General features: G+C 53.5%; 49 protein-coding genes and 1 tRNA gene (2 of these 50 running past the window's edge). 27 read left to right on the top strand and 23 right to left on the bottom strand.

Features of this window, described 5'->3' with window-relative positions; all coding sequences use genetic code 11:
* From Pla144_RS10245 to Pla144_RS10260, 4 genes are all read right to left on the bottom strand, one after another.
* Positions 1 to 531, bottom strand: partial view of a hypothetical protein gene (locus Pla144_RS10245; RefSeq protein ID WP_146450586.1) — the 5' portion only. Its footprint begins 339 nt before the window's first position; only the first 531 of its 870 coding nucleotides appear in the window; the start codon lies at positions 529 to 531; its stop codon lies beyond the left edge, outside the window.
* Between the two features lie 453 nt (positions 532 to 984).
* Positions 985 to 1596, bottom strand: coding sequence for a superoxide dismutase (locus Pla144_RS10250; protein ID WP_146450587.1), 612 nt, complete (start codon positions 1594 to 1596; stop codon positions 985 to 987).
* A gap of 250 nt (positions 1597 to 1846) precedes the next feature.
* Positions 1847 to 2167, bottom strand: a complete 321-nt coding sequence (locus Pla144_RS10255; protein ID WP_146450588.1) for a hypothetical protein — start codon at positions 2165 to 2167, stop codon at positions 1847 to 1849.
* A 56-nt stretch (positions 2168 to 2223) separates the two neighbouring features.
* The gene (locus Pla144_RS10260; protein ID WP_146450589.1) at positions 2224 to 4512 is read right to left on the bottom strand and encodes a diguanylate cyclase; all 2289 of its coding nucleotides are present in this window, start codon (positions 4510 to 4512) and stop codon (positions 2224 to 2226) included.
* Positions 4513 to 5028: 516 nt separating this feature from the next.
* Here Pla144_RS10260 and Pla144_RS10265 point away from each other — a divergent pair.
* A complete protein-coding gene (locus Pla144_RS10265; protein WP_146450590.1) occupies positions 5029 to 6063 on the top strand; it encodes a hypothetical protein in 1035 nt (344 codons plus the stop codon).
* Between the two features lie 137 nt (positions 6064 to 6200).
* Complete coding sequence (gene gltX / locus Pla144_RS10270; RefSeq protein ID WP_146450591.1) at positions 6201 to 7766, top strand: glutamate--tRNA ligase; 1566 nt, start codon at positions 6201 to 6203, stop codon at positions 7764 to 7766.
* Here the strand turns inward: gltX and Pla144_RS10275 are convergent.
* The 6 genes from Pla144_RS10275 to Pla144_RS10300 all read right to left on the bottom strand — a co-directional run bounded on the left by Pla144_RS10275 (position 7759) and on the right by Pla144_RS10300 (position 12622).
* Complete coding sequence (locus Pla144_RS10275) at positions 7759 to 8766, bottom strand: isocitrate/isopropylmalate dehydrogenase family protein (RefSeq protein WP_146450592.1); 1008 nt, start codon at positions 8764 to 8766, stop codon at positions 7759 to 7761. The two genes, gltX and Pla144_RS10275, sit on opposite strands and share 8 nt — an antisense overlap.
* Positions 8767 to 8790: 24 nt before the next feature.
* Positions 8791 to 9204, bottom strand: coding sequence for a hypothetical protein (locus Pla144_RS10280; RefSeq protein ID WP_146450593.1), 414 nt, complete (start codon positions 9202 to 9204; stop codon positions 8791 to 8793).
* 98 nt (positions 9205 to 9302) lie between these two features.
* Positions 9303 to 10304 carry an HDOD domain-containing protein gene (locus Pla144_RS10285; protein ID WP_146450594.1) on the bottom strand — a complete coding sequence of 334 codons (1002 nt, stop codon included), beginning with the start codon at positions 10302 to 10304 and terminating at the stop codon, positions 9303 to 9305.
* Between the two features lie 128 nt (positions 10305 to 10432).
* The gene (locus tag Pla144_RS10290) at positions 10433 to 10936 is read right to left on the bottom strand and encodes a DinB family protein (RefSeq protein WP_146450595.1); all 504 of its coding nucleotides are present in this window, start codon (positions 10934 to 10936) and stop codon (positions 10433 to 10435) included.
* 223 nt (positions 10937 to 11159) lie between these two features.
* A complete protein-coding gene (locus Pla144_RS10295) occupies positions 11160 to 11867 on the bottom strand; it encodes a TIGR04282 family arsenosugar biosynthesis glycosyltransferase (RefSeq protein WP_146450596.1) in 708 nt (235 codons plus the stop codon).
* Complete coding sequence (locus Pla144_RS10300) at positions 11864 to 12622, bottom strand: glycosyltransferase (protein ID WP_146450597.1); 759 nt, start codon at positions 12620 to 12622, stop codon at positions 11864 to 11866. The genes Pla144_RS10295 and Pla144_RS10300 overlap by 4 nt, the downstream gene beginning before the upstream one ends.
* A 519-nt stretch (positions 12623 to 13141) precedes the next feature.
* On the opposite strand from Pla144_RS10300, the gene arsS reads away from it, so the two are divergent.
* Entirely contained in the window at positions 13142 to 14194 is a 1053-nt protein-coding gene (gene arsS, locus Pla144_RS10305; protein WP_315851797.1) for an arsenosugar biosynthesis radical SAM (seleno)protein ArsS, read from the top strand.
* Between the two features lie 861 nt (positions 14195 to 15055).
* Here the strand turns inward: arsS and Pla144_RS10310 are convergent.
* Positions 15056 to 16480 carry a vitamin K epoxide reductase family protein gene (locus tag Pla144_RS10310; protein WP_146450599.1) on the bottom strand — a complete coding sequence of 475 codons (1425 nt, stop codon included), beginning with the start codon at positions 16478 to 16480 and terminating at the stop codon, positions 15056 to 15058.
* 85 nt (positions 16481 to 16565) lie between these two features.
* Here Pla144_RS10310 and Pla144_RS10315 point away from each other — a divergent pair, with 85 nt between their 5' ends.
* Together Pla144_RS10315 and Pla144_RS10320 are read left to right on the top strand one after the other, a co-directional pair.
* Positions 16566 to 16748: a CPXCG motif-containing cysteine-rich protein gene (locus Pla144_RS10315; RefSeq protein WP_146450600.1), complete on the top strand. Its 183-nt coding sequence runs from the start codon at positions 16566 to 16568 to the stop codon at positions 16746 to 16748.
* Between the two features lie 55 nt (positions 16749 to 16803).
* A complete protein-coding gene (locus Pla144_RS10320; RefSeq protein WP_146450601.1) occupies positions 16804 to 17607 on the top strand; it encodes a polyphosphate kinase 2 family protein in 804 nt (267 codons plus the stop codon).
* 14 nt (positions 17608 to 17621) lie between these two features.
* On the opposite strand, the gene Pla144_RS10325 is transcribed toward Pla144_RS10320, so the two are convergent.
* Complete coding sequence (locus Pla144_RS10325; RefSeq protein WP_197530557.1) at positions 17622 to 18725, bottom strand: protein arginine kinase; 1104 nt, start codon at positions 18723 to 18725, stop codon at positions 17622 to 17624.
* Positions 18726 to 18856: 131 nt separating this feature from the next.
* Positions 18857 to 19387: a UvrB/UvrC motif-containing protein gene (locus Pla144_RS10330; RefSeq protein WP_146450602.1), complete on the bottom strand. Its 531-nt coding sequence runs from the start codon at positions 19385 to 19387 to the stop codon at positions 18857 to 18859.
* Between the two features lie 393 nt (positions 19388 to 19780).
* On the opposite strand from Pla144_RS10330, the gene trpE reads away from it, so the two are divergent.
* Together trpE and Pla144_RS10340 are read left to right on the top strand one after the other, a co-directional pair.
* Positions 19781 to 21316 (top strand): anthranilate synthase component I, encoded by a 1536-nt coding sequence (gene trpE / locus Pla144_RS10335; protein ID WP_146450603.1) that lies wholly within the window; start codon positions 19781 to 19783, stop codon positions 21314 to 21316.
* A 69-nt stretch (positions 21317 to 21385) separates the two neighbouring features.
* Complete coding sequence (locus Pla144_RS10340; RefSeq protein ID WP_146450604.1) at positions 21386 to 22651, top strand: PQQ-binding-like beta-propeller repeat protein; 1266 nt, start codon at positions 21386 to 21388, stop codon at positions 22649 to 22651.
* Positions 22652 to 22696: 45 nt separating this feature from the next.
* Here the strand turns inward: Pla144_RS10340 and pyrF are convergent, their stop codons facing one another.
* Entirely contained in the window at positions 22697 to 23617 is a 921-nt protein-coding gene (pyrF, locus tag Pla144_RS10345) for an orotidine-5'-phosphate decarboxylase (protein ID WP_146450605.1), read from the bottom strand.
* 213 nt (positions 23618 to 23830) lie between these two features.
* On the opposite strand from pyrF, the gene Pla144_RS10350 reads away from it, so the two are divergent.
* From Pla144_RS10350 to Pla144_RS10385, 9 genes are all read left to right on the top strand, one after another.
* Positions 23831 to 23904, top strand: a tRNA-Pro gene (locus Pla144_RS10350).
* A 127-nt stretch (positions 23905 to 24031) separates the two neighbouring features.
* Positions 24032 to 24484, top strand: coding sequence for a hypothetical protein (locus Pla144_RS25095; RefSeq protein ID WP_231936299.1), 453 nt, complete (start codon positions 24032 to 24034; stop codon positions 24482 to 24484).
* Positions 24485 to 24532: 48 nt separating this feature from the next.
* Entirely contained in the window at positions 24533 to 25264 is a 732-nt protein-coding gene (locus Pla144_RS25100) for a site-specific integrase (protein WP_231936300.1), read from the top strand.
* 112 nt (positions 25265 to 25376) lie between these two features.
* Positions 25377 to 25979 carry a hypothetical protein gene (locus Pla144_RS10360; RefSeq protein WP_146450606.1) on the top strand — a complete coding sequence of 201 codons (603 nt, stop codon included), beginning with the start codon at positions 25377 to 25379 and terminating at the stop codon, positions 25977 to 25979.
* 131 nt (positions 25980 to 26110) lie between these two features.
* Positions 26111 to 26428 (top strand): DUF1580 domain-containing protein, encoded by a 318-nt coding sequence (locus tag Pla144_RS10365; RefSeq protein ID WP_146450607.1) that lies wholly within the window; start codon positions 26111 to 26113, stop codon positions 26426 to 26428.
* A gap of 41 nt (positions 26429 to 26469) precedes the next feature.
* Positions 26470 to 26910: a conserved phage C-terminal domain-containing protein gene (locus tag Pla144_RS10370; RefSeq protein WP_197530558.1), complete on the top strand. Its 441-nt coding sequence runs from the start codon at positions 26470 to 26472 to the stop codon at positions 26908 to 26910.
* On the top strand, positions 26903 to 27580 hold the full coding sequence (locus tag Pla144_RS10375) for a DUF6475 domain-containing protein (RefSeq protein ID WP_146450609.1): 678 nt from the start codon (positions 26903 to 26905) through the stop codon (positions 27578 to 27580). The genes Pla144_RS10370 and Pla144_RS10375 overlap by 8 nt, the downstream gene beginning before the upstream one ends.
* A gap of 785 nt (positions 27581 to 28365) precedes the next feature.
* Positions 28366 to 28791, top strand: coding sequence for a hypothetical protein (locus tag Pla144_RS10380; protein ID WP_146450610.1), 426 nt, complete (start codon positions 28366 to 28368; stop codon positions 28789 to 28791).
* A 44-nt stretch (positions 28792 to 28835) separates the two neighbouring features.
* Positions 28836 to 29063 carry a hypothetical protein gene (locus Pla144_RS10385; protein WP_146450611.1) on the top strand — a complete coding sequence of 76 codons (228 nt, stop codon included), beginning with the start codon at positions 28836 to 28838 and terminating at the stop codon, positions 29061 to 29063.
* 493 nt (positions 29064 to 29556) lie between these two features.
* Here Pla144_RS10385 and Pla144_RS10390 read toward each other — a convergent pair whose 3' ends face one another.
* Positions 29557 to 36732, bottom strand: a complete 7176-nt coding sequence (locus Pla144_RS10390; protein WP_197530559.1) for an RHS repeat-associated core domain-containing protein — start codon at positions 36730 to 36732, stop codon at positions 29557 to 29559.
* A gap of 260 nt (positions 36733 to 36992) precedes the next feature.
* On the opposite strand from Pla144_RS10390, the gene Pla144_RS25295 reads away from it, so the two are divergent.
* From Pla144_RS25295 to Pla144_RS10420, 7 genes are all read left to right on the top strand, one after another.
* The gene (locus Pla144_RS25295; protein WP_261342321.1) at positions 36993 to 37127 is read left to right on the top strand and encodes a hypothetical protein; all 135 of its coding nucleotides are present in this window, start codon (positions 36993 to 36995) and stop codon (positions 37125 to 37127) included.
* Between the two features lie 220 nt (positions 37128 to 37347).
* Positions 37348 to 37635 (top strand): hypothetical protein, encoded by a 288-nt coding sequence (locus Pla144_RS10395; protein WP_231936301.1) that lies wholly within the window; start codon positions 37348 to 37350, stop codon positions 37633 to 37635.
* Between the two features lie 691 nt (positions 37636 to 38326).
* Positions 38327 to 39514, top strand: a complete 1188-nt coding sequence (locus tag Pla144_RS10400) for a hypothetical protein (protein ID WP_146450614.1) — start codon at positions 38327 to 38329, stop codon at positions 39512 to 39514.
* A gap of 82 nt (positions 39515 to 39596) precedes the next feature.
* The gene (locus Pla144_RS10405) at positions 39597 to 40211 is read left to right on the top strand and encodes a PEP-CTERM sorting domain-containing protein (protein ID WP_146450615.1); all 615 of its coding nucleotides are present in this window, start codon (positions 39597 to 39599) and stop codon (positions 40209 to 40211) included.
* Positions 40208 to 43801 carry a virginiamycin B lyase family protein gene (locus Pla144_RS10410; protein ID WP_146450616.1) on the top strand — a complete coding sequence of 1198 codons (3594 nt, stop codon included), beginning with the start codon at positions 40208 to 40210 and terminating at the stop codon, positions 43799 to 43801. The genes Pla144_RS10405 and Pla144_RS10410 overlap by 4 nt, the downstream gene beginning before the upstream one ends.
* Before the next feature lie 170 nt (positions 43802 to 43971).
* A complete protein-coding gene (locus tag Pla144_RS10415) occupies positions 43972 to 44712 on the top strand; it encodes a hypothetical protein (protein WP_146450617.1) in 741 nt (246 codons plus the stop codon).
* Positions 44709 to 48485: a beta strand repeat-containing protein gene (locus Pla144_RS10420; RefSeq protein WP_146450618.1), complete on the top strand. Its 3777-nt coding sequence runs from the start codon at positions 44709 to 44711 to the stop codon at positions 48483 to 48485. Before Pla144_RS10415 ends, Pla144_RS10420 begins: the two co-directional genes overlap by 4 nt.
* A 410-nt stretch (positions 48486 to 48895) precedes the next feature.
* Here Pla144_RS10420 and Pla144_RS10425 read toward each other — a convergent pair whose 3' ends face one another.
* Positions 48896 to 49081, bottom strand: coding sequence for a hypothetical protein (locus Pla144_RS10425; RefSeq protein ID WP_146450619.1), 186 nt, complete (start codon positions 49079 to 49081; stop codon positions 48896 to 48898).
* A gap of 34 nt (positions 49082 to 49115) precedes the next feature.
* Between Pla144_RS10425 and Pla144_RS10430 the strand changes: the two genes are divergently transcribed.
* Genes Pla144_RS10430 through Pla144_RS10440 form a run of 3 tightly spaced genes read left to right on the top strand, consistent with a single transcriptional unit; the run spans position 49116 to position 51134 of the window.
* Positions 49116 to 49568 carry a hypothetical protein gene (locus Pla144_RS10430; RefSeq protein ID WP_146450620.1) on the top strand — a complete coding sequence of 151 codons (453 nt, stop codon included), beginning with the start codon at positions 49116 to 49118 and terminating at the stop codon, positions 49566 to 49568.
* Between the two features lies 1 nt (position 49569).
* Positions 49570 to 50634 carry an esterase/lipase family protein gene (locus Pla144_RS10435; protein ID WP_146450621.1) on the top strand — a complete coding sequence of 355 codons (1065 nt, stop codon included), beginning with the start codon at positions 49570 to 49572 and terminating at the stop codon, positions 50632 to 50634.
* A complete protein-coding gene (locus Pla144_RS10440) occupies positions 50634 to 51134 on the top strand; it encodes a DUF4442 domain-containing protein (protein WP_146450622.1) in 501 nt (166 codons plus the stop codon). The genes Pla144_RS10435 and Pla144_RS10440 overlap by 1 nt, the downstream gene beginning before the upstream one ends.
* Here Pla144_RS10440 and Pla144_RS10445 read toward each other — a convergent pair.
* The 7 genes from Pla144_RS10445 to Pla144_RS10475 all read right to left on the bottom strand — a co-directional run bounded on the left by Pla144_RS10445 (position 51086) and on the right by Pla144_RS10475 (position 57069).
* Entirely contained in the window at positions 51086 to 51937 is an 852-nt protein-coding gene (locus Pla144_RS10445; protein WP_146450623.1) for a sterol desaturase family protein, read from the bottom strand. The genes Pla144_RS10440 and Pla144_RS10445 overlap by 49 nt on opposite strands.
* 12 nt (positions 51938 to 51949) lie before the next feature.
* Positions 51950 to 52321 carry a hypothetical protein gene (locus Pla144_RS10450; RefSeq protein ID WP_146450624.1) on the bottom strand — a complete coding sequence of 124 codons (372 nt, stop codon included), beginning with the start codon at positions 52319 to 52321 and terminating at the stop codon, positions 51950 to 51952.
* 388 nt (positions 52322 to 52709) lie between these two features.
* Entirely contained in the window at positions 52710 to 53030 is a 321-nt protein-coding gene (locus Pla144_RS10455) for an acyl carrier protein (RefSeq protein WP_146450625.1), read from the bottom strand.
* Between the two features lie 12 nt (positions 53031 to 53042).
* The gene (locus Pla144_RS10460) at positions 53043 to 54266 is read right to left on the bottom strand and encodes a beta-ketoacyl-[acyl-carrier-protein] synthase family protein (RefSeq protein WP_146450626.1); all 1224 of its coding nucleotides are present in this window, start codon (positions 54264 to 54266) and stop codon (positions 53043 to 53045) included.
* A 2-nt stretch (positions 54267 to 54268) separates the two neighbouring features.
* A complete protein-coding gene (locus Pla144_RS10465) occupies positions 54269 to 54655 on the bottom strand; it encodes a cytochrome P450 (RefSeq protein ID WP_146450627.1) in 387 nt (128 codons plus the stop codon).
* A gap of 108 nt (positions 54656 to 54763) precedes the next feature.
* On the bottom strand, positions 54764 to 55378 hold the full coding sequence (locus Pla144_RS10470) for an IS110 family transposase (protein ID WP_146450628.1): 615 nt from the start codon (positions 55376 to 55378) through the stop codon (positions 54764 to 54766).
* A gap of 317 nt (positions 55379 to 55695) precedes the next feature.
* A complete protein-coding gene (locus tag Pla144_RS10475; protein ID WP_231936302.1) occupies positions 55696 to 57069 on the bottom strand; it encodes a transposase in 1374 nt (457 codons plus the stop codon).
* A gap of 368 nt (positions 57070 to 57437) precedes the next feature.
* Between Pla144_RS10475 and Pla144_RS10480 the strand changes: the two genes are divergently transcribed.
* Positions 57438 to 57671 carry the 5' portion of a hypothetical protein gene (locus Pla144_RS10480; protein WP_146450629.1) on the top strand. 1053 nt of this gene lie beyond the right edge of the window, so the window shows 234 of its 1287 coding nt (coding positions 1-234); its start codon is at positions 57438 to 57440; its stop codon lies beyond the right edge, outside the window.

The following is a 57671-nucleotide window of genomic DNA, read 5'->3' on the forward strand; positions in this document are numbered from 1 at the left end:
ACTCGCTGGGGCTGATGCAGAGGAAGGCTGAGTGGTGTTTGTGGCAACATTGCCATACCGATCTGCAGCAGAATTAACCGTATTCAGTGTTGCGTTGGTTGCGAGGGATTGGGCATCCGACGACTTCTTGGCGGCGGGCACTGCGTTCGGATTATACGGCATGGCGTTCGTCGATGCGGTCGTCGTTGCAGCAGCGCTGGTTCTTGGCACATAACTTTGTGCGCCGGTACTTGGATAAGCACCCACGGGCGTACTGGCCATTGCAGATTCCGTGACGTTAGAATTTACAGTAGAAGTATTCGCAGCAAATGCCGGTGCCGTCGAAATCTGAACCGGATTGGCAGTATTTATCGCCTCTGTCTGCTTGGCAATTTCGGATGGTAGCTGAGGAGCCGCATGGGCTATGGCCGTGGATTCGACCTTATCCCCCTTGGAAGAACTCCACCAAGCCATCTTAGGAGCTGATTTGCAGCCCAGCGCTCCACATCCAACAACCAACGCTAAGCTGGCAGTAAGTAGTCTTACTTGCATGGCATCCGTGCCCTAGTCTTTGGTTTAGTTTGCTCCCTGGCTTTCTGCTCAGGGATTCATATATGTCACGTAAATGGTCAATCTATTCCGCACTATACATTTATTTGGCATGAACGGATTAACCCTTACTTATTCACTTTTCGGCAAGCTTGAGTAAATCTGCTCACTAAAAATTCTGTTCTGGGGGAGTTTAAACATAATTCGTGGGCAAGCCCGAATGGCTGGTATTGTTTCGCAGACCGGATTTCTATACTCCGAGCCTACACTTTGATAAGCCGCTAGCGAGCGGGGATTATAGATACCCGTCCTGGAGGGTCAATGTCAGTTCCGAGGCAAAAGATGCGCAGAAAAATAGCACCTGAGCCGCGTCCCCACCACCAGTCAATGATTGACAAGCGATGCAAGCACGCTCAAGTGCTATCAATACTTCACGCTAGCTAGTAAGGCAGTGACTCAGCCTTTGGCTTTAGCATATCGTTCGCCAACGGCTTCCCAATTGATCACATTAAAGAAAGCAGAAATATAGTCGGGGCGTCGATTTTGATAGTTTAGATAGTAGGCGTGCTCCCACACATCCAAACCCAATATCGGTGTGTTTCCACTCATATACGGGTTGTCTTGGTTTGGGGTGCTCTCTACGACCAGCTTGCCGGCCGGGTTTACGCTCAGCCAAGCCCAGCCACTGCCAAATCGAGTCGCCGCAGCCTTGCTGAAAGCTTCTTTAAACGCAGCGAAACCCCCTAGCTCGCTTCCGATTGAGTCAGCTAAAGGACCTGACGGTTCGCCACCACCCTTGGGATTCATTACCGTCCAAAACAGGGAGTGATTGGCATGACCACCGCCGTTATTTCGCACAGCCGTACGGATATTCTCCGGGACCGTATCAATCTTGCGGCAGAGATCTTCGATCGACATCTCAGCGACACCTGCCCCTTCCAAGGCAGCATTCACATTGGTCACATAGGCATTGTGATGCTTGTCGTGATGGATCTCCATCGTTTTTGCATCGATGTGGGGCTCAAGAGCATTTTTTGGATACGGTAAATCGGGAAGTGTGTAAGCCATTTTGGTTTCCTCCTAATATGTTTGCGTTACGTTGAATGCAGAATATGCGAAATGACGAGGCAGATATCCTCGAATCGCTCATCCAGCAGCATACAGGAGGAAAGTCTGCTGGGCAATCGGTCACCAGGCGAGCCAGATGCGCCAGCTTCCAGTGTAGATAAATTTACTAAAACCGGAATCTTCCATGAAATCCTAGGTGGCAATTATGTCGCCCCTTGCGCAACTTTGTCACGCCCAACTTCCAATTTCTTCAGCTCTTTACCGAATTGAGCAATCCTTGCAGATGATGGCATTGGGCTTCGAGGGCGGCCAGTTGCATTGTGAGTTTTCCAACCAATTCGACCGGATCGTCTCCTGCGTATGTGCCGCTATTGATCCGATGAGGAGGTTGATGCGATGGTTCCAATTCGACGTCTTCAAAGGCGGCGTCAACGGCATCGACTGTCAGACTTTCAGACACGATACCTGTTGACGAAGAATTGCGGAGTCGGCTCGACCAGCTTTGCTTCCCGGTTTCATTACGACGCCGGATAGATATCCACTCAACCGGTTGCCGGATTTCGTCACGCATCAGATTGCCTCTTTTTCCAATGGATAATAGTAATTGCTAACTGCGATCGAGTTACTTCATAACACCAAGAGTTGAGACTCTGCGAGCAGCTCGCATTCTTCTTTGGCCATTAGATACGCCTTCACACTCTGCAGAATCAATGCAGCTCGATCGGCAACATCACTCCCCCGCCGCTTGCTGGTTCTGCGCGGGCACACTTTTACTTCGATGTTTGTCGAGGTGTATTCACCCGCAGCAAATCCCAGATTGTTCATTCTCTGTTCACGCCGCTCGCTAAACTCCATCTCGATGCGGAAATCGATATTCCGATCACCCTTGCGCCGGTCGAAGGAGACCTTAGAACTGGCGATTTCTAGTTCGACCTTGTTATCTTTGGTCGAGACAATCTTGGCTTGATGGTCAGAAACGAAGCCGCGCAGCTTAGCAATAGCGATGTCGATAGGCACCGCGGTTGACAGAGACGTTTCAATAACAGGTTTCCCAGAGAATCTACCTAGCCACCACCATTTCTTCTTTGACTTTTGTTGTTCCATGCCGTTCCCCAGTTGTACGACTTGATTTCGACCTTGCTCCTTCGCCATTAACAGAGCCCGATCTGCTCGACGCAACATCGTTTCCGAATTGTCGCCAGCTTGCAACTCTGTCACGCCAAAACTGGCGGTAATCCTTCGATCTCCTAAGTGTGAGTGGGGAGTTTCTTCTAGCTTCTTACGTATTTCCTCGGCACGGCGTGACGCATGCGCGTTGTTGCAATCCGCGCACAGTACGGCGAACTCTTCACCACCATAGCGGGCGACTAGGTCTCCTGTCCGACACATGGATGTAAGCAAACCCGCAACCGAGATGATTGCCTCGTCTCCTGCCTGATGGCCGTAGGTATCATTGATCGACTTAAAATGATCGATGTCAATCATGATCAGGCTGCAAGGATGTTGGGCCTGCTCATGCGCTTCAATGAATAGGGCCTGCATTCGATCAAATTCTGCGCGATTAGCCACTTTGGTCAGCGGATCTCGAGTCACCTCAGCATGCAAAGCTTCGCATTTCTCTTCCAGAGACGCTTCAGACTGGGCATCATGCAGCAAGATTGTGGCGCCCAAGATAGCACCATCTCGACTAACAACAGGAATGGCATGCAAGTCAATCGGAACCAACTTTCCTTGTCGACCCAAGATCATCAAACGCTGGCGAATCTGGGAGCTCGTTCGCAAGACCCTGGCAACTGGACATGAGCCATCGTGAATACGACGCTTGCCATGGCCACACATTTCCAGCAAACTCGGTGCAAAGGTTCGTCCGGTGGCGGCACCTCGGCTGATGCCGGTTAGTTGCTCGGCACCTTTGTTCCACAATGTGATCTTGGCCTGAACATCGACAAACACCACACCATCGCGTATCGCCTCGATAAGTTTTTGCTCGAACAATGGTCTCGCAAGTATGTCTGAGGCTGCCATGCGGCTGGCTGATCCGGGAGTGTCCGACTCGTGAGCCGGTTGCCATGGCAGTTCGTCATGAGAATTCCTCAATTCATTGAGCCATCGGGCAGCCACACGCTCGGTCAATACATCGTGGTGTTCTGAAAGTACCTCCTGGAATTGCTTGACTAGTTGAGGATCAAATTGTGATCCGGAGTATTCAAATAACTCTTGAAGAGCACGATCACGACTCCATGCGGAGCGATACACCTGATCGGTCGTCATCGAATCAAATGCGTCGACAATTGCAATCATGCGAGCTACCAGGGGGATCCCTTCGCCACGAATCGGCTGATCTTTCTCACCTCCGTCAAAGCGAGTTGTCGAGTGAAAAATCGCTTCTAACACCCGCTCCGATCCACAGCACTCGGCCACAATATCGCTTCCTTGGCGACATTGCTCTCTCACCAGTGCTTCCTCCTCGGAACTGAGGCGACTGGGTTTGCTCAAGATCGAGTCGGGCACGCCAATTTTTCCAATGTCGTGTAGTAGGGCTGCTACTTCGATCGTGTCGCGTGTCTCTTCATCCAATCCCGCGTACAGAGACCAGGAACTACACCCCAAGGCGACCCTCAAAGAATGTTCGGCAGTCTGGGGATGCTTTTGGCGCAAGGCGGTGAACAAGCCGCTGGCCATCCCCAGCCTTACCTGAACTAGTTTATTTTCATGACGCACCGTGGGATGGGATTTTGCCTCCTCACGGCGCTGACCTAAGCCATTACCGCCAGCTACATCTTCCAGCGCGCGCAGAAGTGAGCTGATTTCAGCAACGCGAGATTCCGTCGACACGAGTCGCGTTGACTTTTCTTGCGATTGCGCGATGTTTGACTGTTCTTGAGGTTCGGTATCAATTGCTGTCGTATCAGACATAGGATGCACGCATGTGGCGGTTTCGGCGGAAAACCGGCTGCCAACCTACGAGGTGACACCCTTCCGATTTCCTTTTCAAAACTAGGTTATTTTCAGCCACTCCGCTTAGCGAAACAGAGGGATTTATGGAATGGGGGAGTGGGAGGATCCAATATCTCATTCTTTTGTTCACTCATTCCTCGCATCCTGTAAGACCCCTGTTTGCCTTCGACTTCTCAATAATTACTTGACCACCTCCTCCCAAGCTAGAGGCATCGTCAATCACACAATTTGCCCAACCGTTACAATGCGGTTCCAGGAGGGTTCGTAGCGGCTGGTGGGGTCAAAATGCCGATTCCGATTGTACAGAAGCTATTCGCTTGTCGGCTGGCAATGCGCTGTCCACTGGCCATCGCTAGCAATCGTTATCAGGCGGGCAGCTATTATCGCAGCAACGAGAAGAGGCAATTTCGATACCGTCAATCAGAGAGTTTGAACCTCCTTCCGGTACTGATTCCAACCTAGTAAAGCGGCTCTATGGCTCGAAATAATGCACGCTTAGGACGACTACGACGCGTCCTCAACGAAGATCAATCCACAGTAGGTGTGGCTTACGACTCCCAGGCGTCTGACCGTGTCCCTGGCGATACACCCCGCTATGGCGCGGGTGCCAATATCGAAAATCACCCACAGATTACCGACTACATCCCCCGCCGGATGCGGATGCTGGGGCTAATGTTGTCAGCTGGCGCGGTTTTGGGTGTTCTGGCAGAAGTGGTTGCCCACCATGCGAATTTCCTCTCGGGATTCTTTGCTTCGGGAACTGACATTGATCTCGCAGAGGTTTTTTCGACAAGGTTGATCGCCTGGACCTCTGCGTCGGTATTGCTTGTCGCCTCTGCCTATGCCCATATAATCTATCTGCTAAAACGCCATCGCATCGACGATCTGAAAGGTCGTTATCGAGTATGGCGAACTGCGAGCTTATTCGCTGTGCTGCTCAGCGCAAATTGTTTTGGTGCGTTTCACAACCTTTTCGCAAGTTTACTCAGCAATAGTACTGGCTGGCAGTTTCTGCAAAATGACACGGGCTGGTGGCTGCTTCCATCATTGCTAGTTGGTGGATATGTTCTCCCAAAACTGATAATTGACGCCGCCGAATGTCGGGCAGCATTGACAGCTTTCCTACTAGCATTTGCGTGTTTCACTGTTGCTGCCTTGGGTACCATCGGCTGGTCACCAACCACGAACTCACTCTGGCTGGGAACGATTACTCGTACGCTGCCATTAGCGGGCTACTTACTCTCGCTGATGGGCTGCCTGCTTACAGCCCGGTTCGTTGTCCTCGATGTCCAAGGGCTTATCGAGCACGATGCCCCAGAAATGAGCAACGTCAGAAAGGCTTTTAATTCGAATCACACCACAGCAGAAGAACCCAAAGTCTCTGTCGAAGAGGAGGAATCCGAATCCGCTTGGATCGATGGCAGCCATCCTGAGGACGACTACGATCGGCCACTCTCCAAAGCCGAACGCAAACGGCTCCGCAAGCAGCAGCGTCATCGAGCCGCCTGATTCTTGTCGAGAATCCTAGAAATATCTTGCATCCCCTTTCGTCGACTCCTCTCTTCAGGGATAGTGGTCTCTGATAGTGTTATTGTTCCGTACGCGGAAATAACTCGCCACTCAATCCCCCATCCTACGCAGGTTCCATGACGGTTCGCACACGCTTTGCCCCCAGCCCCACGGGCTATCTCCACATCGGCGGGGTCCGCACAGCCCTGTTCAACTGGCTCTTCGCCCGCGCGCATGGAGGACAGTTCCTGCTGCGTGTCGATGACACCGACCAGGAGCGTAACGTCGACGCAGCTCTCAGACCGATCCTAGACGGCTTCCGCTGGCTCGGACTTGATTGGGACGAGGGCCCCGAAATCGGCGGATCCCACGGTCCGTATTATCAATCCCAGCGAAATGATAAATACCAGGCAGCCGTCTCAGCGCTCCTGGCATCGGGTGCTGCCTACCGCGATTTCGCCACGACTGAAGAAATCCAAGCCGAACGCGAAGCTGCTCAAACAGCAGGGGGGCAATTTACCTACAGTCGCCGGTGGTTGGCGGAGACAAAGCAAGATGCGGCCAAATTCATTGCCGAAGGTCGCCAATCGGTTGTCCGCCTGAAAATGCCTCGTACAGGCGAGTTAGTCCACAACGATTTGATTCGGGAAGAGGTTCGATTCCCTTGGAGTAATGAGCAAGACCATGTCATCCAACGAGCCGATAGCACCTGCCTCTATCACCTCGCCTCGGTGGTTGACGATCACGAAATGCAAATCTCTCACGTCATCCGCGCCGAGGAACACCTCTCTAATACACCTCGGCAGATCTTCATCGCCCGGTCGCTTGGCTACCCACTCCCTGAGTATGCCCACCTTCCGTACGTCGCCGAACCAGGCAGTAAGAACAAACTCAGCAAACGCAAACTCGACAAATACCTCAAGAATAAAGACTTTGCCCAACTCAAGGCCCACGGCGAGCGGATCGCAGAGCGGATGCGCCTCGCTGTAGACGCCGACGTATTCAACCCTGTGATTGTCGATTTCTATCAGGCTATCGGCTTTCTCCCCGAAGCGATTCTAAACTATCTCTTGCTGCTGGGGTGGTCGCTCGATGACAAGACCGAAGAGTTTTCGCGCGAAGAAATGATCGAGCACTTTTCGCTCGAACGGGTCAACAAGGCTCCAGCCAGCTTTGACCCACAAAAGCTGGTCGCCTTCCAAGACCGTGCTATGCAGAAATTGCCAATCAAGCAAAAGGTAGCCAAGGTTCTTCCTTTTCTTCAAGCAGCCGGATACATCGAAAACCCACCCCCTTGTGACACGGGCCCATACCTTAGCCAGATTTGTGAAGCCGCCGGCGACCGCATCAAGATTGCAGGAGACATTCTCGATTACGATGATTTTTTTGTCGCTGACGACCAGCTAATTTACGAAGAGAAAACACTCGATAAGCGCCTCCGCAGCAGGGAACAGGCCCCTCAAATATTGGCCGAATTCCGTGATCGGCTCGCCATCGTCGAACACTTCGAAGCGGCTACCCTCGAAGAAACTCTCAAAGCGTTCGTCGCCGAGAAAGAAATCAAGATCGGTGACATTGTCCACGCCGTCCGCGTGGCAATCACTGGCAAAGCAGTAGGATTCGGCCTGTTTGAGACATTGGCTATCCTCGGTCGCGAGCGCAGTCTAGCCCGTATCGACCGTGCGTTGCAACTGGTCAAGTAGAGCGCAACCGTGAAATTACCGCTTCGGTATACTCTCCCGTTGAGGCCTTGCCTCCCAAATCGCCCGTAAGTGACTTTCCCTCGGCTAATACGCCCCGCACAGCATTCTCCACGTCGTCGGCTGCCTCTTTCTCGCCTAGAAAGCGGAGCATCAATACCCCGCTCAACACCAGCGCCGTTGGATTGGCCAACCCTTTCCCAGCGATGTCGGGAGCCGTGCCATGGACTGCCTCAAACACGGCGATCTTCTCGCCCACATTGGCACTGGGCGTCACTCCCAGCCCGCCAACCAGACCGCTGGTCAAATCGGAAAGGATATCCCCGAACAAGTTCTCCATCACCAGCACGTCGAACGCATGGGGATCGCTCACCAACTTCATCGCTGCAGCATCAACGATACAATCATCGAACTCGATGTCACTGAACTCTGCGGCAACCTCCTGGCACGTCTTTAAGAACAGACCATCACTTAGCTTCAAGATGTTTGCCTTGTGGACGCAAGTCACCTTACTTCGGTCCTGACGGCGCGCAGTTTGAAACGCAAACCGTGCGATTCGCTCCGAGGCAACCTGTGTGATCACTCGCAAGCTTTCGACAACTCCAGGCACTACGGTGTGCTCCAGCCCGCTGTAGAGCCCTTCTGTATTTTCGCGGATTACGATTAAATCGACATCCTCAAACCGTGTCTTCACACCTGGTAGCGATCTCGCAGGTCGGTAGTTGGCAAACAGATTCAGCTTTTGCCGCAGCGCGACGTTCACGCTGCGAAAGCCGGCTCCCTTGGCGGTCGCCGTCGGACCTTTGAGTGTCGCATCAGCAGACCGCACTGCGGCAAGTGTCGCCTCCGGCAGAGGATCGCCATGCGCCTCAAACGCCGACTGGCCAGCTTCAGCTTCTTGCCAATCGAATACTACGCCACTTGCATCAAGAATCGAACGCGCTGCATTGCAGACCTCAGGACCAATTCCATCCCCAGCAATCGAAACTACAGAATATGCCATACCTAACTTTCCATTTCAAAATTATTAGCGCGCATCAAATGGGACAGTAAGCGCCGAAGCCCCACCTCTCGTCACAGCAATTGCCAGAAACCCATCCGTTGGGGCAGACACGGCAAACACAGGTGCCAAATACTCAAACACCGCCGGAACTTCAGTACTGCAATTTAGAAAGGGAAACGCACAAGCATAGACAGTCGTTTCCACGGACTTGCCCAGAGATTGCTGAGCTGCGATCGCTTCATCTACGGTATCGTCACCGACCCAACTTCGGGCTATCTCCCCACCGACCGCATCCTCGCAGTCAAGCAGAAACACCACGGGATCGTGCATCTTCCCGCTTAAGGCATCGTCGAAAGCTCGAAACGCCAGCTCTAAGTTGCTTTCCAACAGCAATTGCTGGGCCTCCAGTGCGGCCTCCACATCTACTCCGTCATTCACCGTACATTCCTCGCGTCAATCAGCCGATGGTTGCTCATCCACAGAAATGAGCGTATCGCTCTGGCAGCAATTCGGCAAGCGACCGAGAATTAAGAAGCCTAACGCTGCCCGTTTCCCGTGGCCAGCAACCCTTCTAGGCTGTCCAGATCGACCGCCGTTTCCAGCACGGCCGCTTCGTAGATCGCCTGGGCTTCGCGCTGTATCGCATAGATGTCGATTTCACCATCGATCCGCACCTGAAACACCTCCACGCTTTCCTTCACTGCATCCTTGCACTCGGTGGCAAGCGTGATCAGATCGTCCACATCCAGGTCGAATCGAGTCTTGAGCATGGGCAACAGGATTCGCATGTGCGGGCAGTCTGTCGTCCAAAATACTTCCGCCAACACGCTCGCCGCCTTAAGAATCTGACTCATCTTGCCCGCTGTCGCTGGGCAGCGATGATGCTCTGAGACCGCTTCAATCAGTTCCTCTGGCAATTGCCATTTTGCAAGCAATCGGACCCCAACATCCACGTGGGTGAAACCGAATTCCTCCCGCTCACGATTCATTTGTTCAACCAGATGATCGCAATCCGTACATGTCTCCAAATACCTGGATGTTTCCAGTTGCGCCAGTGCCATCATTCCCAGGTCCGCCAGCAGCCCGGCAGCGAACACCGAATCGGCATGCACCTCCCGTTCATCACAACGCTCGGCCAGCTTGCGAGCCGCCACGGCCATACTCAAAGATCTCCTCCAATAGTTTTCGTGAAACGCTTTTGGACATCCATTTGCCAGCGCCTTAACCAAGCCAAAACTCAGCACCGACAAACGCAGCGAACGCCGCCCTAGATAGGCCATCGCTTCTTGCACCGCAGTGATCTTTCGCGAGAGACCATAATACGAAGAATTCACCAGCCGGAGAACCGCTGCCGTTAATGCTGGGTCGTTCTCCAGGCAGCGTTTCACATCGGCAAACTCAAAATCTGGGTCCCTAGTGATGTCCATCACTTGCAGCGCTACCGCCGGAGACGAATGTAACTTATTTAGTCGCCCCAGCAATTGATCGATTGCAGCAGTCCCATCATCAGTCAACACAGTTTCAGTCAAGAGAGTCATGAGGATGTGTCCCAAGTCGGTGAGCAATACAAGAACAGGCAGCTAATGCAAACCTAGCTCACACACAGACTACCTTGGTCCGGTTGTAATAGTTGACCCAAAAAAACCGAGACCGCTGATCGCGATGCTTAGCTTTCGTCTCCTGACGGCCCATACATACCGGGTACTGGAATGTTGTTGAGCCGCAGATACACACAGAGAATCGCCCGATGATGGACCGTGTGATTGATTACAAAACTGCGGATCACCCCCGAACGGGGCATCGTCATCAAGGGCTCTCCAGCTTGCAAGAGGGACCACATTTCTCCCATTGCCGCGTCCTCGACAGCGGATATGGCCAACTTTGCATCGGCCACATTTTTATCAAAGAGCTCCAAGATCTCTTTTTGAGTCTTATGTTGGGGTGTTTGATATGCTTCGCCATCAACTGGCGCGATGTCCCAATCGGCCTGAGTCAAAGTTCCCTCCACCCAACCGGGAATCTCGGCCAGATGATTGGCATTCCAGCCGATGGTCCGTGACTTTGGATGGGCCTGCCAATCGAGCTTATCCTCTGGTACTCGTTCCAACACCTTGCGAGTATTTGCCATTTCTTGTTCGAATTCGGGCAGAATCTGTTCAGCATAACTCATGACAAGTTCCTTTCGTTCATAAGAAAGTCCAATGGAAAAATAATGGACTAATGTATAGTACTACCACCTGCCTCGCAACCCGCGTCACAAAGAATTCACAATCCAGCGGCTTCGGCTTAAAAGACAATGTGTCAAAAGCTTTCCCGCCCTCGGTGAAAGAAATCATCGGGTGCTGTCTTAGCTGGGTGCGATGATCTGCATGCGGCTTAGCGGAATACTCCTGTCACTTACATTTCCGGCTTACTTGTGAAATATTTCGCTCAAGCCAACCTATCAGCATAAGCTGCTCGGGCGATGGCTTGCTGATGGCAAGCATTTCTTTTTTGAGCGTGATGAGATCTTCCGCTGTATCGACATCAGTGAGGCTTGCGATCTCTTTGAGTTGTCCTGAGGAGCGGAGACTTTGTGCCAAGCTTTCGGCGGCAGTTGCCGTGCTGTACGGAATCTTAGTCCAAGTTTGTTTTGCTAAATGAGAATTGGATCCAACTAGGTAGAAACCCCCGTCATAGCAGCGGCCCAGTACATGAGAGTAGATACCGCGGCTATTGAGCAGCACTTGAAGTGTGCTTTCCAAGAGTGCAGGTGTGATTTGAGGAGAGTCAGCTCCAATGCCGATCACGGCGGCATGTTGCGATTGTAACTCGTTGAATACCTTGTGCAGGCGATCACCCAAGCCACCACTTCCTTGGGGGATTCTTGAGAATTCTTGCCAGCGCGGATCATAGAGGCCGGCTTCCTCCGCCACTGCCCAGTAGGGAGTAGTACCCGTCGAATCTGCCACGGTGGCGACTGCAGCTGAAATCGCTGCGACCGAGAGTCGATAGAACTCTGCACTGGAATCTCTCCCGATGCCTACGGACAACCTTGTCTTGATCGGTGAAAGACCTGGCGTCTTCACAAAGATTGCGATAGATGCATTCTGACAAGTCATCGAAATCGACTCCACAGTAGCGCAACTAACTCAGGAAATGCTTGTTTCCACGTCCGCCAGGTATGAATCGCAGTCGTTTGCAGCCAACCCTGGGAGCGATATTTACGAGCGCTGGTCAAGAGGGTTGCTGCTACTGCTCGCAAGGGAATTCGTAGTCGATGGGCTTTCCAGACCAGCAGATGATCTTCGCCGTACGGGGCATTTTCAGGAAAACCGCAGAGACGGTCGAATATCGCACGGCTCATGCAGAAACCTTGGTCGCCGAAGGGAAGTTTCAACCAGTGCGATCTTAGCCAGACTCCCCAGGCATTCAACTTTGTAGCAGGTGGCCCATCGGTTTGAAATTTCAAATCAAAGTAGTGGACTGCGCCCGGTTCCTCATGGAGTGCCCTGCCGAGTGCCTCAAGGACATCACTAGATAGTTGGCTATCAGCATGCAAAAACCAGAGGTATTCCCGTTGGGCGAGTTGGGCACCAGCATTCATTTGCTGAGCACGTCCGCGATCTGCAGATATCCATTGAGTTTTGCACGGAATGTTGAGCTGGTAAATGAAATTCGCGAACTCTTTCGGTTCGACTTCTGAAGCAACAAGCAGTACTTCTGTATCGTCGGGGAATCGAGTAAAACTCTCCAAGAGTTTCTTCCATGCGCAATCACCCGGTCCCACAGGGACCACGACTGAAAGGCGAGCGAGTGTGACAAATTGTCCTTGCTCATAAATTAGTTTACTTGGTGGCGTGAGAAGATCTGACATTGGAAAGGATGAAACTCCCTGGATACTAGGCGTTAGACTATTTCGTAAATATTGCGGGAACTGTCGTCCATTTCACGGAGATTGGCAGCTTTCTGAAGTAAAATGAAAGCTAAACTATTTTTACTTGCCTTGCTCTGCGCCTATTGGCAAGTCTCTCATCTACCCTTTCAATTGCCGTGCCGTCAGTGACCTGCAGTAGAACCCCCAGCAACAAAGTATCTGGAGAAGAGGCTTCCGTCCATGAGCACTATGCGAATGTGGCAATGCATAAAGTAGTGACCCCTTGTCATTCGTTAGACAATTCGGCAGACTTCTTGCCAGTAAGATCTGAAGAAATTCTTGAGCAGGTAGACAGTTTTGGCAACTCCAAACTCTACATGCATGAACGTAGAGCCATGGTCGATTTCTTGAGGCAAAAAATTGGCGCGGCATCGCTTTCATGGAGACAGGGAGCCTTGTCCTATTAGACTTGTTCGTTGTCTGCTGTCATTTGCGTGATCGATTCATTGAAGGAGCGTCATTATCACTCAACTTACCCTATTGCGGCAGCATAGTCCGTTGGCTGATGCTTCTCAGCAGGTTACGATTCTTGAATCGAGCGAGAATCCGGCGTTGCCGAGGTTTGATGCCACTATGAATGCCCATGGTCTTGATCCTCTCGAATCCGACGGCATTGATGTGCTGCAAGTCAACGTCGGCAAGCTCTGCAACCAAACGTGTCGCCATTGCCATGTTGATGCAGGTCCCGATCGCCGGGAAAGTATGTCCAGGGAAACAGCCGAGGCGATAATCCGCGTGCTGAGCGAGAGCACGATCGGCATACTCGACATCACAGGTGGGGCGCCAGAGATGAACCCGAATTTCCGTTGGCTGGTCGAGCAGGCCCGGCAACTGGGACGGCACGTCATCGATCGCTGTAATCTCACAATCCTGGTCACGAAGGGGTATGAAACCTTGCCTGGGTTTTTGGCGGAACACCAGGTGGAAGTCGTCGCCTCCCTTCCTTGTTACTCGGAGGAGAATTGCGACAGCCAGCGTGGCGATGGAGTTTTCCAGAAATCGATCCAAGCCCTACGCCAGCTCAACGAACTGGGGTACGGTCAACCCAATGGTACCCTTTCACTTGCATTGGTGTATAACCCCGTCGGGCCATCGCTGCCGCCTTCACAAGCGCAGCTAGAAGCCGACTATCGCCGTGAATTACGCGAGCAATACGATCTGCAATTTTCCAAACTATACACAATCACGAACCTGCCAATTAGTCGGTTTCTCGACGATCTCTTGCAGACAGGCCAATACGCATCCTACATGCAGACACTAGTCGAATCTTTTAATCCTCAGGCTGCTGCGGGCGTGATGTGCCGTTCCATGCTTTCGGTGGATTGGCAGGGGAGACTCTACGACTGCGATTTCAACCAGATGCTGGAATTGCCGCTCACTTCTGAAACAGCGAAAACGATTTTCGATCTCGACCTCGCTGTACTTGCCAAGCGACGCATAGTCACGGGCAGACACTGCTTTGGTTGCACGGCAGGTGCTGGTTCAGGGTGTCAGGGAAGCTTCGTTTCTTAGAGTTGGAAGTGAAAGTGTGAATTTCAGCTTGTTACTTATCGGCTTGATGAGTGGGGATGCATTCGACTCGACTAGTCGCAGAGGTTCATGGTCGATCAAACCAAGATGAATATGCAGTCGATTGGAGAAATGACCGGGAGCTTTTCTCTGCAGGGTTGAAAAGTGCCATGGTTTTTTGGGATGGCACGCATGCGGAGAAGACGTTTCTCTAGAGCCCCCCCTATGGGGAATAGATTCTCATTAGAGGTCGCGGTAGTGCGGCCGAGGTAGCAGATTCCCATTTGCTCCTTGAGCGGCACCCTCGGCCTAGAAAAGGTTACATGAATTAGGCGAAGCGTCTAAAGACCTCCAGAGCTTGGAATACCACTCCTCGAAGTACAGAGCGGGGGTAGTAAAACAAGAACTCAGCAGGCAAGGGTCCAAAAAAGAAACCCGGCCACCACTCAAGGGTGACCGGGTTCATAGTTTTTGCTTAGAGAACAGGCCGAATTTCTATAGGAAACAAGGCGGGCACTCACAAGCAGGTGGTGGCTGCCTCCGTTAGACAACCCGCCGGCGGTCAACGGTTTGCACCACCCCACTGGCCTATATAATAGTCGTTCAAAAAACCACCTCCTTTCTCACAAGTTTGCGGCGGCCGAATGTCGCTGCCAGAGGACACCCGGCGGCCAGATAGGGCCCGTCGTGCTGCGGTCGCACGACCCATAGCTGCATTATAATCACGATTCCCGCCCGTCAAGCAATATCAGTTGGCAAGATCGTTTTCCGAAGTCGGCACTTTGCTGCCTCGCAGTCATACCCAGAGAGTCCTTCCCCGGCACCAAGGTTCGCAACAAAGCAATAATTCGCCCAAAATACTCGTCAATCGGCCTCGGCCTGACGAGGCTCCAGGCCTAGGGTCTTTTCAAAAATCCCGAACCATTCCTTTTCGCTCTTGGGAACGCCGTGAATGACACCCTTGTCGGTGGCGAGAATTGGCAAACCTGTATCAAGTTTCTTCATTTCGTCCACGTGGGATTTTATCCGGCGATTAGCTTCGACTTTCAGCGATCCGTCGAGGAGGATCTCGTTGCCCACGAGTTCCATTGCTTTATTACGTGCTTTGTAGACGGCAGGCGCCTTGTCGCCCTCCATTAGAAAATTGTGAAATTCCTGGAATTTTTCGGGATTCAACTTCCATACGCTGATCGCCAACCTGGCATAATCGCATGCCGTGCGATGCAGGCTTTGATCAACCTTCACGTAGGGATTGCAGTTCCGACTCAAGGGGACGTGATAGATCGCAAAACAGACTTGATCTCCATAGCGTTCAGTAGCTTGATGAATGAACGAGTGCAACCTTCGGCAGTGAGGACACGTGTAGTCCATCAATTCTACTAGCACTTGCTCTGCATGCGGATCGCCCAGCGTCGGCTCATTTGTAACTTCCACACGGTTCCCCAAAGCTTGCAGAGAGATGAATCGCGGCTCGGATGACCGGGCGGGTCTCAGATCTGCAGAATCAGTCTTCATTTCAGGGGTAGTCGGTTCGGTCTCATCATCCTTAGTGTCGAAATCAACTCTGAATTCTGGTTCCTCTTCCACAGTGTTGTCGGCCTCTGCCTGCTGATCAGAAACTATTTCCGCATTCTCAGCGTTGGCAATGAATTCCATGCCTGCAGGTGCGAACAACAACTGCCCCCCCATGAGAACCAACAGTCCAAGCGTTGCTAATCCCGCAGCCACTAGAGTCTGGTAGATTGCGATCTCTGCCGACTCGACTGGTTCGGGAGTTTCCTCTTGAACACCCAAGAGAGCACGCATCTGATCGTAGTTCTGTACCACATCGGAATTTTGCAATGCGAAATATGAGATGACTGAGATTAGCAGACCGCAAATATGTACTGATAGGCAATAGAAACAATATTGGCCGAGCAGAAAGACCTGCACGCCGGAAAACCAAACGCCTGATCCCGCAGCAAGTAAGGCCAATGCCATCAGCCCCGTTGCGGCCCAACCCGATTTCTGTGATACCGCCGGCCAGCAAATCGCCAGGATTCCTACGTAGACAATCATGCCAAACAGGCTCACAGGTATGCCAAGCCATTTGGACCAGGCGCTGGAGAGAACTTCATCACAATCTGCCAAGGAACCTCCCGAGCAGCCAGCTATGGGAGACTGGTGCCAAGTGACCCATGTCAGATAGGATGAGACCAATAGCGCTACGATCGCCAGCAAAGTAATGCTCCCCGCCAGAGTCTTCTGCTTGCTGGAGCAAGGATTTGGACTAGTGAAATATTCGTTCACGTCGAGTTCCGATTTGGGTTCATAAAGTCACTTAATCCTCAATTCTAGCACAATCATACGACCCTAGAATCATTGGAGATCCCAGATGAATGACGAATTGGGCTATATCTGCGGCAGTTGCGGTGAAGAAATCGTGATTCCGTTGGACCCCTCTCAGGGACACCGGCAAGAATTTGTTGAGGATTGTCCCGTTTGTTGCCATCCGAATGTGATTCAAGTCGAAATTGAGCCAGGTGGCCACATCAGCGTTTCGAGTGAATTAGAATAAAGATCTAGAGTATTCCACCACGAACACCTTCGTCATAGTAGAGAATAGGGCCCCCATGTCTCAACCTCTGACTGTACCACCCGGCACAAATATTCAGCTCTCAGAATTTGACACGCGTTTCATTTCAGGTGATTGGACAAAGAAGTCTGCAACTAAGCAGATCAAGAAAAATACCGCTGTGAGTCGAGACTTGGCCTATCAGTTGTACGCCGAGAATCGACGTGCAGTGCTTCTGGTTTTGCAAGGGATGGATACTGCGGGTAAGGACGGCACGATTCGCACAGTAGTAACGGGTATCAATCCGCAAAGCTGCCAGATTACTTCATTCAAACAACCGAGCCACCTTGAACTGGACCACGACTTTCTCTGGCGGATTCATAACGCCGTCCCACGCCGAGGCGAGATCGGGATCTTCAATCGTTCTCACTATGAGGACGTTCTCATTGTCCGCGTACACAACTTAATTCCCGAAGAAGAATGGAAAACGCGATACGAGCGGATAAACGAATTTGAGGAAATGCTCGTCGAGAGCAAGGTGACTATCGTCAAGTGCTTCTTGCACATCAGTAAGAAGGAACAGAGGGAGCGACTGCAAGCACGTCTGGACAACCCCAAAAAAAGGTGGAAGTTCAGTACGGGAGACTTGGCAGAGAGGAAACTTTGGGACGAGTATCAAGCTGCCTATGAAGACGCCCTTACTCTTTGCAATACGAGACAGGCTCCCTGGCATATAATTCCCTCCGACCGAAAGTGGTATCGCAACATGCTCGTAAGCAGCATTCTGCGCGAGACGCTGGAACAACTCAATCCTTGCGTACCAGCGAGTGACCCAGGCTTGGAAGGGATCGTCGTCGAATAGATCAACTAGTTCGACTAATTCTGCGTGGGGCCATTCGGCTTACTGCCATCCAGATGCTTCCGCAGATACGAAGCCCGTTCGATATTGCGAGCCGCAGAATCAAGGTCATTACCTGTGAGTTTCTGCAGGTGTGCAGGTTGTGTATGAACGAAGAGCTTATTGATCGTAGGAATCTGCAAATCGCCGATCAGCCCGAGGTTCAAACCCATGCGTACACTTGAGAGCAAATGCATCGTCTCTTCGGAGCTGATAGTCTGGGCGGTTCGCAGGATGCCAAAAGCCCGGCTCACACGGTCATGGAGCGTTTCGTGGCTCTCGCGAATCAAAAAATCACGAGCCTGGCGTTCATAGTCAATGAGCACTGGCACTATGTCGGCAACCTTCGCAATCAGCTCCTCTTCAGTCAGTCCTAAGGTGATTTGATTGCTGATTTGGTAGAAGTCTCCCATTGCCTGAGAACCTTCACCATAAAGCCCTCGCACTGCTAGACTGATCTTTTGCAGGCTCTTGAACACCTTCTCGATCTGTCTCGTGATAACCAGCGCTGGCAAGTGCAGCATTACGCTCACGCGGATTCCTGTACCCACATTGGTCGGACAGGCCGTCAAGTATCCAAGCCGATCGCTAAATGCATAAACGACATGCTCTTCAATCAGATCGTCCAGCCGATTGACTTGTTCCCAAGCCGCTTGAAGATTCAAGCCACTCTGCATCACCTGCAGGCGCACATGATCCTCTTCATTGACCATCACGCTATATTTTTCTTGGGGATCAATTACAACCGATCGTGCTCCGGTCGCATCAGCCAGTTCTCGGCTAATGAGTTGTCTTTCGACGAGAAACGTGCGATCCAACTGGTCGATCTCGCCAACCTTGAGATATAAAGTATTGGGATCGAGTTTCTCATTCTTCATTAAGCTTGCAATCGCTTCTTGCAAGATTTGTTCGATCGCCGAACGATCTGCCTCGGTAGCTCGAGACAAAAACGGAAAATCGGCGAGATTTCGGGCTAATCGAATGCGACTGCTGATTACGATGTCTGACTCTGGGCCAGCACCCCGTAACCATTCTCCACTCGCGTTGGTAAGTTCGTTTAATTCCATAGAGGTTGGATTCATTCCAATTATCGTATTAATTGACTACGGAAGGCTCGAAATGTCTGGTTCGCTGTAATCAGATTCATTGTACCAATTCTGTCTTAGCCTGTGAGGTGCTGTTTCTGAGAACTGGGCTAAGAGTATTCCGACCGCTACTCGCCATCTTCAGCAGTTTTCAACTGGACTTCTATAGCCTTGACTTCGTCTCGAATCTGTGATGCCCTTTCATAGTTCTCCGAAGCAATTGCCTCTTTCATTTCACGCCTCAGGCGAATTAGCTGTGTCTGCTGATCAGCGCCTTTGGGGCAACGCTTTGGCACCTTGCCAATGTGATGCGTTTGATCGTGGATATTCATCAGGAGTGGCTCAAGCTCATCGGAAAAGAACTCGTAATCATGTGGGCAACCAAGCCGCCCCTGCTTGCGAAATTCCAGAAAGGTAATCGAGCATACTGGGCAACGCATCTGGTCGAGGCGCGCTAACTGGTCAGCAGTCTCACCTACGGCGAGATGTTGCGCTAAGAGACCAGCCATCGCAGGCATAACGTCAGACGTATCTTCCTCACTGGGAGTTAGAAAATTCTGAGCGCAATCTTCACACAGATGAAGCTCTTTTGGCTTACCATCAATCAAATCAGTTATATGAAAAGTTGCTTGTCGATCACATTTCTGGCATTTGAGCATAACGAAACTCGCAATTCGGCTCTAATATTAATGGCATGTCGAATCCAGTTCGACTGCTGGCGGGCAGAATACTATCCGTTTGAATCATTCCACTTCCAGCGGGAAGGACAAGGCCGAACCTTCCGGAATTAGCTAGAGTCTACCAAAAGTTCGATATTTCATCGCCCCACCAACGATAGTCGTTGGCAGCAGTATTCAAAGTATGGGGATTCTAGCTGGGACCCGCATCGTGTCAAGAGAACTGAAATCCCCTAAGTTCTTATCTCACCAGGAGATGGGCTTCTCCTAGGAACCTCGAAAGGAGTGTTGTGAGGGTCCGGGGCAGTTGATAAGCTGGCTCTTGAAATGATGCCAACGAGATGCTTTGGACGGTCTGCAAGGAACTTTTGCTCAATGGAATACTCACCTGGACCAGACCGATTTGCCCAACTCGCCGCAAACAGCGATTACGTTCCTGTATTTCGCCGGCTTCTCAGTGACGCATTGACTCCCGTTCAGGCTTTTCAGCGGCTAGATTCTACCGAGGCTGCCTGTCTATTTGAAAGTGTCATCGGTGGCGAAAAAGTAGGGCGATACTCTTTCCTGGCAAGCGATCCCTTCAAGTGGATCAAGGCCTATGGCAATCAGGTCACGATTGCTTCAAAAAGTGAAAGAGGGCAGGGGGGAGCTACTGATCGAGAGCAATGGCAAATCGATGATTTGGTATCAGAAGATCCGTTTCAGAATCTGCGAGATCATGTCGATGCGATATGTGTCGCCCATCCAGATGAACTGCCGCCGTTCATTGGCGGTGCTATCGGATATGCAGGTTACGACTCCGTTCGCTATGTTGAAAACCTTCCCGATGCACCCGAGGATGATCGCCAGCTACCCGACCTTTGGTTCGCCCTTTTCGATTCGCTGGTCGTATTCGACCATGTCCAGAAAACAGTGATCGTACTCGCACTTGCGGACGTGTCGAACAAGGATCCGGCTGCCTTGCAGATTGCGTATGGCAATGCCGGGCAACGCGTCGACAATATGGTCGAACGACTAGCATCTCAAGAGATAAATCTGCAACTTGCCGACATTCGAGCGGAAGGTACATGCTCGCTCAAGTATTCCTCAAATCTTACGCAAAAGGAGTATGAAGAATCTGTGCGACAGTGCGTGGAGTACATTCGAGCCGGAGACATATTCCAAGTTGTCATCAGTCAACGACTAGAAACCACATTTGATGCCCCACCGTTCGAGTTGTATCGCACGCTTCGCGTTGTAAACCCCAGCCCATTCATGTTCTACTTAAGGACACCAGAGGTAACGCTGGTGGGAAGCTCGCCAGAAATCATGGTTCGCGTTGTGGAAGGCAAGGTCACCGTCAGACCGCTGGCGGGTACCAGGAAACGCGGACACAATGAAGAGGAAGATCAGCGTCTTGCTGATGAGCTACTTGCTGATCCCAAAGAATGCGCTGAGCATGTGATGCTCGTGGACCTGGGTCGAAACGACGTTGGGCGCGTAGCCCAGTATGGTTCGGTCGAGATTTCAGATGTCATGGTCATCGAAAGATACAGCCATGTGATGCACATTACCTCGAATGTTACAGGACAATTGAGAGATGGTTGCGATGCGTTCGATGCCCTGGCGGCCTGCTTGCCTGCGGGCACCGTCTCGGGTGCACCCAAAGTGCGGGCAATGGAAATCATCGATGAAATTGAGCCAACACGCCGAGGGCCCTACGCAGGGGCGGTCGGTTACATCGATTTCGCTGGCAACATGGATACATGCATCGCCCTGCGAACAGTCGTGATTCACGACGGCAAGGCCTACGTACAAGCCGGGGCGGGCATCGTCGCCGACAGTGTGCCTACGACAGAGTATCAAGAAACCCTCAACAAAGCCCAAGGTCTGCTGAAAGCAATCGAGATTACCCAGCAGCGGCTGGGTTAAAGCAGCGATCTTGATGCGGTAATCGACGCAACATATCAAAGTTGCAGAACCTTTTGACAGGCGATAAACATGAGAACCCCATTGGCAACTTCGCTATTATTTTTAGCGACGATTTTTTTCCCATCAAATACAAGCTCTGCTGAGAATTCCGACCAGGTTGTGAGTTATGAAACCTGGCCCCAATGGCGAGGCCCGCACCGCGACGGTAAGGTCTCTGGCGATCCATGGCCAGTTGAGCTCAAAGCGGACAATCTCAAACTCCAGTGGCGCGTACAATTAGGTCCGAGCTATTCTGGTCCAATTGTTAGCGGCGATCTCGTCTATACCACGGAAAGCCGCGACGGCAAGTCAGAGGTCGTCCTGGCATTCAACCGCAAAACGGGTAAAGAAATCTGGCGGGCAGAGTGGGACGGGGCTATGTCTGTCCCCTTCTTTGCGGCCTCTAATGGAAGCTGGATCCGCTCGACTCCAGCCTGTGATGGAGAGCAGATTTACATTGCTGGAATGCGCGATGTGCTGGTTTGTCTTGATGCCAAGCAGGGAACAGAACGTTGGCGAGTCGATTTCTCTCAGCAGTTCTCGACACCGCTTCCCTCGTTCGGATTTGTTTGTTCTCCATTGGTGGATGCGCGCGCCGTGTACGTGCAAGCCGGCGCATCCGTTGCAAAAATCGATAAAAACACGGGTGAAGTCCTCTGGCGTGCACTTCAAGACGAAGGAGGCATGAATGGATCAGCGTTCTCCTCCCCCGTGATCGCAGAGCTTGCAGGCAAGACGCAGCTTGTTGTCCAAACGCGGGAGTTTTTGGCTGGATTAGACATGCAGACTGGCGCGGAACTATGGCGGCAACCTGTCCCTTCCTTCCGCGGCATGAATATCCTGACTCCAGTCGTCGTGGGCGACGCGATTTTTACGAGCAGTTATCAAAATAAATCCTGGCTCTATAAAATCACGAACGACGAAGAGAATTTCTCATCGGAAGAGTCGTGGAGTAACAATGCAAAAGGATACATGTCGACTCCCGTGATCATCGAAGGTCATGCCTATTTGCATTTGCAGAACGAGCGGTTCGCATGCATCAACCTCGAATCGGGCGAGCGAACCTGGACGTCAGAACCCTACGGAAAATACTGCAGCATGATCGCCAATGGCAATCGCATCCTGGCACTCGAATCCAGCGGCAGGCTGCTGTTGATCAATGCAAATCCCCAAGAATTCAAACTGATTGACGAACTCAAAGTCAGCGATTCCGAAACCTGGGCACATCTCGCAATCAGCGGCGATCAAATATTCGTTCGCGAACTAGATGGGCTGGCCACATTTCGTTGGAAATAGATTTCACCTGACGCTCGTTCAACTCGCTCCTTGCGAACTGCATCATCAAAGTTTGCCGACTGCGGTCTCGGCCCTCAGTTGGGCGATCATGTCTTCGGTTGCGGCGGCAACTGCATCCTGCCAGTTCGAATCGCCAAAACGATCTCTGTATTCAGGTCGCTGATGAGCAAAAATGATTCCGCGAGAATTGTTGATCACCGCCCCTAGACCCAGCGAATCAAATGCATGAGCCGTATCCTTGGCCGTTCCACCTTGGCTACCATAGCCGGGTACCAGAAACCACGAGTTGGGCATCGCAGAGCGAAGTTCAGCTAGTTGATCAGGATAGGTTGCCCCTACCACCGCGCCGACACTACTGTAGCCGCTCTGGCCGAGAGTGCTGTTGGATTGCTCCGCAACATACTGGGCTACCATCCGATAAAGCGGTTGGCCATCGATCTGTTGATCTTGCAGCATGCCTCCACCAGGGTTAGAAGTTTTCACAAGTACAAAAAGGCCGGCTCCACTCTCTTTGGCCACTTCGACGAACGGCTCCAAACTATCCGCCCCAAGATACGGGCTGATCGTAAGTGCGTCAGCCCCCCAGACGCTACCTCGCCCGAGATACCCCCGGGCATACGCTTCGGCGGTCGACCCGATGTCATTTCGTTTGCCATCGAGTATTACCAACTGCCCCTTCTCTCGCGCATAGTTCATGACATTGGCCAATGCCACCATGCCACTCGGTCCGCACTCCTCAAAAAACGCCACTTGAGGTTTCACGGCGGGCACCAACGGCGCAACGACATCTATCACGCCTCGGCAGAACTTTTCGTAAGCCTCGGCACGTACCGTGTAGTTGTCTGCAAGATCCTGTCGGAACCCAGCAGGCAATTTATCCCAGCGAGGATCAAGCCCCACAACCACTGGATTCCTACATCGCCCGACAGCGGCAGCCAATTCGTCTCCAAAATGAGCCAATACCATGTCCTTTTGATTGGTTTAATTGAGAAAGCAACTCCTCCGCATGATAGGCTTATTCGGGGCAGTTTCTCAATGCCGCCGGGAGAAGTGATCGCACCCATGAATTCAGCGTTGCAATCGAAGAGCTGATCTGAAATACTGGTAGCTTGCCGCAAATAGGCTGTTGAGTTCGCTAGCCTCTTGTTGGCGAACGTAGGAATGAATTGTAATTAAGTTCGGGCCGTAGCGCAGCCTGGTAGCGCGTTTGACTGGGGGTCAAAAGGTCGCAAGTTCGAATCTTGTCGGCCCGACTTTACTTAACTGTAAGCCTAACAAGAGTTTGTGTTACCTGCCGACGTTCGGCAGTGAGGCGTTTTCCAGGGAGCCAAGCGGGTATATACCCGCTTGGCGTTCCACTAGATATGGGAGCGTTTCACCATGCCGCGTCTTTCTTTCCAAACACCGAAGTACCGCAAACACCGCGCAAGTGGGCAAGCTATTGTCGAACTCAGTGGTCATCGCCACTATCTTGGACCTCACGGAACCAAAGCCAGTAAGCTCGAGTATGATCGGCTGGTTTCTGAATGGTTAGCATCTGGGCGGCGGGCAATCGGCGCTGACAACGAAGCCGCGAGCATCACCGTTTCAGAATTGATTCTCGCCTATTGGAAGTTCGTCGCTCAGCACTACGTCAAAAATGGGAAGCCCTCTACAGAACAAAGTTCTATTCGATGGGCCCTGCAGCCCTTCAAGGACTTGTACGGCAGAACCCTTGCAGCCGAGTTTGGCCCCCTAGCGCTCAAGGCGGTCCGCTTGAATTACATGCAAGCGGGACTCAGCCGCCGGAGTATCAATCAAAATACAAGGCGATTGGTAAGAGTTTTTAGGTGAGCAGCGGCGGAAGAACTAATTCCGCCTTCTGTCCCCCAAGCGCTGAGTATGGTTGCGGGCCTGCGTCAAGGACGGACGGAGGCAAGAGAAACTGCTCCCGTCCTCCCTGTACCTGACGATATTGTCGAGGCCACGTTGCCTCACATGCCGGTTGTGGTTGGCGATATGGTACGGCTTCAACGACTCGCTGGGATGAGACCCAACGAGGTTTGCATACTCCGGCCCTGTGATCTAGATCGAAATGCCAACGTGTGGGTTTATCGGCCTGAGTCTCACAAGACTGAACACCACGGCCGTGAGCGATTGATATTCCTCGGACCAAAGGCTCAAGTTGTGTTGTTGAAGTATCTGGCGCGAGACTCACAAGCTTATTGCTTTCGGCCAGCGGAGAGCGAAGCGAAGCGAAGGGCACAAGCCCATGCAGATCGAAGAACACCCCCCACCTGCGGAAATCATCCTGGCTCGAATCGAGTAGCCAAGCCAAAACGTCAAGCTGGTGCGAGATACTCCACCGACAGCTATCGTCGGGCAATCCAGCGGGCCTGCGATCGAGCATTCCCCTCGGCAGAGGGTATGAAAAGCGAGGATTTGGCCAATTGGCAATCATCTCACCGCTGGGCACCGATTCAACTACGCCATTCGGCAGCAACGGAGATCCGAAAGAAATTCGGGCTAGAAGCTGCTCAAATCGTACTAGGCCACAGCAAAGCCGACGTCACCCAGATTTACGCGGAACGCGACGTAACAAAGGGACTGCAAGTGGCTCAATTGATTGGCTAAAATTAGGAGGGTTGAAATCGCATAGCCACAAACTGCTCATATACGCCTGGTAGATTGGATGCAATTACTTCCGTGGAACGGGTCGGATCAGCTCAGAACAGGAGTTTACTCGATGGAAGTTGACAGCAAGTCATTGAAAGAAATTGAAGCTATAACTTTGCAGAGGCTGAATTGGCTCAGTGAAGATCTACAGAAATTAAAACGGAAATCAATTCAACGAAGACTAGAATCGAAACAAAATATACAAAACATTAATTCGGCCGTGAATTTCATTTCCTATCTAGATAAGGCTGAAGCCCTGACTCTGCTGGAAACCTTGAGTGATTTGGAGAATCATTTTTCTTTTCTCTGCGATACGGCCATCGAGAAAACTGAGGAACTCAAGAACACTAACAGTTTCGATGAAGCAGTTTTATTGATTTGTGATGTAATGGCCATAGCTGGGCTCGAGCCAGCTTGCGAGTATTTAAACGGCGAACAACATCTTGCTGATATGAAGTCCAAGGATTCGAGGATAAAAGGTGGCTTAGGCACAAAGAAACTCACTACCCAGGAGCATGAGCAATGGCTCAAGGATGAACTGCCCCTAGTTCGAGGCCAAAATATGCCGTTTCACAAAGTTGCCCGAGCTCTACGCAACAAACACAATTACGAAGTCTGTCCGAAAACGATACGCAAAAGGGCGATTGAACTGAAGCTTTGGGAAAACGCTTAGCGGTTTCCAAGAAATCGCTTAGCGGTTTCCCATTTCGGGCTTTTTAAGCCTACTTTTCGTTTTTCATTCCATGGCGTTTGCATTCTAATTAATCCTGTAGTTGGTCACATCACACCAAACAGGAGCAACCCGTGGAAGAGCATTGCCTCAATTCTGACATCGACATATTTGTCGAAGATCGAATAACACTCAACCAACTAGCTAAAGAGCTCGAGAAAAGTCCAAGCACTACTTGGCGTTGGTATCTTAGTGGCGCGAACGGCGTCAAACTCGAAACCTTTGTGGAGGGCGGTCGTCGCTATACGACCCGTCAAGCCCACCGTAGATTCCAGCAGCGATGCACGGATGCTGCCAATGGAAACACTAATAAACCTTCGGTTCATACAGCCTCAAGACGCATGAGGGAATATCAAAAGGCTGAGTTGGAGCTCAAAAAACAGGGATTCTAGTTCGTTCTGGCAAGAAACATTCATACTTCATGGAGAACAATATGTCGCGCATTCGAAATATCAAGTCGGGGATTTCGTTCAACGACTCGAATCCAGTCACCCTAATTAATCGATCTGAATTTAAGGCTATAAGCGATGTAGCGCAGGTTGCCGAACACTACCGAAGCTATCACCCGCGCTGCCAAGTGGGTGAAAAGGAAAAAAAGTTGATCAGGGCACGATTCAACGAGGGCTATAGCGCAGAAGACCTCAAGCTCGCAATCGACGGCTGCCACAAAAGCCCATTTCATTGTGGGCAAAACTCGAACGGGCGGAAGTATCAGACGCTCGAGCTGATCTTCCGGAACGCGAGCAAGGTTAATCAATTCATCGAACTAGCAGGTGCTCGAGAGGTTCCTTTACTGTCGGAAAAATCTCATCGCTCGCACTTTGCCATCAAATCCTGGATCCAAAAACGTTTAGGAGGAACCAACAATGAATAACATCAAATCACAAGTAGTCGAGATAATCGCTAGGGCCGTGGCAATTCTAGCGAGTTCCATTCGGATAGAAGTTGACGAGTTTCTGCTCGAGAGTTATCGGATCGCCCTTCAGGACGTAGCTCCCGAAAAGATCGAGCGAGCGATCGAGATAGTCCTGCAGGGAGATTTTCAGTTCATGCCGACGCCTGGCAGGCTTCGGTTTATAGCGCGGTCGGGCGTTGCATCGCTAGAATATCGAGCAGATATTGCCTGGCATGAATTCGATCAGGCAGTAGGTCGTTATGGGGGAGATTGCTCAGTCAGCTTTGATGACGGGCTTATCAATGCCACCGTGAGGTCCCTGGGGGGATGGCCTTATTGCTGTGAAAAAACGGGGGATGACTATAACGTGTGGCTTAAAAAAGAATTCAAAGAAACCTACTGCCGACTGTGGAGTTGTGATGATGTGAGTAGTGACTTACGCGCTCCGTTGACCGGTCGTCTTGCCCTCGCGAACTCCGGTTACGCGGAAGATGAGCTAGGCAAATACAAGGCATTCACTGGAGGGATCGAATCGATCCCGACGGAGCAGCCCGTGCTGCTGCCACCTAGCGATGCCATCCAAAGCATAGGGCATCCGAGAGGTGGCGAACCAAAGCAGCTGCTATTCGACAGGCTTTGGAATTCATGATCGTTACCTAAGTGTTGCCAAGAGGGCACAAAAACGCCTCAGCCGGAGTAAATCCGGCTGAGGCTTGTAATTTGAGGAAGAGCTTGAAACTTCCCAGAACGATCCTAACTGAATGGGTTCGAATGTGGAAGCGGGTTACGTTGCGACGGTACTTTTTCCCGACCAAAAAAGAATCGTGTCAGAAAAGCACCGGGGTTAGAACCTCCCCCGGGTGGAAGTCGCCCTTCGTGGAGTATTTTTCGGTCCACGGGGTGTGAAGCGTCGAAACGGTGGGTTTACCTCGCAAGAGGGTTTATTCCAGGCAACAGGCTGATACTTGATTCAGCATTACCGCATCCGTCCTGGTCGAAATCCGACAATTTTTAAAACTGCCGGCATAAGACACTTTACGGCTCCCTGAAATAGCAGTCATTCAGCTCGACGAAATATCGAAACCGTTAAGCAACACGCTTAAGTCGGATGGGAATGCGGTACGAACTTAACCAGAATCAAAAATCAGAATCTCGGCACCAGGTGGTCGTCAATCGGTATGTTTGCAATGCTGCTGCGAGCTTGACCGCGCATTAAGCTGGAAAGAATCCCTAATGTGCAGCTGCTGGAAGTGACCAATTTTTTTCACGCCGCAGGTTGCACTGGAAAGGGAAGTTGCGACCGTCAGTTTGCGACCGTCAGAATCGCAACAGGCAACTACTCGCTTTCCCCACATCGATGTTTACATTCCTTCACAAAAGTAGCTAAGTTGCCTATGTCATCACTTCAGACCGATTAAACGGCAAGGAAAACGGATGGAAATTCAAACAGGCGAACGTGGGCGGGATGGAAAGTTCACCAAAGGCAATCCGGGTGGACCCGGAAGACCTCGCAAGGAACGAGAAGCGTACTACATGCAGGCCTTCTGTCATGTTCTTGGTCCTGGCGCGCTGGCTGAGATCGTCGATGCGATGCGAGAAAAGGCCTTGGGCGGTTCCGTGGCGGCTGCCCGGTTGCTCATGGAATTTGCGATGGGCAAGCCCCTCATGCAGCTTGAAGTTTCGGCCTCAGAAGGAGAGGAATTCCGCGTCGCAGGCATGTCGCCTGGGGCGATGCAGCAGAAGTACCTCAATCGGCTGCTGGAGAAGATTCAGGAACGGCTGGATTACGAAAAGACCCTGGAAGCCCAAGGTTATCAAGTGAAATTCTCGCACGGTGTTGATGAAGACAGCGGCGAGTAGCAAGTGGGATAAAATTCGTCCCCCGTGCCTGTCGGCAGTTCCAAGTGAATGACCTGGAGCTGCTGCACCGAGCAGCTGATTTTCGGTCAGTTCTCGGCACGTCGATTTCGGGCAAAATCTTAGTGACGTTGGCGCAAGAAGATCCATCAGCCAAATTGCTGATGGCGATCGGTGCCAGCAAACTGACGTTTCTCGGTTTCTCCATGGCCGTCGACGCTTCCCCCGTTAGGGGGGCACTAACTGCAGAGGTGATTCTCACCTCAGCGCCGTAGCAAAATCGCTTCCAGGGGGCGGTTGATGCAACTTCAGAGAGTTGGAACTGGTGGCCATGACCAGCGGTGGGCGTGGCTTCAGAAAACTGGCCGTCTGCCGGACGATACTGCTCCCCTAATTAGGCATTTAGATCCCAGGGATTGACACGTGCAAGTGCATCGCCGGTTTGTAGTATGGCTGCAAGGCTTCGTAGAGTCGTGTCAGCAACTACGTTATCTCAGCTTGTGACGGAAAAAACAGCTTAGGGCCAAAAATCCCCAATCAAAAGAAGGTTTTTTCAAAGTCTGAATTCTCGGACGTTTCGGCGATCAGCTCTGTCTCACCAACGCAATGTGTTTTAGACGCTACAGCTACAGTGGTGCCTGGTACACTTGTAACGTGAATTTTGAGTCTAAACTGGCGACACTAAGCAAGAAACAAGTACGCTGGGCAATCGCTGCTTTAACGGCTTTACCTCCTTGGAAGAAGTGGCACGCACCGCGGTTTCTTTAACTAATATCCCGACCGGCAGAATACGATCTGAATAGATCTCTGCGCGGCACGACACTCTCGCCATTCCTTAGCCGATGAGGTAATTGAGGAGCACACAATCGTTCGACTGCATGCACAGATACAACTGTTACAGTTTTGCTCTTCCTCGCTATATGATACAAACACTGACCAAGCCTGAGCACAAGTGTCGTGCTGGGCACAGCATGCATCAAGGGCGTTGATTGGGGGCGGGGAAAACGTCCCATTGGATAAGGTCGTTTGTACAAATCCATCTGCAACTTTACCGCAGTAGAGCCCATAAAAAGGCTTAGACTTGGCAATTTTGAATGGATCTACGCCTCGAATGGTATTTGCCCATATTACCTTGAGGAGTCGCGGAGTCGCTTGATTTATTGCCTTGACTGTGGCAAAAATTCTCTTAGCCACAAACGCAACCGCCTTTACAATTGATTTTGCCGCGAACACTGTTATCCTGGCAATCGACTTCACGGAAGTCACAGTGTTCTTGACAACAGTCTTCACCACGTTCGTCACCGCTTTGACGACACTTTGCACAGCTTTTCTAATCCGGCCCTTAGTCCCATCCGGGTCCAAACCAGAGATAGGGTTATTACCCACATACGTATACGCATTGCCAAGGCTTTGGCTGTCGGTCCAGGTGCCAATCGTATCGCGTGAGATAAATCGGCCCTGGAGGGCATCCATGTACCGCGTGCGAAAGTAAATCAATCCCGTTTCCGAGTCGAGCTGTCGACCGGTGAAAAGGAAAAGGTTGCCGACAGCGCTTGAGCCACCCGGCGTTATCGCGGCACCGACGACGACCGTTTGCTTGCCAAAAGCGTCGTACATGTATGTCTCGACGATGGTGGCAGCCATAGTCGTTAAGGCGTAGGTCGAGAACTGTGTATTCTGGTGATAGAACAAGCGGCGATCGCCGGCTCCTGTAGCGTTGCCGTCGCCATTGAGATTCGTGTCTTGCACGAGGGCCTCGTCGACGTAATTACCGTACACATACTGCTGAGCCAGTGTGCCGGCCGCATTGCGTACTTCAATCAATCTCGATCCGTCGTAGTGATATGCGGAATAGCCATTGAACACTCCAGAGTTCTGGACCGACTTACTCACACGACGACCTGTCGCGTCGTAACTGTATTCTGCGATGATCAGACCGTCAGAATTGCGCGTGACGACTCGTAGGCGATTGAAGGCGTCCCATTGATAAGAATTAGACCCGTCGTCGGTCAAATTGCCGTTATCATCGTATAATAGTGCCACGCCATTTCGGCTGGTGATTTCATTGAAGGTCGAGTAATCACGAGTTTCTGCATCAACTTGTGACCAGTTACCGACGCCGTCCAACACGAAGTTCTTTTGCAGGGGAGCGACGGCGCCGGGGCTAGGCCGATCAAACATTGTCAGCCGATAAGCCGAATCATAATTATATACTTCACTGTTGACCGCATCATGCAGCTTAGCTTCACTTAGCTTGTTGTTAGCCCGGTCGTAGGAATGAGTAAACCCTACTATCAGCGAGTTGTTGCTGCGTAGGTGACGTAACTGGACGGTTCGCCGTAGTCCGTCGTAACCGACATCGGCTGTACCGGCGTTATTCAAGTAGGTCTGGCGCGTGCCGTTTTGCGGTAGAGCGCGTACCAAAACGCGGCCCACGCCAATGTAGTCGTAATCGACCAGCGGAAGCGCAGCTCCCGAGTCGGCGATCTTATCGATTCGATCCAAAGTGTCGTAGGTGTAGGTAAGGACTCGCGCATTCGGATAGGTAAGGTCGATCTTCAAATCGTTTGCCCGCCAGCCCGTGGAAACCACCAGGGTGGACCCGGCGGAGCCGATCCGTTGAGATTCTTCAATCAATCGACTTAGGCTGTCGTAGGAGTAGCGCACCTCTGAATCGTCGGTCAATTGTGTCGGAAAGTTGTTGTCAGTCGCAAAGACCAGCCTTGACAAGCCGTCATACTCAAAACCCTGCTTGTTCGACCCGGTGACGGCCGGGAAACCGGTACTGGGATTGGACGGATCACTGACGGGCGCCAGCGGGAAAATTGGATCGGTCACATAAGAGTCGGACTGGCCGCTGCGATAGATTCGCAGGGCCACGGCGCGGTTGAGCGCATCGTACTTGGTAAAGAATTCGTTGTCATTCTCATCCTCCTTGATCAGCACGTTGTTATCCGGATCGTACCCGTAAACGATGGTCGTCGGTGGCGAGTCATCGATTTGATTGGCTAAGGGGGGGAACAGGGCAGCAACCTGGGCCAACCGCGCCGCGGCGTCTGCCAGTTGGGCGTCAATCTTTGATGTGGCAATAAAGGTAGGGTTGTTGATCGTCGCCGCCGTTGGCGTGACGATTTGACGAGAACCTAAAATCAATGCCTTCGAGAGCGGAGAAAGAGTCGTCAGCCCCTTAGTCTCAGTGACCTGCCTGTTGAGATTGTCGTACAGATACAGGGTGACGTTCCCCTGATCATCGATCCGCGAGGAGACGAGCGAATTCTTGTCGTATGTCGTCCCGATGCGGATCATCCCGTCACCGCCGCCGTGCGTCAAATCTCGCACAGGCAAGAACGAGTCCGGCGAGCCGGCCTTGTTCTTGATGCCTTCGGTGGAAGCGCCAATCGATACGCCATCTCCATCGCCCGAAACCGTCAAGACGATTTCTTCACGAATTCGGCGATTGAAGCCATCATAGGTGTAGACCGTGACGTTTCCAAAGCTGTTGATATCGTTCACTGTCAGGGCGCCATTGGCAAACGCGCGACGGACAATTTGCTCTCCTTGCATCGGTCCCTGAGCGTCGGCCATCGCCACGAGGTTGCTCCGCGAATCATAGCGATAATTTGCGGCCTGGCCGATATTGTCGACCTGTCGCTCTTTACGGTTGAGGCTGTCATAAAAACTGGTGGTGAGAAACACTTCACTCGCAACGCCGGCAACTTGCGAGACGTCCGTTTCGCGTGTCTCGATGAGATTGCTGTTGTCGTCATAGGCATATTCAATCGTGTTTCCCGCAGCGTCAAGCATCTTAATGACGCGCCCCGCGCCATCGTAAAGAGTGCGAGTGGCGTCGCCATCATCTTCGACGGCGAAGGTCTGGCGGGAGTTACGATCGTATTCATACCGTGTGCTCACCCGGCCCAGAATGGCGACTGCGCCAATTCCGGGGATAAGCTGATTGTCGTTCGGGGTAAGATTACCTTTACCCAAGTCAATTGCTCCGTCGTCGACGTTCGGCGCCCGTTGGGTAGAAGTCGTATTCACGAACAGCACATCGTCTGTTTGAATCTCCCGGCCTAACTCATCGTACAGGTACTCGGTTGCCGCAAGCAAGTTGGCATTCACTAGATTTCCAATTTGAACCACACCGTTGGCGGATACCTGAATCTTTAAGAGGTCTGGCCCGTCACTTGTAGGACTAACGCCGCCGACTGGTCCAAACTGCAACGAGCGAACGACGTTTCCGGCCGGGTCGTATTGGAAAACTGTCTGGTTGCCAACGCTGTCGACCGCGGAGGTCCGCCGGTCAAATCCGTCGTAGATGAAACGAGTCCGATCACCGGGGCCGTCGAAATCGGAATTGTTGGCGGTCGAGCGGTCGGTGTCATCGGAGTCGACCATTTCGATGACATTGCGATTGCCGTCGTAACGGAAAGTGGTGCATTGACAGAGGATGCCGCCGCGCACGTCATAGGCGACCGGATCACCAGCCGCCAGCAGAGCCAGGGTCGGCGGAACGGCGTCGCCGCGCTGCGTTCGAAACAGCAGATCTCGTTCGTCGAAGATGGATGAGTTCGCGTTGCCTTCAGGGCTAATAATCAGTACGCGGTTTTCATTTCGATCGTACCGATATCGGGTGACCAACTCCTTGCCGACTGAAACCTCAGTACTCATTTCAAGTTGGTTGTTGAGAATATCGTATCGGAATCGAGTGTCAACAAAGGATACGGCTGGGAGTATGGTTCCGGAGAACCCTACAAAACTAGAGAAGATCGCAAAATCTGCCGCTTGGACGGTGTTATCACCGTTGAAGTCCCCATCCGCCCAGCCCACACCGGATCGACCGAAGTTAGCGAAAAGTATGTTTTGATCAGTTGTATTGACGGAGCCATCCAGATTTGCGTCGCCATACTGTGTGCCCAACACATTTCTTACCAAGAAGTCGATATCGAGTTGATTAATCACGCCGTCGACATTCAAGTCCGTGACCGAGTTCGGTGCGCTTCCCAAGGCGTCGAAAAACAAATCGATGTCGGAGGCGTTGACGACGCCGTTGCCATTGATGTCTCCCTGCACGCCCACGTTACTGGTATTTCCACGGTCTTCAATTTGCCGACGCACCAGGTTGTCGTTGAAATCGTAGAAATACCGCTCCACGTAGCGGAAATCGGTGAGCGGTCTCGGCTCACTCGGGTCGGGCACAAGGAGGTTGTGCGCAGCGGCACGCGTCATCTGCACAACCTGATTCAACTCGTTGACGACGTAGTCGGTGGCGACCCCTCGACCGTCGGTGGATCTCGTCACATTGCCAACCCGATCGTACAGCAAGTTTGTGCGGAGGTTTGTCGGCGTGGGGTTCGTTCCCGAGTTGCGTCCTGCCGTAGCGATAGTGTCGCCCCTGGCTTGCTTCAGATAGCCCCCCGTGAGCGCGTTTCCGGCGGGGTTATCAATGACGCCATCGCCGTTGGGGTCACGCTCCGGATGGTACTCAATGAGTGTCTGATTGCCTTCTGGGTCGGTTTGCGAGATAAGCTGCCCAAAGTCGTTGAAGGCGTAGATCTCAGAGATTGTTTGGGTAGCAGTCCCTTCGACGGCACCCTGGAGCGATCCTGGCAGAAACGTGGGGTTGGGAAAGATTCGCTTCAGCAGGTTCCCTGCGATCTGGTCGGTTCGTTCATCGCCATTGACGTCACCAAGCCCCATCTGAATTCCAGCATTGGTCAGGAGGGCTTGGACCTGAAGCGTCGAGATACCCATTTTGGCAGCGAGGCCGGCGTAGTTCGTCCCTTCTTGGAAGTCATAGATGTACGCAGTTGTGTACCGCGCCGACGAAGTCGCGCCGCCATTTTGTGGGACGTAAGCTGGATCCAGGCCCCGCGCTTCGACCATCGTACTCACCTGATTGTAAATAGGCTCATACTTATACGATTCGACGATCTTCGCCTGGTCGCCGCCACGGGTGATATCGGCTAGCGAAGTCGTTTCGATTACGTTGCCTTGCTGAAAGCGCGCACCGTTCGCGTCGTACTTGCGTTGCTGAATGTTGCCTTCCTGAAACTTAGCAACTTGCCACTGCTCGTCCTGGTTGTAGCTAAAAGTCGTCTCGTAGACGGCGGGGTCCGCCGTGTGGATGCCTCGGTTCGTGAACTCTCGGATCGCGAGGAAATTCCCCAGGCGGTTGAAGTCGTATTTGGTCAAATTGCCGTTTCGATCAGTCACCGTCGTCCGCAGTTCTGCGGCTCCGAGGTCTTCATAGGACGCCCAATTGGCGCCGTAATTCGACTTCCAGATCGCCAAATCGCTTCCGTTGACGATTCCATTGAAATCGGCGTCACCGTTGGCTCGCGTCGCTCCCGTCGTGCCGAACCCACGCTGCCACGCTAAGAAGTCTGATCCGTCGACGTCCCGGTCGCCATCGAAGTCGCCTGCAGGGCCACGACCAATATCCACAAAGTTTTCGTAATTGTAGGTGATCGTGCCGCCTGCCGGCACGGTCGAAGTATTGGTACCACCGTAGACAATGCTCAGCACACGATCAAAATTGGCGAGAGTCGACGACGATGCAGTGCTGGTTTGGTAGTTCACAGTCACTAGAGGGGGGCCACCGACGGCAACTTCGTTGGGCGCGGTAATCGTAAGCAGGTTGTGGTTCAGCCGACCATGCACAAATCCCGTTGAGTAGTTGTAGTTGGTCTTCTTTCCATTTATGAAATCATTGCCGTTTGGCGTGTTGAGGACTTTGGGCGAAGTAACGCTGCGCAAATCGCTGTTGGCGTCATACGTAAAGGTGACAGACCTATTCGCGAAATCTTTGACTTCCGTGATTCGGTTGTTCGCGTCGTAGAAGTAGTCGATGTTTCGGCCCATGTTGTCCACGACCCGCTGTAGCCGATTGGAGCCGTCGTATTGGTACGAGAGTGTGTCGCCGTTACGGTCGACCTGACTTGTCATGCGAGCGAGGCCATTTATAAGTGCCGCCGCGTAATTGACTACATGTCCGTCTTCTGCGCGTTCGCTCCACGTGCCGTCCAGGTTGTTAACGAGCCGCGTAAAGAACCCTGCGGGGGCGTCGAAGCCGCTGCCGTTTTTCAGGTAGAGATCAGCGCGGCCCAGGCCGTCCATCCGCACCACGTCGCCAATCTTTGCGCTTGAAAAGGTCAGTCGGGTGAACGTGAGATTCAAAGCATGGACGACGACAAGGCGCCGGTTGTCGGAGAAGTCCCAATTTTGACCCAAGGGGCCGTTGAACGTGATGCCGCTTCGGTAGGTTCGGGTGAATTCCCAATCGAGCCCTCGACCAGGAATCACCAAATCGGTGGCCTTTTCTGTGAATTCGCCATTATGCAAGTTGACGTGGCCTCCTGTATCTTGGGAGATCCCAAATCCGTCGGGGGGCGGCACGTTTGGCTCAATCTTCTGATTGAAAACCGGTGTCAGATTGAACAGTGAAGTGATCAGCTCATCATTCAAGATGGTCACCACGGCCTGGCTGTCGTCGATCGTCAGACCATTTGGCTGCGAGAGAGTGACGAAGAATCGTTCATCCCCCTCCAAGATTGCATCGCCGTTGACCGTGACGAAGATTGTCTGCACTAACGGGGAAGCTGGTGTAAAGTTCAAGACCAATCCGGCAATGGGAGTATAGTCGCCCCCTGCAGCAGTCGCGGTTCCATCGGAGGTGTCGATTCGCACGCTTGCACCCGACGCCGGCGCAGCGCTCAATTGGATCGTGAGCTGTGCCTGGACTGTGGAGTTCGTCTCTAGTAGGGTCACGTCATGGATAGAAATGCCCGGCACAGACGATAGGAGAAGCCTCTCCTCAAGGCTTTCCATCGAGAGGCGCCGCCCGAAAGGCAATTCCCGCATATTGATGCGTCGATTTTTTTTCGACCGACGACTCTCTTGCGCAGCCTTGCGATTACCCCAACGATGACGCGACTGAAGCATAATATCCCCCAAAGCACAGAGGCCAATCCTACATTTGCAGCATTGTATTGCGCGGCAAGAAAAGAGAGTCGCGCTGTATTGACGAGGCCAATACCGTCGAAGCTTGCATTCCATTGACAACGGAGTCGTTTGCAGTGGCTTCCAACTTTAAAACGCAGGAGCTAGAGGCGGATTAGGTTCGCGACAATCATTTTGATAGTGGTGCCAGCTAGTTGTCAAGTACCATTTCTAAAATAATGCGGCGGAGCTTGGAAAGTGACATGCGGTTCCAGACAACATTTGCGAACTTGGCTATCACTACCGACCAACTTCAGGCCGGTCAGGCACACGAACGCAGTTTTGGCGTTCAGCCCCAGGCTCGAAAGAAGGCCTTAGAAATTCCATCAATTCTTTGACTCCTTAAGGCGTTAAGCACGCTGAAAAATGGCCGTATTTCGTTAAGAGCGTGGCTGACAAAGCTCTGGAGCTACCTTCATCGGTCTCCTTCAACTACGGAAAACTCACCTGAGCGATACTCGCACCTATCGAATCGTCCTGAACGTGCAACCGTTGATTTCCTGCGCTCTATGGTGAAACACTCCTTTTGAATTTTGTGTAGTGCCTTCGTGCTAGAGGGTGGACCATTCTCAGTGGCTTAGCTCTCAGTCTAACATGCAGCGGTGTGGTTTCGGCGAGGACACCGCTTGCAGTTCGCCGGATCCCTTAGCCGCTGAAACTGATGCAACCGCCTTGAGTTGTCGACTACTTGAAGTCGTATCGGTCTGGTCGACCGAAGCAAGTTGGTCAGTGTGTGATCGAAGCCGTCGCGTCTCCTCGATGGCTCCCAATCCATTGTGCAAGGTGACGAGCACATCCGATTGGCACAAGGCAGAGTACGTGCCGGGCTCAAGCTCCGGTGTCTAGCGTTGCCTGACAGCTTCGCTTGACCTCACAAGAGGGTAGCGAAGCAACATGGATAGAATCGTGGCTCCGGGCAGCAGCATCCCTGTCGTTGGCTCCGGTACGGTCGCCGAATTGGCGGCGAGCGGTGATCTGGCAAAGTGGCAAGCGCAGTACTGAAGAAGTGTGCCACTCGCTACAGCCACTCCGGTGCCGGCGGGGGTGGTACTCATACTTGCTGCAGTGTTTATAGCAAGTAGTCGCAGATTATAGTTGAATCAGGAGTTCTTGAGACATTTTGCGGGGTTCATGGGTGAAATTCATTGACATGCATCCATTGCTGCTTGATAATGCAGTCACTCATGGCCTCCTCCGTGCGTGCAGCGATTCTGTTGATCGCTTGCCGAAGGGCTGGGTGAGTTGAGGGCAATTTTCGTTCGATCGCGGCGAAATTTCACGCGTCACTCTGCGTATATGGGACGGCCCACCCATCTGCTTTCAATTGCGTGCTCCTAACTGTGCGTTTCTGAAGTTACAGGTCCAGGGATTGGTCTTGGCACGCAACGGCTGCGCGTATTGGCGGCCCGTAGCATGAGAATTCCCTCGCGCTGCGAAACTCCGCCACTGGGCTCTCTGCATGGTTTCCGTTTCGACTACTCAACTCACAAGTTCCAAATTTGCTCCCTTGAGAGACATCACCCTAGAAAGAATTGTTATGCAAACCATTTTGTGTCGGATTGTATGTTGGTGCTCCGTGGTCGGTTTGATCTCAGCAGTTCATGCTGCAGAAATCACGCCCATCGCTTCTCTTGGCTTGGGAGTAAGCGGCAACGGTGCGATTGTAGTTGGAGCCGCGGAAGGAGTGGGCGGCGATGCCGGCTATATTCTGGTGTCTCGCTGGACCTCTGTTGGCGGAGTCCAGACGCTCGGCCGGGGATCGGCGTACGACATTAGCCAAGACGGCACGACCCTGGTGGGAGAGCGACAAGTAGGGGATGCATCGCGACCATTTCGCTGGACAGCAGAACAAGGCTTCACGGACCTCGGCATTCTGTCGGGTGGGAATGGCTTTGCCAACGCCATCGATGTGAGCAGTAATGGTGACGTCGTCGTCGGACTTGCCAGCCAGGCAACCGGCTTTCGAGGGTTCCGCTGGACGCCGCAGTCTGGAATGACCGCACTTGGTGATTTGCCAGGCGGATTTGACTACAGCCAAGCCAATAGTATCAGCGCCGACGGACAAATCACCGTTGGCGTCAGCACCGGCTCCTCGGGCGACCGCGCAGTCCGATGGATCGGAGCGAACACCACTCCCTTAGACATGGGACTCCCGCCAGGCCTCACGGGATTCACGGAAGCCAAAGGTGTGAGCGGCAACGGCGAAGTCATCGTTGGCGTCTGGGGCGACGGAATATTTACTAACGAGGCATTCCGCTGGACTCTTCTGGGCGGTTATGAGTTACTTGACGACTTACCAGGAGGACTTCTCGACAGCGTAGCAACCCAAACCAACTTCGATGGCTCGGTCATCGTGGGGACGGGAAACCCTGGCGACGCTGTTCCCGATGAGGCGTTCTATTGGACCGAGTCGACCGGCATGAGGTCGCTCCGCGAAGTTCTGCTGGATGCCGGTGCAGATCTCTCGGCGTGGCGAACTCTCGACACACCCACCTCCCTCAGTGATGACGGCAGAGTGATTGTTGGAACAGGCACACTGATCGACGGCACGGTGGCCGGATTCCGCGTTTGCATTAGTGTACCTGAACCAACCGGTCTCGCGCTGCTGCTTGTTGGAAGCATCCTTGCATTTAGCAAGTATCGCCCTGGCAATCTCGCGCAACGCGAGAATTGTAGGCGTCAATCGCGATTTGTGGATTCGGTCCAGTTATCGCCGCTGTTGTAAGCTGTTGCAATTTTTCAGCCCGGCGAAAGTGAATGTTAGTAGTCCAAGGGCATCATCCCTCACTTTTGTGGAAGGAAGTTCAATGAACAAGACAAAGTTTGTCAGCCTCACGGCTTTGGCGATTTTTGTGGGAGTAGCTTCGCAGGCAAGCGCCGGTCCTATCGATGTCTTTTACACAGTTAGCGGGTCGCCAGGGAGCTACGATCTCGACTTCAGCGTAACAAACAACATGCTCGCTTGGCCGACGCAGAATGTCTATTTCTTCGCGGTGCGGCTTAGTGTAGATCAAATCACAGGTAACCCCGCTCCCTTTTCTAATAACGCGCCGATGGATTGGAACCCCTTTGGGTACGGCGGATCAGCAACAGAATACAACAACACCTGGATAGCGCCTGTTCCCCCGTTCGCACCCGCCTTCCTGTTGCCGGGAATTACCCATTCTGGGTTCGTGGTACATATCCCCGACTTGACTGCACCGACATCAGTCGCGTGGAGTGCAATTTCAATCTCGCCCGGAGACGTGCATCCCTACACGGGTGGTGGCAACTTCATAACACAAGCCAACCCAGGTTTCGAGGGACTTGCATATCCATTCACTGTGCCCGAACCGAATGCAGTGGGGCTGCTGTTGCTTGGTCTAACGATGCTTTGCACTACCGCGCGCTGCGGCACTAAACAAGAAAGATTACAAGAATGAAGTCACTAAAATATGGATTCGTCTGGTTGGGAGTTTTGTACTTGGTACCCGAGGTTGCTTATGGTCAAACTTTTTGGACTGCGGGGATTGGCGATTGGAATACGGCAGCGAATTGGACGCTCGGGGTACCGAACGCCGCTAGCGGCACGGCCTTCGACGCGGTTATCGCCAACGGAGGAACCGCGCAGCTCACAGCGCCGGGCGGTAGCGTCCGCCGACTTCGAGTAGGGCTCGCAAGTGGTCCCGGCAGCCTTGTCGTCGATGGCGGCGCCCTGGCAGTGACGGAAAATTTGCACCTAAACGAGGGGAGCTCTGGCCCGGCTTCGGTGACGGTACAAAACGGGGCCACGGTCACGTCGCCCAGCACAATCGTTGGCTTCAGCAGCGTCGCCAATACGAACTTTCTGATTTCCGGCGCAGGAACGACTTTCAACGCAGCGACTCAGTTCATCGTCGGCCATTCGGGCGCGGGAACCGCCTCGCTGACTGTCGATTCCGGCGCCGTGCTCACCAGCCAAATCGGTTATCTTGGCAACTTGACCGGGTCACGTGGCGTGGGAGTCGTCCGCAATCCCGGATCGAGCTGGTCGACAGCGGGGCAGTTTGCCGTTGGCAACTTGGGCGTTGGCACACTTACGATTGAAGATCAAGGATTGGTGTCGGCCGGAACAAATCTCTTTATCGCGGCCACGAGCAACGTCAACCTCAACGGCGGCACCTTGCGGTTCAACACAATCAGCGGAATCACCCGCCTGAACTACAACGCCGGCACGATTCAACTCGCCGGCAATCGGGACATCATTTTAGATTCGGGCCTCTTTGACTTCTACGGAGTTTCCCGCATCATCACCAGCGGCAAGGGACTGTCGGTCGAAGGAACGACTACCATTCGGCAAGACAAGTCGTTAACGGTCAGCGGCGGCACATTCGCCTCGCAAGGCCTACTCACGCTCGGCGCACCGGGTTTATCCAGCGGCGACCTGTTTATCAACATTGGCGGCACAGTTGCCACTGGGGGCGACGTTAAACTCGACGCTTTTGGAATCGGCACCATTAGCGACGCCGGATCGAGTTGGACGGTTGCAGGCAGTTTTCAGGTTTCGCCAACCGGAGGTCGCGGAGACCTATTCATTTCTAATCAGGCAAGCCTTTACATCGGCAATACGCTTTCGATCGGCTCGAGCGGGTTTGTTACTCTTAACGGCGGCACGATCCGCTTTGACGGCTACAGCAGAAACCCAGTTGGCGCTTTCACTTACTCAGCGGGAACCGTCCAGCTTGCCGGAAATCGCACGATTGGAAGCGATGCGGCGATTTTGGACCTGTTCGGCGCCTCCCCCACGATCCCCACCGGCAAGGTGCTGGTGGTGGAAGGGACTGCCATCCTAACGGCTGCCGCGCCGGTGACGCTTTCAGGCGGCGATCTTGCCGCCGAAACGGTGCTCATGTCGCCTGGTAGCCAGATCACTAATGCGGCTACCGCGCAAGTCTCTGGTGGCATGCTGGCCCTGGCAGGATCAGTGATTGATGGCACTGGCGGCGACCTCACCATGGGCGACGCCGCTAAAGTCAATGGATTCTACTGCGCTGGTACGCTTCAGGTGGGATTGTCCACCGTCACACTTAACGACGCCAACGACGCGGTGCTCGACTCGGCAGCGCTGGTCACACTCGGTTCTGGCGGCAACCCCGGCACGCTCGTCGCTGCTAATGGCCTAACACTCAACTTTGGCGGCAATATTACAGGCTTTGGCACGGTTGACATGCCCGACGATCCCGCCAAGCCGTTCATTAATAACGGCAACCTTACCGGCGACTCGTTGGCCGAGCCGCTCACATTGGCCGGCTACGTGAAGGGCGTGGGAACCTACGACAATGTGGCATTCGCGGGAACATTCTCCCCGGGTTTCAGCCCCGCGAAAGTGAATTTGGGCAGCGCCAGCTACAACGGCACGCTGGAAATCGAAATCGGTGGACTCTCGCCCGGATCAAGCGGTTATGACCAAGTCAATCACATCTTGGGTGACGGCATTGCGGAACTAGGAGGCACGCTTGAAGTTTCTTTGTTGGGTGCGTTTGAGCCAGTAGTCGGCAACAGCTTTGAAGTTCTGACCGCAGTGGGTGGAGTGCTGGGAACATTTACCGACGTTGTCTTGCCAAGTCTAGAGGCAGGACTCAGTTGGAGCCTGCTCTATGAGCCCAATGCCGTGCTGCTTTCAGTCGTCGACGTAGTGAATGGCGACTTCGACCTCGACGGCGACATCGATGGCCGCGACTTTTTGGTCTGGCAGCGGGGTGGATCACCCAACCCATTTAGTAGTGGTGATTTGGCCTTATGGCAAACCGAGTACAACGGTGGTTTACTCGCGGCTACGAGCGTGGCCGTGCCAGAGCCGGCTTCTTGGGTGCTGCTCCTCGCTGCCGCGTGCCTACTACTCCGGATTGGTAAAAGAGGGATCGAGTCTGCCGCTTCACTTCACGCGCGGGTTCTATCTTGCCCAAGGGTCATGCTGCTCCTTGCCACCATTACGCTGGGTCTAGCTGCTCCGACCGCGCGAGCAGACATCTTTTATTTCAGCTCGCAGGGGGCAGGCCGTCACATAGTCGAGGTGAATTCCGCCGGCGCGGTGAGCGTATTCGCAAGTCTGCCCGTGGGCGCAGCTTATGCTTCTGGAGTTGCGTTTGACCAGAGCGGAAACCTCTATACATCTGATCCGAACAGAGGCACGATCAGCAAGATCACAACCGACGGCACGGTGAGCCTTTTCAAATCTGGCTTATCGTCTCCGCAGGGTCTGGCCTTCGACGAGAGCGGCGACCTCTATGTGGCAAATAATGGAGCTAACCAGATCAACAAGATTACGCACACCGGCACGTTAAGTCTCTTTGCGATGTTACCGGCTGGATCAGAATCTGAAGGTCTGGCCTTTGACGGCAACGGCAACCTCTATGTGGCGCGCAGTAATGCCAACCAGATCAACAAGGTCACCCCGGACGGCATGGTGAGTCTCTTCGCGACCCTGCCCGCCGACTCACTCCCTTTCGGCTTGGCCTTTGACGACAGCGGTATCCTCTATGAGACAGGTTTGGACAACCAGATTCGAAAAATCACTCCCGGCGGCGCAGTGAGCCTGTTTGCTTCGCTGCCAAACTACACGGTCCCGTCAGCTGTTGGTTTAGCCTTTGACAGTAGCGGAAACCTTTACGCGGCAGGTTTGTCTGGCGAAATTAGTAAGATCACCCCAGACGGCACGGTGAGTCTCTTCGCGACCGCTACCAACGAAAGCTTACTTTACATTGCGGTGACGGATGACTTAGGCAATCCATTGGTATTGCCCCCGAATGGCCTAGCTGGCGACTTCGATTTCGATGGCGACGTTGATGGCCGCGACTTTCTAGTCTGGCAACGGGGTGGTTCAACCAATGGCATTAATAGCGGTGACTTGGCGGATTGGCAGACGCACTATGGAACGCCACTTGTTGCGACGAGTGTAGCCGTACCGGAACCTGGAAGCATATTATCAGTTGTTACGTCAGCGTTAATTCCACTCTTGAGAAGCCGAAAATCGCGGCTGTTGTGCAAAGACTGAGTTCTTTGCGGTTTGGCATACCTCTACCAGCCCTATTTATCAGTTGCCAATTATTTCGAAATTCTTTAGAGATTGGTTCACCGCAGCAAGGTCCAGCAAGCTAGGATACACTTATATCTTCTTCAGCCTGAGATTGTTGCCTGACTCTTTCGTCAGGAGTCGGCAATTGGGTGCGATCTCTCTTTGGATCAGATCGGGCGCGTCGACGTCGGCTGCAACTCCGCGGCCGAGGTAACGAGATGACCAAGTCGTTTTTTATCGACGGAGGTCATCTCACTATGCAATTTTCTCGACACTGCTGCGCTTGTATCGTGGCACTCGCCTTCGTGCATCACGCCCCGGCCGTGACAACCTCCTGGATCAGCAACGTCGGAGGCAGCTTTACCGACCCCCTTAAATGGACCAACGGGGTTCCACAGTTCAATGATACGGCCGTGTTCAACCGTAATCTCAATATTCAGTACAACGTGACGTTTCCCGGGCGACAAGCCTTGGATCCGCCCATAGTCTACGCGATGAAGCAGCTGCGGATCGGCACGAGCACTGTGTCGTTCGCTGACAGTACCAATTTCGGTCTATTGGCCGATAACAGCTTGGCGGTAATCAATCCCAGCGGAAACCAAGCTGATCGTGGCATCATCGTCGGCGACGCCGCGGGGCAAGTCGCCGTCCTCAACACCATTCTTAAAAGCTTTTTGGCCGCGGCTGCCACCATCGGCGACGTCGCAGGTTCCGTCGGCACTGTAAATGTCAACGGCGGCGTTTTTTCCATGGCGGGCTCCGAGTTTGGCGATTCAATCATCATTGGAAATGATGGCGCCGGTTCCCGAGCCGTCGTCGCTGGTGATTTGCGAGACCGGGTAGTTATTCATCGGCGCTCAACTCACAAAGAAAAAGGAAAGATGACATGATTTCTTCAATGCTGATATTTCGTTGTGGGAGACCTGCAATTCGGCGGCCGAGGCTAACGGCGATTGTAGCCTTGCTTGTGCTGATCGTAATGTGGTCCGATATGGCCCAGGCGATCCCCAAGCGATGGGCGACCGATAGCAGCGGCAGTTTTGCAACGGCCGCCAATTGGGATCCTGTCGGAGTGCCTAGCGGAGCCGACCTGGTGAGGTTTGAGCGAGGCCCGGGAATCGCGTATTCCACGACCTTCCCAGGGAAGATCAATTTGCCACTGCCGGTCTACGCCTTCGATTCGTTGCGCGTCGGTCCGAACACCGTCAGCCTTGCCGACGCCCTCACGCTACTTCAAGGTCCAGGCACGGTCTCGATCACCAACCCCACGACCGCCCAAGTCGGGCGCGGCCTCGTCATCGGCGACAGCAATTTGGCCGGCGCGTCGATCCTCAACTCGACGCTGGCGCACCTTAACGCTGTCGCTGCGACGATCGGCGACGTGGCCGGTTCTGACGGAACGCTCAATCTCAACGCCGGCGACTTCACCGTCACGGGTTCGAGCGCCGTCGACGACGAGTTGATCGTCGGCAACCAAGGCCACGGAGTGCTCAACATCAATGGCAACGCGAAATTGAACGTCGTCGGCGCCGCAGGAAACATCGTGCTGGGCAAGCAAGCCAGCGGCTTCGGCGCCGTCACAGTCGCCGGGGTCGGTTCCCAGTTGACAAGCATCGGCCAGCTCGTCATCGGCGAGCAGGGCTTCGGCCAGCTGAATCTCGCGTTCGGAGGACAGGTCCACGCCACCGGCGTCAATGGCGACATCATGATCGGCAATCTAGCTGGGGCTCGAGGCTATGTGTGGGTCAATGAAAACGGTTCCCAGTTGACAAGCTCTGGTGAGTTGGTCGTCGGGAATTACGGCGAAGGCTATCTGAGGGTGGCGGAGGGCGCTATCGTGGACGTCACCGGCACAAGCGGCAATCTCTACTTGGGAAAGTTTCCTGGCGCCACTGGCGAAATCAGTGTTTACGGCACGTTGAACGTTGAAGGCGATGCCGACATCCGGTCGGGAGTGCTCGACGGGGATGGCCAAGTGAATGTCGGCGGCGATGCGATGGTGCGCAAGGGTTCCGGCTCACGGCTGTTTGGCGCCGGCCATTGGGGTATCAACGGCAACTTGACGATCGGGGGGAGTCTCGAGGTCCAGAGCGCCACGGGGGTCTCCGTCGGAGGATTGTTGGCCGTCGAATCGACGGGCAAACTCTATGGAAACGGCTCGATTTCTGGCGACGTCACAAACCTCGGCCTTGTCGCCCCTGCTGCCTTGAACGACGATCCCGTTGGAACACTACGCATTGCTGGAAACTACACTCAACCCACCTCAATTAGTGGCATACTCGCCCTGGTGATCGCGGACGCGCAGGCTGTTAACGATCGCTTAGAAGTCAGCGGAAATATGGCGCTCGGCGGGGGACTTAAGGTTGCGTTTGGGGCATCCTACGCTCCCCAAGCAGGCGACTCCTTCGACATCCTTGATTGGGGCGGGGTCCTCAGCGGAGCTTTTCAATTCTTGGACTTACCATTCTATCGCCCGCTGCATTGGAACACCTCCCAACTTTACGTCTCTGGCGTCATCAGCCTGGAGCCAGTCTTCGGAGCCGACGTGAACGAAGACGGCTATGTGAACGCTGCTGACTTGGCCATCATTCGCGCTGGATACGGCATCACCAGCTCAGCGTTGCACAAGTTCGGCGACACTGACGGCGATCACGACGTCGACGGCCGCGATTTCCTCAATTGGCAGCGGCAGTTTGGCGGGATTAGCATTGTTGCGGTCCCCGAGCCGACGACGTTGATACTGTTCTTATTCGCCGCCGTCGGTTTACTCGGCACTAGCCTTGGGCCGCGGCGATCCCGCGCGGCAGGTCGTACTGCAGTTGCCGCAGCGCTGATAGCATTGGTTTCGGCATACACAGGCACGGCGGTGGCGGGAGTGCAGTACAACTCCATCGCGCTGAGTGGCGCTGGCGGCACGAGTCTGGGACTGGGCCCTAACTTGGGCTCGGGCGTAAACTTTAGTGGTTTCGGCTTCCCCGCGATCAATGCTTCTGGCGAAGTGGCGTTCCACGGTATCGTCTCCGGTACCGGGGTGGATACGTTGAACAACCTCGGCATCTTCACTAATGTCGGCGGAACGCTGGGCGTGGTGGCGAGAACGGGCGATGCCGGACCTGGACCTAACCTTGGCTCGGGCGTGAACTTCAGCAGCGTCAGCGAACCTGTGCTTAACGCCTCGGGTGAAGTGGCATTCTTCAGCAGGCTCACGGGCTTCGGGGCAGATGGCACTTTCGACTCAGGCATCTTCAGCAACGCCGATGGGACGCTGATAACTTTGGCGCGCGAAGCCGTCGCGGGGCCCGGACCCAACATAGGCGTGGACGTCCACTTTAGCACTTTCAACTCTCCGCTGTTTAACGATGTTGGCAAGATAGTGTTCACTGGCAAGCTGACCGGCAGCGGAATTAGTGCCGCGAACGACGATGTCGTCTTTAGCAACATCGGCGGGACATTAGCAGCCGTGGCCCGCGAGGGTACGGCTGGGCCCGGACCCAATCTCGGCCCCACCGCTATCTTTCAGAACTTCAGTGGCAGCCCATTGGGTGTATCAGCGCTCAACGCGTCAGGCACGATCGCGTTTAGGGGAAATATTTCAGACAACTCCTTGTCTCCTTCCACATCCACCGGCATATTCACCCATGCCAATGGGACCACGGTGCTGGTTGCCCGGTCGGCCAATTCCGGCCCGGGGCCAAACCTCGGGCCAGGGATCATCTTTGGACAGCTCGGCGGGTCAGTGATCAACGCCGCCGGCAACGTGGCGTTCGACGGCAACCTTTTCGGAGGCGGGGTGACCTTCACCGACGACAGCGTAATCTTCAGCAACACAGGCGGAACACTTGCAGTGGTCGCTCGCGAGGGTCCTGCGGGACCGGGGCCGAACTTGGCAGTTGGCGTAAACTTCGGTTCGTTTGAAGCACCCGTACTCAACGCTGCCGGCGAATTGGCGTTCATGGGCACCCTTGTCGGCACCGGCGTCGACTCGACGAACGACAAGGGCATTTTTACCAGCGTCGGTGGGACTCTGATTTCAGTGGCGCGGACGGGCAGTGCTGGGCCAGGTCCAAACGTCGGTGAAAACGTGAACTTCAGCAACTTCTTCGGCGCTCCCGTGTTAAACGCCTCTGGCGAGACGGCCTTCGTCGGTCTCCTTACGGGCGACGGGGTAAACGCCACAAACGACCAAGGCATTTGGGCGAACGTCGGCGGTGCCCTGGTGAAGATAGTACGTAAGGGTGATCTGTTCGACGTTGATCCCGGCCCGAGAATGGACCTGCGCACGATCTCGTCAGTAAATCTCACCGGCAACTCGGGCGGTGAGGACGGACGGCGATCGAGCCTTAACGACGCTGGGCTGTTGACGTTCGCACTCAGTTTCACCGGCGGCTCAGGCGGCATCTTCACCGCGATGGTCCCCAGTCCCGCCGGTCCCGGTGACTTCGATCTCGATGGCGACGTCGATGGACGTGATTTTCTCGTGTGGCAGCGCAATCCCTGTGTGGGCAATTTAACCGATTGGCAAGCCAACTACGGTTCACCATTTACGGCAGCGAGCACTACTGTGCCGGAGCCAACAACCTGGGCGCTGTTGTCGATCGCACTAGCGGGCGGCAACTTCGCCATAAGACGACTGATCGTCGAGCGAATCGCAAGAAATTATTAATGACATAACACTGGTCGCCAACGTACGGTTATCTGAGACGCAGCCTAACAACACTTTGCACTCGGCGGTGTGCACAACCGCCTTCAATTTGAGTAATCTCGAACTGCCAGCGGATGGACCACTTTCAGCGAGTTAGCCAGCCGCCTAAGATGCTGAGGTCTACTTTCGGCGGAGACACCTCCAGCAGTTCGCCGTAAACCTAGGCCACCGCAGTTGATGCAACTTCAGCGAATTGGGCAGGCAGCGAATCAACAACGGTCGGGGTAACGTCGGCCAAAATCTGGCAGTCTGCTTGACGATACAGCTTCCCCACATGAGGCAGTTAGACGCCAAGGGATTGGCAATATATGAGTGCGTCACAGGTTCGCAACTTGGCCGCAAGGCTCCGTAGATCTTTGTCAGCAACTACGTTATCTCAGACTGAGACGCGGAGCAGCTTTGGGCCGAGAAATGCCCGGACAAACCAACATTTTCTGGAACTTGCGGTCCCAGGACGTCCCCATAGGATGCCAGCAATCCTTCGTGCCACCGGCGACCAATCGCTCATCGGATAGAACATCGTCCTCTTGTGATATATACTTATAAGGTGAGTTCATCGACGGAAGCTCCACCGCGAAACAGGATACATGAATGTCGGATCGCTCTGAAAAGATCCTTAAGGCTCTTCTTTGGTGGCTCGTTGTATTCCACGGTGGGCTCGGTCTGCTGGGACTATTTGCAAAGGGTTCGGCAGAGGTCCTTGCCGAGCGGTTTTTCAATTTCCAGCTTGAGTTGTCGCCGCAGATGTATTGGGTGATCAATCCTTTCGCAGCTTATCTTCTTGCTTTCGCTGCGTTCATGGCCATTGCCGCGTGGGATCCCCGCAGGAACGTGGCTTTAATTTACGTTGCCGCTTCCCTTCTCGGATTACGTGTGCTCCAGCGTGCTTATTTCCTGCTGACTGCTGATGATGATTTGATTTCCGGCACATCCAAGGACAGGATTGTTTTGACAATAGCCATTGTTCTAGTAATTACCATAGCGCTTCTCGTATTAACTCGTAATATGAGTCGTAATTATTCTGGGAACGGAATAGAAGAATGAAATGCGGCAACGACACTTCCCTGTCATCTTGATTCTTGGTGCGATGGGCTCTCGTCTCGTGGTTGCTGGCCGGCCGGAGATCCGGGCTTGGATACCATACCGCCCCTTACGCGTTCTGGCTGACCTTGACGCTCTTAAATGCGACGAAAACGGCGAGTCGTGCATGATGCTCGAAACTGACGGCTGTCTCGACGCGCGACCACTGGACTTCGTCAGCCCCTTACGAAGAAAGCTGGGACGGCACGGGCTTTCTATCGTCACGTTTCCCTATGACTGGAGAATGAGTCTTTTTCAGTCAGCTGAGTCGTTTGCCGCCTGGGTCGACGAGCAGACATGGGATAGGTTCGACATTGTCGGTGTTTCCTCGGGCGGTTTGATCGCCACTCAGTATGCACGAATGGGTTTTGCGCACAGGATTCGAAAATTCATCTCGATCGGAACGCCATTCCTCGGAATGCCACGTGCACTTGCGTATCTTCATACCGGCGCCGTTCTCAATCGAATCGCCGATTTCTTCTTTGCGCATAAAGCAGGAGCTCTGATTCGCACGTTCCCGTCGATGTATGAGCTTCTTCCATGCCAGGCCTTTTTCGATGCCGCCAATAACGCCTGCGCCGAAGTCCACGGTCGCACCCTCCGTTCGCACGCTCAGATGGTTTCGTGGCTCGACTCACTGCCGCAGATTTCTAGTCGGCTGCTGATGACCGGTGCAGAGTTCCTCGCCCAGCTTGATCCGGCTCAAACTCTGGGAAACGTAGATACTTCCTACATTGTGAATTCCGGACGGCCGACGGCGGCGTTGGTTTCCTATCGCGAGAATGGAACGATCCGAATTCGGCGACGAACCGACGGAGACGGGTCGGTTCCGCTGTTCAGCCAGACAATTGGTGGACGAAATGAAGCCGTGCACCCGGGACAGACCTACCGATTCGGAGGCCGGCATCGAACAACGCATATGAACTGTCGAGTGATGGAGCAGATCGTCCGCATACTGCTTGACAGCACGGCGCGCTGCCGCGCGTCAGCAGGGCCGGCCACGAGGCCGTCAGATGCGGGCGGCTGCTGATGCTCAGATACACCGACCTCTTCCACTCGGCCCGGGTATTCCGTCGGATGATGAATTTGTGGCCCCCGCTCTGGGGTCAAGGAATTCGGATTGTCTATATTTCTCCGGACTTTCGAAAAGTCCGCACCCGACTCTTATTTAGGTGGTACAACCGCGGAAATCCCGGAACACAATTCGGCGGTGCCCTGTTCTCAATGACTGACCCTTTCTATTCGATCATGCTCATGAAGAATCTCGGCGATGGATTTGTGGTCTGGGACCAGTCGGCAACAATCGCCTTCCTACGTCCAGTGCGAGAAACGGTGGAAGCCAGTTTTCTGCTGACGGATGAACACCTCGAAATCGTGCATCAACGGACGGTCAAGGGTGAAAACTGCTCACTGGAACTTCCGGTTGCGATTGACACCCTGGGCGGCGCGAGGGTTGCTAGCGTTACGCGCACGCTGCACATTCAACGCTCGCGCGATGCGAAACCTCTTGACGCTGCTTTCGCGGAGTAGGATTCAGCCCGGTCAGCACTGTCGACCCGACCGCGTGTTGCGGCGTAAAAGGAAGCGTAATCCGGCGCCATGGAGCCCATAATCCGGTCCCAGAAATTAAAGAACAGTGCAAAGTTACAGTTGCTATTGCGGTGATGCAGATAATGATAAGTCGCACAACTGCTGAACTTCGTCAGCGGCGATGTCGCGAAGTTCTTCGGAAAAAACTCGTATCCCGAATGCCCGATTATATTCAGCCCAAACGACAGAATGGCGAATGCAACCAGCGTGTACGGATGAGTGGGAATCAGCATCAGGAGTACGGGACGGAACAACAACTCTACGAAGCCCTCGATCGGGTGGACAGAAAACGCGCTCCACGGTGTCACGTTGTGGAACTGGTGGTGGACCCAATGATGCGAGATCCGTCGAAATGGCTCTCTGTGCATAAGATAATGGGCCCAGAAGAAATACGCATCGTGAGCCAGCAACAGCACCAAAATCACCAGCAGCCCGTAAAGCGTCCCATATTCGTGCCAGTCGAAGTACAGTTTGAGCCAACCCCTTTCATAGAGACCATATGTTGCAGTCGCGAGGATTGCGTAATTCAGGTTGTTGAGCAGTGCCCAGCTCATCTCTTTCTGTACGACCCCCCCAGAGACACGGTCCGGATTGATCTTGTACTTGCGGAACTTCCGGTCGAAGAGCTGGCAGACAATGATGTAGTAGGTCCCCGTCATCAGGAGATAACGAAGGCACGCTGCGGTCACAGATATCAGGCCAACGAGGCAGTACGTCTGCACAGATTGCACATTGAATTCCAAAACACACAGCACCTATGTGGTCCCTTCCGGGTCGAATTGCGCAAACCCTTTGAATTCCATGACACACAGCTCGCGCTTTGCGGAAGTATACACTCGACCCTTGACGAAATACAGTGGATGGATGTCGCGAACTGTGACCAGTTTGGCTGAGATTGTTTCGTCGGCTTCAGGCAGTGGTTCGAACAACAGCTCGAACTTGTCGATAGCGGCGAGTTGTGCTGTCCGCAGTTGCTGCCTACGCTGCAGCGCCTGCAAGGCCATGATATAACCGTAGAACTGAGCCAGGTATTCGATGATCGCGCCGACGTGGACTCGAGCACCTGCCAGTATGAGGTTGCGGTTCAGCCTGACTTCCGTCAATCCGTGCTGATGCGTCGCGTACATTATCCGGTCTACCTATACTATGGGTTTGCGGTGCGGCAACCGTTCTTGCAGTTGATTAACCAACAGTGGGAATTCCGCCTGTGCATTTTACCTTTCGAAATATCACTCTCGAAAAAATGGTTTGGCATAATCACCCTAAGTCCGCCATGTAAGCATTATCAGCCGCTCTGCAAACTCGCTCAGTTTGCATTTGACTACACCGGCAACGTTTCCATACTTCGAAGTTCATTTTCCTGGAAATCCGATTTTGCCGCCAGCCATGGCCGTTGAGATTTCCGCCTGGCTTGTGACTGCCATGCTAAGCAACAGGGAGATTTCCATTATTCGTAAAGTGGAACGGTCCAAATTCAGCGAGAACATCCGAACGAATAAGCCGTTTCGTATTGGACTATCTTTCATCAGGGACCGTTGTTTCAGAAGCCGCTGGTTGTGATGCGACGGGGTCGTCGCCGCCGCCGTCCGATTTACACTCGGATGAGTCGACCAGGCCTACGACAATTCCATAGACTTCCCGGAGAGTCCTCGCCCGCAAAAAAGCCTCTGGCATGATAGTCTGTCCTGTACGTGCTTCAAGCAGTACGAGCAGATCTGCTCCATCGAGACTGTCCAGTTCGAGATCTTTGTACAAGTCGGTTTCGGGCTTCAGCCGATCGTAAGCAATCTCGAAACGCTCGTGCAGAATGCGATTCACTTCCTCTGGAATGTCCATACTTCATTTACCTCACATTTGACCGCTACCCAGGACGAGCGACACATTCATTCCGCCAAATGCGAAACTGTTGCTCATGATCAACCCGTCAGCCAGTGGCTCGATATCTCTCACAAAATGTAATGGTGGCATTTCCGGGTCGGGGCAGCTGAGATTCTTCGAACCGATGATCACACCGTGCTGCAACATATTGACCGCGGCGATGACCTCGCTGCTGCCGGCGGCTGCCAAGCTGTGACCAAGATGCCCCTTGATGCTACTGACCGGCATCTGGTCTCCGAAGACCTCGTGTACAGCCAGGGCCTCGTTCAGGTCACCCTGTTTGGTCGACGTGGCATGAGCGTTGAGATAACCGACATTCTGCGGCCCGACGCGCGCGTCGGTCAGGGCATCGCGCATCGTTCTGACCATGGCCTCGACATTCGGCTTACTGACGTGTTGCCCGTCACACCGCTGAGCCGCGCCGAGAATACTTCCATAACTTGGCCTCCGGCGACTCTCCAGCGATTGCCACGATTCCAGAGCGACGATCGCCGCTCCCTCGGAAACAACGATTCCGTCCCGGTCACGATCAAATGGCCGTGATGCGAGCTCCGGTGTCTGGTTGAACCGACGCGAGGCAGCTAGGGCGACGTCAAAACTAAAGCACGATGTGATGTGACACTCATCGGCTCCCCCCGCGAGTACTAGATCGCAGTAACCACTTTCAATCATCTGCTTGCCGAGCAAGATGGCCTGCGCTCCGGTACTGCAGGCCGCACTTGGTGAGATGACTGGGCCATTGAATTGCAGGTAGGCGGCCAGGTTGAGTGCGAGCGAGTGACTCATGCACTTGAACACGGTCGTGGAAACCTCGCCCCGGAACGAATTTGTCTGCTGGAACTGCTTCAGAGATTCTCCCATAGCAGTCGCACTGCCCGTCGTTGATCCGGCAATAATCATGACACGGCGGTCTCTGAGTTGTTCCTTTTTCAAGCCCGCTCGCTTCAAGCATTCATCCATCGCAAGGCAGGCCATTTCCGACATCCGCGACATAGTTCGGCGTTGACTTCTCGGAATTGACGACACATCGTAATCCGGCACCAACGACGCTACGTGCGAATGGAGACCTTCTACCCGTGACCATTCCGGTATGAACCTGGCTGCGGAGCGACCTGCTAGCAGAGCTGCAAATGTCTCGTCGACATTCAACCCCAGCGGACTCACTTGGCCATAGCCAGCAATATGAACTGCCATATTCAGACAATCTCCGCGCCGGAAGGGGTTCGCCAGCTCCAGCGCAACAGGAGCGGTCCCTTTGGACGCAGCGTCATTTTAACTTCCCAGCCTGATTCAGCCGCCCCAGAAATAGTCGTGATCGAACATAATTGTATCATGGAAGCGGCGATCATGACCAGTTCCATCCTTGCGAACGCCTGCCCGATGCAGGCCCGTGGCCCGGCGCCAAATGGGAACCAGGCACCGTCGGGAATGCCATCGATTTGAGGACTCAGGTGAAGGGGGCAGGTCACAGGCCAAGGGGTCATCCCATACCTCAACGAACGATGCGAGCCGATCTTGAGCGAAGACCAGCCTGTTAGTGCGACACCTAGCGATGTGGTGGTTTGTCGGAAGTTTCGTTCCATTCTTCCAGGGCCTCCTGGGTGAACATCCAGCGGACGATCTCCAGGATCTTCGTGCTACTGGGCCCATTGAGCGTAGTGCCGTATTGGGGGTCGTAATGTTGGCAGTAGTCAGCGGCGAGACGGTAGCCTTCCGACGGTTGGGGCGCGGGGCTGAGGGCGATGGCCAAGCCTTTCTCGACCAACAGCAGCTGCCAGTTGTGGACAATCCGGACGCGACACCATCTCCCACTGCAGGTTGTGACGCCAAAGCATGTGTTTGATCGTGTTGATCAGGCGAGTTCGTGCGCGGCTGGCATCTTTGCGGAGGGTGGTAAGTCGTCGGTTTTCTTGATCGGTCGTGGAAGAAATATCGACCTGCCGGAGGCCGCGGACAAGCTTGCCCGCCAGCAGGCGCTGCCGGTTGACCCAGAGCAGTTCGCTCAAGGCCGCAGCGTCTCGCCGATCGGTCTTCTGCTTTTTGCGTTCTTCGGGCTGGATCAGGATCACCTTGTGGCAGCGGTAGTCGCGGAGCAGGTGGATCAGCCAATCGTTGAAGCCACACACTTCGAGCACGGCAACGAACGATTCATCGGTGCCTAGTCGCTCCCGGGTAAGGTGCCCAAAGAATGCGTGGACTTTCTCCGGCTCCGTGGAGACCTGCCGAGCCTGCAGGACATCACCTTCCTCGTTGCGGAGTGAAATCGTGAGTTGACGTGCATGTTGGTCGATTCCAAGGTATAACATCGTTCGGTTCTCCTGTGGTCGTGGGAAGTGTGAGACAGCATCCCTCAGCGATAGGAGAACCGCTTCTTCATTTCAAGACTCTTTCATAGATATCAAGGAACTTAGCGGCAGGCAGTTTTCGGCGGAAGTTGTGCACGCCTCCGCAGGGTAGCGTGCGGCAGTGGTAGAATGGGGCTACCGCTTCGCCTTTGGCCCATCTTGGGTACTGCGATCCCATGGTGCGTACTGTGATTTCAAAGAGTTCCGCAATACAAGATCACAGCATGAATGCTAGAATACTGTTAGCAGCCCGTTGAACAAGTCGATTTCTTATGATTTTAGGCGGCCAGGACGAACGCAGGACGGGCGACCATTTTCTGACCGACGCGATGGTTCGTGGCGTGCAAACGGCTCAGTGTGTGTTGCATGTTAACCCAGGCGAAATACAAGCCGCAGGCAAGGTCGCCTTCGGCCTGCAAACTCCTTGCCGTGCCAAATCCGAACAAGCTGCGCATGACGAGACCCAAATTGCGCGCCATGGCCGACATCAAGTACCGCTTCCGCACCTTCTCGATGCTGCGAAGCCAAGTCCGACGACTTCCGCCCGTCCCGCACACGTGAGCGAAGCTCCGTTCAACCCGTTCGCTTCGCAGTCGCTGCAACGCACGCCCCCGATTTCCTTTTGTTCGCCGGCGGTTGTTGGTTACCGCCTGACGTTGCTCCTCCGGCTTGTTCTTCCAATTGCGACGGTCCTTGAACTTCGGCTCGGCGATGTACGTTCTTAGGCCTTCGGTAAACTCTAACTCAGCAAGCGTTTCGTTCTTGTAATACCCTTTGTCGGCTACCGCCTCTTCGATGTTCGCGTCGCTCTGGGCCGCTATCACGTTGCCTTGCGCCGTGGCAAGGCTCGGCCCAATCGTGGCGGCGTCCGCTTCGTTGGCATGGTGAACCTCGGCCGCCAGGATCAGTTCCGTCTCCAAGTCGATCGTGTGCTCGGCCTTGTACGCCAGATGCGTCCGGCCATCTTTCATCTTCGTGATACGGCTGTCCGGGTCTGTTTGACTCTGCCATTCTTGATTGGAAGTCTTCTTGTCTTTCCGCTGTCTGTCGAAGCGGGCAATCTCTTCGACCGACGGTTCGTCACCTGCTTCGATCTCGCCAGCCTCTTGCATCAGGCGCCCGATGTACGCGTGCCAGTCTTCGCCCGTATCGCGGCGAACAATGCTCTTCATCGCCGCATTGGCTTCGAGTGTCGTGGCGTCAACGGCCGCGGTTTTGCCCTTCAAGAGGCCCTGTGCGTCGGCCACTTGCAGGACGAATTGGAATACCTGCTGATGAATGGAAAGCGGCAGACGATCGCGAACTCGGGTCAGGCTCGAATGGTCGGGTGTGTTTTCAGAGAGTGGGATGGACAGAAATTCTCGTAAGCTCAAGCTGTCGCCGCAACGCCAGGCGATGCCTCGCTGCGAGCCGATCCCTTCGAAGTAGCCAACCAGAAGCATCCGGAAGTAAATTCCCGGAGGAATGCCCGGTCGGCCCATCGTGTCGTGATAGTGTGGTTGGCAAAGCGTTTCGACGTACTCGTCGAATCCCACCTCGCGTAGCAGCTTGTTCAACTTCTCGTAGAAGGCATGCCCTTCGCTGCGAGGCAGATCGGTCGTCGCAACCCAGAAATCTTGCTGCCGCTCGTTCTCGCGGCGCCCCAATGCCATCGTTATCCTCCTCGAAACAAATCAAACCCAGTTCAATCCACCAAATCTAGCGCCAACCGGACTGCAAGGGAAGACCGGGGGAAAGGGACTTTTTCAACGGGCAGCTAGCCTAATCTTTGCTTAGACGATGTGCGAGGTATATGAGCGAACTAAATTCTCTGCCTATGCGGATGGATTGTTAACGGTGTGTTAACAAACTATTCAGGAAGTGTTATTGAATTGTGAAGAATTGATGAGATTCAGAAGTTGTGCCTGATCAGCCGTTGTTAAGCATTGATCTCCCGATACGATGATTGCTTCTCATCCTGCAAGGAAGAGCTTCGTACGGAGAACTTGTAGGAGTCACGGAAAAGCTATGGAACGACGAAATGCAATTTGCGACAGGAAAGAAGCTATCGATTCTTGCTTGCTTGTTACTGAGCACGGTAAATGCTCCGCATGCAAAAGGTCAGATGTATATCAATGAGATCTATCTAGACCCTCCCGGAAGCTCGGGCGACTTAGTTTACGAATATATCGAGTTGCGTGGCTCTTCGGGGGCATCCCTTGCGGATCATTATCTCATCGTACTTGAGAATGAAACCAATTCTGCGACAGCTAAT

Origin of the sequence: Bythopirellula polymerisocia (assembly GCF_007860015.1) — a bacterium.
GTDB lineage: Bacteria > Planctomycetota > Planctomycetia > Pirellulales > Lacipirellulaceae > Bythopirellula > Bythopirellula polymerisocia.

Coding starts and splice junctions, on each gene's coding strand:
- Pla144_RS10250 (WP_146450587.1), bottom strand. CDS start 1,596: ATGGCTTACACACTTCCCGATTTACCGTATCCAAAAAATGCTCTTGAG.
- Pla144_RS10255 (WP_146450588.1), bottom strand. CDS start 2,167: ATGCGTGACGAAATCCGGCAACCGGTTGAGTGGATATCTATCCGGCGT.
- Pla144_RS10260 (WP_146450589.1), bottom strand. CDS start 4,512: ATGTCTGATACGACAGCAATTGATACCGAACCTCAAGAACAGTCAAAC.
- Pla144_RS10265 (WP_146450590.1), top strand. CDS start 5,029: ATGGCTCGAAATAATGCACGCTTAGGACGACTACGACGCGTCCTCAAC.
- gltX (WP_146450591.1), top strand. CDS start 6,201: ATGACGGTTCGCACACGCTTTGCCCCCAGCCCCACGGGCTATCTCCAC.
- Pla144_RS10275 (WP_146450592.1), bottom strand. CDS start 8,766: ATGGCATATTCTGTAGTTTCGATTGCTGGGGATGGAATTGGTCCTGAG.
- Pla144_RS10285 (WP_146450594.1), bottom strand. CDS start 10,304: ATGACTCTCTTGACTGAAACTGTGTTGACTGATGATGGGACTGCTGCA.
- Pla144_RS10290 (WP_146450595.1), bottom strand. CDS start 10,936: ATGAGTTATGCTGAACAGATTCTGCCCGAATTCGAACAAGAAATGGCA.
- Pla144_RS10295 (WP_146450596.1), bottom strand. CDS start 11,867: ATGACTTGTCAGAATGCATCTATCGCAATCTTTGTGAAGACGCCAGGT.
- Pla144_RS10300 (WP_146450597.1), bottom strand. CDS start 12,622: ATGTCAGATCTTCTCACGCCACCAAGTAAACTAATTTATGAGCAAGGA.
- Pla144_RS10315 (WP_146450600.1), top strand. CDS start 16,566: ATGAATGACGAATTGGGCTATATCTGCGGCAGTTGCGGTGAAGAAATC.
- Pla144_RS10320 (WP_146450601.1), top strand. CDS start 16,804: ATGTCTCAACCTCTGACTGTACCACCCGGCACAAATATTCAGCTCTCA.
- Pla144_RS10325 (WP_197530557.1), bottom strand. CDS start 18,725: ATGAATCCAACCTCTATGGAATTAAACGAACTTACCAACGCGAGTGGA.
- Pla144_RS10330 (WP_146450602.1), bottom strand. CDS start 19,387: ATGCTCAAATGCCAGAAATGTGATCGACAAGCAACTTTTCATATAACT.
- trpE (WP_146450603.1), top strand. CDS start 19,781: ATGGAATACTCACCTGGACCAGACCGATTTGCCCAACTCGCCGCAAAC.
- Pla144_RS10340 (WP_146450604.1), top strand. CDS start 21,386: ATGAGAACCCCATTGGCAACTTCGCTATTATTTTTAGCGACGATTTTT.
- pyrF (WP_146450605.1), bottom strand. CDS start 23,617: ATGGTATTGGCTCATTTTGGAGACGAATTGGCTGCCGCTGTCGGGCGA.
- Pla144_RS25095 (WP_231936299.1), top strand. CDS start 24,032: ATGCCGCGTCTTTCTTTCCAAACACCGAAGTACCGCAAACACCGCGCA.
- Pla144_RS25100 (WP_231936300.1), top strand. CDS start 24,533: ATGGTTGCGGGCCTGCGTCAAGGACGGACGGAGGCAAGAGAAACTGCT.
- Pla144_RS10360 (WP_146450606.1), top strand. CDS start 25,377: ATGGAAGTTGACAGCAAGTCATTGAAAGAAATTGAAGCTATAACTTTG.
- Pla144_RS10370 (WP_197530558.1), top strand. CDS start 26,470: ATGTCGCGCATTCGAAATATCAAGTCGGGGATTTCGTTCAACGACTCG.
- Pla144_RS10375 (WP_146450609.1), top strand. CDS start 26,903: ATGAATAACATCAAATCACAAGTAGTCGAGATAATCGCTAGGGCCGTG.
- Pla144_RS10380 (WP_146450610.1), top strand. CDS start 28,366: ATGGAAATTCAAACAGGCGAACGTGGGCGGGATGGAAAGTTCACCAAA.
- Pla144_RS10390 (WP_197530559.1), bottom strand. CDS start 36,732: ATGCTTCAGTCGCGTCATCGTTGGGGTAATCGCAAGGCTGCGCAAGAG.
- Pla144_RS25295 (WP_261342321.1), top strand. CDS start 36,993: ATGCGGTTCCAGACAACATTTGCGAACTTGGCTATCACTACCGACCAA.
- Pla144_RS10400 (WP_146450614.1), top strand. CDS start 38,327: ATGCAAACCATTTTGTGTCGGATTGTATGTTGGTGCTCCGTGGTCGGT.
- Pla144_RS10405 (WP_146450615.1), top strand. CDS start 39,597: ATGAACAAGACAAAGTTTGTCAGCCTCACGGCTTTGGCGATTTTTGTG.
- Pla144_RS10410 (WP_146450616.1), top strand. CDS start 40,208: ATGAAGTCACTAAAATATGGATTCGTCTGGTTGGGAGTTTTGTACTTG.
- Pla144_RS10420 (WP_146450618.1), top strand. CDS start 44,709: ATGATTTCTTCAATGCTGATATTTCGTTGTGGGAGACCTGCAATTCGG.
- Pla144_RS10425 (WP_146450619.1), bottom strand. CDS start 49,081: ATGAACTCACCTTATAAGTATATATCACAAGAGGACGATGTTCTATCC.
- Pla144_RS10430 (WP_146450620.1), top strand. CDS start 49,116: ATGTCGGATCGCTCTGAAAAGATCCTTAAGGCTCTTCTTTGGTGGCTC.
- Pla144_RS10435 (WP_146450621.1), top strand. CDS start 49,570: ATGCGGCAACGACACTTCCCTGTCATCTTGATTCTTGGTGCGATGGGC.
- Pla144_RS10440 (WP_146450622.1), top strand. CDS start 50,634: ATGCTCAGATACACCGACCTCTTCCACTCGGCCCGGGTATTCCGTCGG.
- Pla144_RS10450 (WP_146450624.1), bottom strand. CDS start 52,321: ATGTACGCGACGCATCAGCACGGATTGACGGAAGTCAGGCTGAACCGC.
- Pla144_RS10455 (WP_146450625.1), bottom strand. CDS start 53,030: ATGGACATTCCAGAGGAAGTGAATCGCATTCTGCACGAGCGTTTCGAG.
- Pla144_RS10460 (WP_146450626.1), bottom strand. CDS start 54,266: ATGGCAGTTCATATTGCTGGCTATGGCCAAGTGAGTCCGCTGGGGTTG.
- Pla144_RS10465 (WP_146450627.1), bottom strand. CDS start 54,655: ATGGAACGAAACTTCCGACAAACCACCACATCGCTAGGTGTCGCACTA.
- Pla144_RS10470 (WP_146450628.1), bottom strand. CDS start 55,378: ATGTTATACCTTGGAATCGACCAACATGCACGTCAACTCACGATTTCA.
- Pla144_RS10475 (WP_231936302.1), bottom strand. CDS start 57,069: ATGGCATTGGGGCGCCGCGAGAACGAGCGGCAGCAAGATTTCTGGGTT.